The sequence below is a fragment of the Photobacterium aquae genome, from assembly GCF_001029445.1.
Classification (GTDB): Bacteria; Pseudomonadota; Gammaproteobacteria; order Enterobacterales; family Vibrionaceae; genus Photobacterium; species Photobacterium aquae.
Genome location: NZ_LDOT01000004.1, coordinates 1 through 57,671 on the forward strand (window position 1 = coordinate 1; position 57,671 = coordinate 57,671).

Genomic DNA, 57,671 nt, shown 5'->3' on the forward strand with positions numbered 1-57,671 from the left:
TGCCGTATTCCGTGTCAGTGAGGCGGCATTATAGAGACTTCGCGCACACTGACAAGGCTTTTTTCCAAAAAAAATTCCGCCTGCTGGTTATTTCAGCTAATGTGAGGAAAACGGTTTCAAATTCAACATTAGAGCACCGTCACATTCACTTTCTGGCATTTCCAAGTCGATGAAAGTAATATCAATGTGACTCTGTTGTTAAAATGACCAGTAACGCCTTCTCTATCCTATGATGATGTAGTTGATTATGAAATTATCCAAACAAACCTTATTTCCGGTGCTAGTTATTGCCATTGTTGGAGGCATCATCTTTAGCTTCCTCCCTTTCTCATCTGGCATTGCTTTCGCACTCGGGGCATTTTGTACCGCTCTTATACTTCCTCTTATCCCTGGGCTCCCATTGGGTGATACTGACCAAGAAGAGTCAGGAAAAACAGCCAGCCGTACTTTGTACGTTGGCAACCTTCCTTACCGTGCTAATGAAAGCGAAGTCAAACAACTGTTTGCACAATATGGTGAGGTCTTTGCTGTTCGCTTGATGAAAGACAAGCGAACCGGCAAACGACGAGGGTTTGGTTTTGTTGTGATGAACAGCAATGATGCCGAAATGGCCATTGAGCAACTAAACAATAAAGAATACGGACAACGCACACTGAAAGTCCGTGAAGCCAACGAACCTAAGAGCGGCGACGAGGAAAATTCAGAGAACGGCTCTGTGTAAAACCCAACGTACGCAAACTCTGCTTCAGTGTTGCCGGTATGTCGGCAGCACTGAAATAAGCATGGTTATTTCCAGAACCGACATTTTCAGACGCCCCCAATAAGGTTCTCACTCTATTCGCAATGGCCTTACCCGAGTCAACAATCTGTACTGATTGTTCGAAAGCCTGCGTGATCTCTGTCTTGATTAAAGGGAAATGCGTACATCCCAATATTATCGTATCTACCCGTCCCTGCCATGGCTGCAAAATCCTACGTAGTTCATCCATATCAATAGGCTCTCTTCGCAACTTTTGCTCTGCCATTTCAACCAAGCGTGTCGAACCCAATCGAAGTACCTCACAGTCACTGGCGAAATCTGCAATCAAGGTATCCGTGTACTGGCGTCTAACCGTTGCTGGCGTGGCAAGTAGTCCCAGTACTTTCTGCTGACTTAGTTGCGCTGCGGGTTTTATCGCCGGTACGACGCCAACAACTGGAATAGCCAACACGGATCGTAGAGCCGGCAATACAACAGTACTGGCCGTATTGCAGGCAACCACTACCAAATCAGCTTGGTAACCCGCTACCAATTCCGACACGATATGAAGTGTCCGTTCAATCAGCTCAGACTCCGGCAATTCACCATAGGGAAATGCGGCATTGTCAAACGTATAAATATATTGAAGACCTGGCATTTGAGCGCGGATTTCCTGATATACCGACAATCCACCAACACCCGAATCAAAAATTACTACCCGTTTCACTGTTTGCCCATTCACTTATTCGAAGATGGCAAATCATACTGCGAAATGCCGCAATGGTAAAAACTTAGGCCAAATCCTTCTGTAGACGATAACGCTGGTAGTGAAAACGAGCCTGACGCTCGATTTCCCCCACAGCCAGAGACAACCGTTCTGAAAAACAAGGAGCTTCCACAACCAATGTATGAAACTCACCATCTTCTCCGCAAGGATCGACCTTAACAGGCAGATCCTCGATGAATGCCTCATCGTACCAACGACCACAATAGCGCCCATCCAGCTGGGACGTATCAATAGTGGTGATAAGAGTACGGATCCCAGAAGCGACAATCTCTTGAGCCAACGCTTTACTTGGTTCTCCCAATAGTGGGAACACGCACTGCCACCCTGCCGGCTCTATATAACTACGGCGGTAATCCGCAATACCATTACAGAACATATCGCCAAAAGCGACAGCATCGATTTCAAGACCACTTTGTTGCAAGCCCTCGACAATCAAAGTCTGATAGATCTCATTAGGAGGAAATACCTCAGGCAAGACTATTTCCACCAACGGCAACCCAGCAAATCTTGCCTGCTCTCGCACAACCTCAATAGGAGTACCTTGAAAAGGTACTTCATCTGCCACATAAGACGTGTACAGCCCGATAACCTCATATCGAGGGTTAGCCTGCAGTCGCATAAGGGTTAATGTTGAATCTTTACCAGAAGACCAACTCACAATCGTTTTAATTGGTGGCATCGCTTTCTCTCAAGCTACATTCAAAAAAGCCACCCTAGGGTGGCTTTAAAAATGTTCGTTAAAACTGATAAGTCACAGTAGCAAAATAGCTACGCCCCTGAACATTGTAAGAATCCCTGACTACATACTCTTCGTCAAAGACATTAGCCACACGGCCGCGAACAGTGAGGTTGTCCGTCCAGTAATAGCTTGCAGCCAGATCAAATAACGTATGAGCATCCAATACCTTGGTGTTCATCGCATCATCATAGCTCGTGCCTTTGTAAATCGCACTGGCATCAAACTGCCACTGATCCAGCAAATACATCATATTCCATTTCGCACTATGCTGAGAGCGACGAATCAACTGTTTTCCAGTCTTAAGATCTTTGGCATCTAAATAGTCGTAGCTCACGTCATGGTATACCGGCCCCGTATTGAAACTCGTAGTTAGCTCAACACCTTGCAGTCGTGCTTCCTCAACATTCATTGGCAACCAGTCGCTAGCCGGATCGCTACTATCGCTCGGAGCCCACGCAATCAGCTGGTCAATATCATTACGGAAGCCCGTCACTCGCCAATCAAGCCATGCATGTGTTCCCGACAAAGCCAGTTCATAGTTTGTGGATTCTTCAGGCTTCAAATTAGGATTGCCCGAACCCGGCCAGTAGAAATCATTGAAGGTTGGGGCCTTGAACCCCGTCCCCACACTGGCTGAAACCTGATAGTCCTCAAGAAACGTATACGCACCGGCAACTAACCAGGTCGTATTCGTGCCATAGCTATCGTTATCATCAGTCCGAACGCTACCTTCTAGCTGAGCATTACCTGCCCGGTAAATGGTATTGAGATAAGCCGCAGCATTATCACGCTGATCTTCCTCATAGACAGTTGTACTGTTAGAGACCGAGTCGCGATAGAACTCCAAACCCCCACCCAAACCAAACGCTGGGTTTACTTGGTAATGGTTCTGCCAGTTAGCCAAGAAACGTTCGGTCTTGATTTCACTGCCCGTCACCCCTTGGCTATTATTCTGGGCTTTGTCCTGATTGTGTGCCAGCGTCACTTCGCTGACGAAGTTATCTTTCGTATAACCGGCTTTTGCCGCAATATTGTAGAGGCTACTATCAGTATAAGCACCTACGGCACCATAACCGTCATCATAGTCGGCCTCGCCATCGTGGTAATACCCCTGCAAGCTCAATGTCCAATTGTCACCGACAGCGGTACCGACTTCAGCCACAACATTCCGGCTTTCAAAACCGTCATCATCTTGCTCAAATGGTGGTTTACGAGCAGAAAATCCATCAGCCTGCTCAGCCTTCACCGCTATTTTGCCCCAGCCTTTCTGGCCAAGCTGGCCTGCTGCCGATCCACCAAGCTGATAATAACCATCACTGCCAACACCCGCAGTGACTTGCGCAATACTCTCGCCCGGTTGGTAAGCCGTAATAATATTAAGGACGCCGCCCACTGCATCAGAACCATAAAGGGCAGCTCGTGAGCCACGAATAAACTCAATGCGTTCAATGCCGGTCAACGGTATTTGACTAAAATCAGCACTACCGAGAGTCGCACTGCCGATACGGACTCCATTAATCATCACAAGCAAATGCTTAGACGATGTACCCCGTACATACACCTCGGTGTTTTGGCCATAACCACCGGACACAATTTGGATCCCCGGCAAACGGCGCAACACCTCAGCCAGAGACTTGGCCTGAGTCGCATCGATCTCTTCTTTGGTGACAACAGAAACAGGCGCAATTACTTCTTTGATTGGCTGTTCAAAACGGTTGGCGGTTACCACCACAACCTCATCAGTCGAGGTTTCAGCGGCAACAACAAAAGACGGCAGGCACAAAGGTGCCAACGCCACTGCTAGAAGCGTTTTTTTCATTGTATGGATTACCTTAAGTCGCGTTGAAAACTGAGTAACGTATTACTCGGCACACTGGTCGGTCTTCGGACTTAAGAGCATGGTTGGACAACCACCTAGGCAACAACTTCCCACTTCGGCAAAAAGGCATTGCACCTTTCCATTGAAGCAGTGTTCGGAACTTACGTCCATGTGCTTTCGTTCTCTTTCACCGCTGCGCGTCAGTCACGGATTCTCACCGTGTTCCCTACCTAGAAACTAGGCTAACCAGCGCAAATGAATGCTAAATATCCTACTCGTTAATGTCTAGCTTGTTATTGGATTGGCTGCAAAATAGCGGAGCTTTCACGATTTTCTCTGGTACAGCACTGGACATCGGTCAACAATGCAATAAAATCTGCGCTCTTATTTTGAGCAGTTTTGAGGCATCAATATGGCAACCACCGCAATTAATCCAGCTGAGTACCAAGCACAGCTCGATGAAAAAGCAGCGCGTATTCAAAATATCTTTGCAGATTTTGAAACCCCTGAACTTGAGGTGTTCGCCTCTCCTGCCGAGCATTACCGCATGCGTGCAGAGTTTCGCATCTGGCACGAAGGCGACGACCTTTACTACATCATGTTCAACCAGGAAACCCGCGAAAAATACCGCGTCGATCAATTTCCTGCAGCCAGCCGCCTGATCAATGATCTGATGCCGCTGCTTGTCGATGCGCTTAAGCCGATCAAAGCACTGCGACACAAACTGTTTCAGGTTGATTTCCTGTCTACCCTAAGTGGCGAGATCCTTGTTTCCATGCTCTACCACCGCCAGCTTGACGAAGAGTGGGTTGCAGAAGCAAAAGCACTGAAACAACGCCTCAACGATGAAGGCTTCAAGCTGAATTTCATCGGCCGTGCCCGTAAGCAGAAAATTGTTCTGGACCAAGAATTCGTCATTGAAAAACTACAGGTCAATGATCGTACCCTAACCTATAAGCAGGTAGAGAACAGCTTTACCCAGCCAAATGGTGAAGTCGCACAGAAAATGCTGGAATGGGCCGTAGACTGCACCCAAGACAGCCAAGGTGATTTGCTGGAACTTTACTGTGGCAACGGCAATTTCTCACTGGCACTGGCCAAAAACTTCGAGCGCGTTCTGGCTACCGAGCTTGCCAAGCCGTCCGTTGACTCAGCCCAGTACAACATTGCGGTAAACAACATCGATAACGTCCAAATTATCCGTATGTCTGCCGAAGACTTCACCGATGCAATGGAAGGCCGCCGCGAGTTCCGCCGCCTCAAAGACCAAGGAGTCGATCTCCAGAGCTATAACTGCAATACGATCTTTGTTGATCCACCACGTTCAGGCATGGATGACGGTACTTGTCGTATGGTTCAGGGCTATGACCGGATCATGTATATTTCATGCAACCCTGAAACTCTGAAATCCAATTTGGATATTCTGAGCGAAACCCACCGCATTACCCGTTTTGCGCTATTTGATCAGTTCCCGTACACCCACCATATGGAAGCCGGTGTCCTGCTAGAACGCAAATAACAGCGAATAACAAAGAAAGCACATACAAAAAAGGCGCATCTCCGGCGCCTTTTTCCAATCGACATAACCAAAGTTATGCATTTGCCTCGCTGTCTGATTTCGGAGCCATAATACCCGTTTTGTGGGCAACCCAAAATAGCAGACCCAATGTGATCATCAGTGGCAAGAAGTTAGAACCCATGTCCGGCATTTGTGCACGCAAGAAGGCCGAATAACCAAATGCCCCCACCAAGAAGCAAGCAAATGCAATCGCCGGCGTACCTTCGGCCATAGGCTTACTCAAGTACTCCTGGTACAGACAATACACAGCCAGAGCGAAAGCAATCACCGGAAAAATTGAAAACGGTACGGCTCCCGAGGTGAGTACCGCCAATGTCGCGTTACCACACAAACCGGCCAGTAGCGACAACACCAATGTTTTGCGTTCAGCTTTGATTTGTTCCTTGTTCATATCCTTTCACCAACATCAAAAAGTTAGAGTTTCTGCCTGAGCTCTCGACGCTCACGCTCTTTACGATACCAATAGGCACCCTTTGCAATCATTCGCAATTGCATGATCAATCTTTCGGCATGCTCTCCACGAGCATGATTATCGAGATCCAACGCCTCGGCCCCTGAACTAAATACCAATGTCACCGACGCTTCTGCCTGAGTATAAGCCTCATCATGGGTAACACCCGTTTTGGCTACCAAGTATTCGGTCAGCTCCGCGACGAAATGCTGGATCTCCCGAGCGACTGCCGCACGGAAGGCTGGGGAGGTTCCCGAGCGCTCACGCAACAGTAGCCGGAATACGTTAGGGCTGCTCTCGATAAATTCCATGAAGGTCTCTACCGAGGTGCGGATGACACTGCCCTCTTTGGCAATACGCTGACGAGCTTGGCGCATCAATTGACGCAGGATCAAGCCTCCTTCGTCGACCATGGTCAAGCCCAGTTCATCCATATCCTTGAAGTGACGATAAAACGAGGTCGGCGCAATGCCTGCTTCTCGGGCCACTTCCCGCAAACTAAGGTTTGAAAAGCTGCGTTCAGCACTTAATTGGTTAAATGCAGCATCAATCAATGAGCGGCGAGTTTTTTCTTTCTGCTGAGCCCTAATACCCATGGATCTGTTGTTTCTCTTTAGTTTTGCCTAGCCTCAAGTGTGTAGCCACTATACGCGCTTTTTCACAGCCATCAAAACATACTAATTCCAGACCAATGCTTAATCAAAGTGGGAATAACCAGTTTTTCTACTGGCTCACACTCTCTATAGGAAACAGATCGGCAAAAACCCGAGCCCAAGTCCAAATTTTGGCTTTTCGTGCCAACCACAATGTGATCGCCTCCAATCTATCGACGCTCGTTGATTCTACCTGCTTTCAGATAAAGTTAAAATAAACAAACAACAATGTTGCAATAATGATAAGGATATGGCGTGACCAAAACAACAGCGATCCCCTCCATGCACTTTGACGCCATCGTAATAGGCAGCGGCCCTGGGGGCGAAGGTGCCGCAATGGGACTGGCAAAGGCCGGGCTCAACGTAGCGATTATCGAACGCGAAAGCAGTGTCGGGGGCGGATGCACCCACTGGGGGACCATTCCCTCAAAAGCCCTGCGCCATGCTGTCAGCCGGATCATCGAATACAATCAGAACCCGCTGTACTGCAAAAACAACACCACCTTACACAGCACCTTCAGCCAAATCCTCGGGCATGCCCAAGACGTTGTTAATAAGCAAACTCGGATGCGGCAAGGATTTTATGATCGCAACCAATGCACCCTTTTGTTCGGCGAAGCCAGCTTTACCGACAGCCATCGCATCGCGGTCAAAAAAACGGACGGAACCTTGGAGCATTACAGCGCCGACAAATTCGTCATTGCCACCGGATCGCGACCATATCGCCCCGATAGCGTCGACTTCACCCACCCACGAATCTACGACAGCGACTCTATCCTCCGGCTAAAACACGATCCCCGCCATATCATCATCTATGGCGCAGGGGTGATCGGCAGCGAGTACGCCTCGATATTCAAGGGGCTCGGGGTCAAAGTCGATCTCATCAACACACGGGATCGCTTACTTGAATTCCTCGATAATGAAATCTCAGACTCTCTCTCCTACCATTTCTGGAACAGCGGCGTCATGATCCGCAATGGGGAGACCTATGAGAAAATCGAAGGAACCGATGATGGGGTAATTCTGCACCTTTGCTCGGGCAAGAAGATGCGTGCCGATTGCTTGCTGTATGCCAATGGCCGCACCGGCAACACCGACCTCCTCCATCTGGACAACGTCGGCCTGACACCGGATTCGCGCGGCCAGTTGTCAGTGAACCAAAACTACCGCACGGACGTCGAGCATATCTATGCCGTCGGCGATGTCATCGGCTACCCCAGCCTCGCCAGCGCGGCCTACGACCAAGGCCGCTTTGTCGCTCAGGCCATTGCCTACGGTTCGGCCAAAGGGCAGTTGATCGACCATATCCCGACTGGCATCTATACCATCCCTGAGATCAGCTCGGTCGGCAAAACCGAACAAGAACTGACCCGGGATAAAATCCCCTATGAAATAGGCCGTTCTCAATTCAAACATTTAGCACGCGCCCAAATTGCTGGTACTGATGTCGGCAGCCTCAAAATTCTGTTCCATCGCGATACCAAGGAGATCCTCGGCATCCACTGCTTTGGTGAGCGGGCGGCAGAAATCATCCATATCGGGCAGGCTATCATGGAGCAAAAAGGGGAAGGAAACACGATCGACTACTTCGTCAATACCACATTCAACTACCCGACGATGGCAGAAGCCTTCAGGGTTGCCGCACTCAACGGCCTCAACCGTCTCTTCTAGCCATTCAAGCTGAAACCCATCAACACAAAAACGGAGCCTCTCGGCTCCGTTTCAACGTTAATTATCGACAATCATCAATCGATCATCCGGGGTCAAGATTGTTCCCCAAGGCAAGCTCTCATCACCCAACGTTATGAAATTGGGGTTTTCCAAGGTCTTTCGCTCGTTATAGGACAACGGCGTCAAATGGGTATTGAGGATTCGGCCGCCCGCCTCCTCAACAATGCACTGGGTTGCTGCCGTATCCCACTCCCCTGTCGGCCCAAGCCGGAGGTAGCAGTCCACCGCCCCTTCCGCAACCAGGCACGATTTAAGGGCCGCCGATCCCAAAGGCACCAAGTCGTAATTCAAGGCAGGATCAAGACGGCTGGTAATGGCCGATATATCCTGCCTGCGACTAATCGCCACGGCGATGCTCTGGGCTGGCAATTCATGCTTGTGGGTCGAAATCGAAACGCACTCACCTTCGGCCGTGACCTTCCATGCCCCCTGCCCACGATACGCGTAATAGGTCACGTCAGAGACCGGAGCGTAAACCACCCCCATGATCGGGCGGTGATTATCCACCAGCGCAATAATCGTTGCAAAATCGCCACTGCCAGCAATGAACTCCTGGGTACCGTCTAGGGGATCCACCAACCAATAACGCTGCCATTGCCCGCGTTCTGAAAGGGGAATATCCGCCGCCTCCTCAGACAAAACAGGGATATCCGGAGTCAGTGCCGACAGCCTTGCGACAACCAGATCATGTGCCGCCAAATCAGCACTGGTCACTGGTGTATTGTCGGTTTTCACATGTTTCTCGAACTGGCCACGCTGATAAATATCAACAATGATCTGGCCAGCCTCCCGAGCAATATCGATAACCTGGGGTAACAGATTTGACAAATCCATCATTATTCCTCGCTGTGCAACACCCGTAACGCCAAGAACAACGCCGTGATACTTCGCGCTTCGGCAAAATCCAAATGCGTCACCAGCTCCTCAGCCTGGCTCAATGGCCAGCGGACTATTTCCAAAGGCTCGGGCTCATCACCGGCCAGTGACTCCGGATACAGATCCCGGGCGAGAAACAACGTCATCTTGCTAGAAAAATACGACGGGGCCAAAACAACTTCTTTGAGGGGGCGTAGCTCACGAGCACCAAATCCGATCTCTTCTTTCAATTCGCGGTTAGCTGCCTCGCTAGCGCTTTCACCAGGATCAATCAACCCTTTTGGGAAACCAAGCTCATAGCGATCGGTGCCTGCGGCATACTCGCGAACCAAAAGCAAATCACCCTGTGCGGTGACAGGCACCACCAGCACCGCGTGACGGCCTGACGGTTTCATCCGCTCATAGGTACGTTCAACGCCATTGGAAAAACGCAGATCCAGCGATTCGATTTTGAATAACCGAGACTCGGCAACCACTTCGGCCGCCAGAATTTCTGGTTTGTGTTTGTCTGATGCCATGCCATATCCTGTCTGTATCCACTGGCTGCAACGGGCAGCCAGTGTCCTATTTAATGGCAATCAGGGCGGGAAATAAAGTACTTTATCGGCAAAACGTTAACCCGACTAAATCAGTCAGGTACAGTCCCTTAACTAAAGCCGGCCACTGCCTGCCACCTTGTACTGCCCCTTGGGATCGGGCCCGTTCACCCAACTAAAACTCTGGGTTACCCAGCCAAGCTGCTTACCAAGCTGGGGGGGGAAGTTGGCCTGGGGCTTAAACCACCCCTTGAAGGTATAACCCTTGTCCGGTGCCAGCGCGAGATCGAAATCGCTCGAAACATCATCCGAAGACTGGGTAACCTTGGCATTCAGCTTCCCATTCTCGCACCCCAATCCCGCAATCACCGGGCCCGGAGCCAAACCGCCCAGCGGAGAACTGATGTTTGCCCCGCTCCATACCAACGACCCGTCCAGTGACTCGCAGTACGGGGCCGCATAGCGGTAATCACGCAGGGTCAACTCCAAGTTACCGGCTAGTTTCACAGGGATCCCCGGCGGCGCGAACTTCATCGCTTCTTGCGCCGGAGCTGAAACCAGCAGATTTTGAGCAAACGGACCAGCGAAACCATAACCAACAACGCCTCGCCCGGTCATGCCCATGCTACTGCCCTGACCGAAACGAACATCCAGCGCAAGCTTGCCCGTGAACAAGCTCCCCAGCTTCACCTGCCATTGCAAGCGGCCGAAATTCTTACCCTGCCAAGTCAACTGACTGGCACTGCCACGCCATAGCGTGCCATCAACCCCGGTCACATCCAATCCACGGATATCCGGCACCTGCTGCCATGCCCAGCTCGCGGGCATATGTGCGGCAAGGCTGCCCAACAAGGCCACACCAAACGAGGTGCCGAGCAATACTTTATACTTCACTGTTACCCTCGTCCTAACTGCAAACGGTTAACCTCTACAACCCCGCTCTGATCGGTTTTCGACACATCCAGAAACTGAGCGTCAATACCATACTTGTCGCGCAAAAATGCCAACCAATTGACCAAGGTGTTAAACGATACCGGCTTGATCCACACTTGCACGGCTTCACTACGCGGCTGCATCCGGATCAGCTCAATCTTGAACTGACCGGTAGTCTCGTTGATAACCTGGTTGAGCCCCTTGTTGCTGACCGTACCGGATGCGCCGCTACTGCCGCGCAATGCCACAATTTCACTTGCCTTACTGCTCACCCAGCTTAACAACTGCCGCTCGGCATTCATCCGATTCTGCGCATTGCTCGCCGAGGTCGACAATGGCTGCCATACCCCCCAGTACAGCACCGCAATCAACAAAGCCGTACCGCCACCAAGTACAAGGCGCTGCTCGCGCGAGCTCAGCTTGAGCCACCATGACTTCATGATTTTCTCCTCAGGACTACCGCCCCTGTTACCGAACTGCCTTCCCGGCTCAACTGCCCCAGTTCAACCTTAAACTCTTTTTCAAGCAAGGCACTAAGCTGGTTGAAATGCTGGAAGTCACCGCCTATGGCCTGGAACCGCATCTCACCTCGATTCTCGTCATACTTCAGGTTCAGCACAGAAATCTGCGGCACCTTGCCTAGCGCAGGCTGGATCTGAGACAGCCAGGACAACAGATCTGCCTGCCCCTCGCCTGCCCCACCCAACCGCGAAGCCTCGCTGTTCATCTGTCGTTTGAGGTAGCTCTGGGACGGGATACGCTTAAACTGCGGCAAGACCTGACGGAAAATCCGCTCGCTTTCAGCCCGGTAAGCCTGCGCCTGCGCTTCCATCGAACTCACGGACATTGCATGCTCGCCAACCACCACAGCCAACAAAACCGAGGCAGCCACAGCCACCTTACGCCATGGCTTGAGGTACTTACGCCATGCCGGCTGGCGTTTGTAGCAGCCCGACAGCAAGTTAGCCTTGTGGCCCTCGACCCCCTGAGCGAGCAACTGCATGACCAACTCTGGACTTTCTGCCACCCAGCGGCCAGGCATACCTTCCGGAGCGGCGGTGTAACAATGCACCACCAGCTCACCCGACACGCCCTCTTCACGCTCTTTGTCGCTGTCTTCATCCTCGTCGGCATCAGCGTCATTGTCGATGGCAAGAGGCTGGGTCGATTGCAGCGCCTCAAGCCAAGCCGCCAGCCATTCCTGTTCGGCGGTGGTGCCCACCATCTCCGATTGGCGGATCAACCAGTGACCTTCCAATTCGGCGGCGCTCAGGCCATTATCAAAAAGCGGCAGGCATAGGCAATCTGGCACCAGTGCCTTGATCTCGATATTGGCATCGGCCAGCGCTTTCAGCCAGCCTGCAACCTTGTTGTGCTCAACCACTGCAACCTGCGCCGTATCCTGCCCCTTGCTGAGCAAATGGACATGGAGCATATCCACATCCTGGGCAAGTTCTTCTTCGAGCAAAAACGGCAGCACATTGGCTAACTGCCGACTGCTCCCGGCCGGTACAGCTACCTCTGCCAACAATACATCACACCCCGGTACCAGCGCGTAAACCGGACGGGTCATAGCGTAGTCGGCAATATCGGCCAACTGCGACAGATCCGGCAACTGCCCCGAGGCAATCACTTCATGCTGCTGTGGCGACCAGACAAGCCATTGCACCGGCGCATCGGCACGGCTACTCAGCCTTATCGTCAGAAATTCGCTCACTGATTCCTCCATAGCGGCGACGTACTACCGTCACCTTGTCTTTACTGTCACGCTTGAGCAGTGCCACCAACCTCATTCTGGCGCGATCCACCAAAATTTCGGTATCCAATTGAAAAAAGTTGCTGCTCACGTCCAGAAACGGCGTAACCGTTTTCTTGGTATCCGCATCCATCCCGGCCAACTGCGGCTCAGCAAGAAAATCATTCACACTATCCCAGCCATCATACGGCCGGTCGGCGATCAACTTCTGGGCGTCAGACAGCGACAGCGACGGCGAGAACAATGCCGCCAGCAAAGCAGCCTGCCGTTCACCGAGGGTATTGACGTTCACCTTCAGCTCCGCAACGGGAATGGCGCATACCAGCGGCAGAACCTTGTCATAAATCTGGGCCGATACACCGTTGACTGCACGCAGCTCGCTGACATCCGCCATCAAACCACGCGGCGGCAGGTATGGCGGACGAAACCCTTCGTAGGTACTGTCCCCCGCACCATAGGGCGCATGGACGGCTTCTGCGGGGTCGACGTATTCCCACACGGAGTCAGCCACCACTTCGGCCTCATAGCTTTCTATTCCCGCCTCTTCGACGAGTGCCTGCAGGGCCTTCACCAAATAGGGTTTCGCCCCGCTGTTTGTCAGCGGTGCCACCCCCGACAAGGCATTGAGGTTAAAACATGCCTGCCTATCGGTAATATCACCAATGGCCTCGCCGCCATCGAGCGGGTAGCGCTGCCCCTTGGTTGCCCAAGCCTGACTGAGGTTCACCGTATTGCTATCGGCGATACCCTGCTCGATGGCCACCTCGGCAAGCTCCTCCATGCCCTGCGCATACCAATACGCCTGCTGATAACGGATCTGGCTCTCGACCCGATAGAAATTAAAATGCAGCCGCTCGCTCATCTGCACCGCGATCATGGTCATCAGCGCCATCAGCAACAAGACGACAATCAGGGCAACCCCTTTCTGGGCTCTGTAAGTACTTATCTTCATCATTCCGAACTGCTCGCCTCAAGCGCTGACTCCGGCAGCAGGTAAACCCGCTCTATTTCGCCGAAATCCTTGAGCGTCAAACGGACGCTGACCCCTTCCGGCAAGGCGGCTTTCTTGTCCCAGCCTTCCTGCCACTTCTTGTTGCTGTACAGCCGAAACTCCAGTTTCTCAACGCCGCTGAGCACTGGACGCACCAAAGGCTCACTGCCAACCACGGTATCGGGGTAACGAAACCAGACTCGCTCCAGCGTATCGTCCACTACCCGGTAGCCGACTTTCAGTACTTCACCACGCGGAAACAACTGCTGGGGATTGTGCCACCCCGTACGGGTAAACATGATCCCCTCGCTGGAGGAATCAAGCAGGTACTCCCCAACCCGAAAAATCTCATCCTTGGCGGTCTCCCCCTGATCGCGCACTTTACGGGCAACCACCTGGCGGAAATCATTGTCCATCGTTACCAACGCACGTTGGATCTCCTGCAACCGCGCATTGTGCTCCCGCGATTGGGCATCGCTTCGCTGAACCCCGTTCAACACCTGATAGGCTGAGAGGCTCAGCATCGCGAACACCGATATAGCCACCAGCACTTCAAGCAAGGTAAAGCCGCGGGGACGGCGCATGGAATTAATTCTTAACATAGGTTCTCAAGGTCGCTGCGGAATGCTTTCGCGCCTCATCGGTATAGACTGTGATATCAAGCGCACGCAGGTAGCCATCAAGCGTCTTGCTGCTCTTTACCGCCCAGTACCACTCACGCCCGGCAAGCTCTGACTTACCCCGCTTGAGCGAACTGGGGATCTCGCCGCTCAAACGCAGCTTTGCCAACTCGTTGTCGGCCACCATTGCGGCAAAGGTCTTTTCCTCAAGGTAGCCGAGGGTATTAAGATGCTGGCTCACCGCCTTCATCACCCCCAGTGCCGCCGTGGCGAATATGGCCAATGCCACCAGGACTTCCAACAGGGTCATCCCCCGATCTTGCCCCCGATTGTGTTGTTTCACTGGCTCTCCCTCTCGCTGAGGCTCTCGATGGTCTCGCCCGGAGGCAGAAGGTGCAGCAGCCCGACCTCATCAGCCTGAACCCGCCAGTAGTGCTCCTCGCCATCAGCCTCGAAGGTGAGGGTGAACGGGGTAAACTCACCGCTGGCCATCACGAAAACCTGAGGCGGCTTGATTTTGTCTTTGTCAGTTTGTTCAGCAAACAGGTCTTCGTTGAACAGCGAGCCCGGCTTGAAAAGCCGGTCCTTGTCCTGCCACGAATAGCTCCCGATCTCGACGTCGAGGCGGATCCCCTCGTCCATCTTCACCTCGGTAAAGTAACGCGAGCCGCTCACCGGCTTCCATTCCTTACCTGTTAACTCAAGAAACTGATAACTGTTGGGTTCAACACGGATCCCGTAGTCATAGCCGTTGAGCAAGGCATCCTCGCCCAACAGCTGAATCAAATGATAAAAACGCGCTGCCTCGTCTTTCGCCTTGTCCTCCTTGCTCTCGGGCAAGGTCATCATTACCGCCACGGAACTGGTTGCCAACAGCACCAGTACCAGCATAATTTCGATAAGGGTAAACCCCGCAGCACGCTTCTTGCTCATAACCGGTTACTTGTAGTCCAACATGTTCCAGTTACCGATATCGGTATTGACGCCTTCGCCGCCTTCCTGACCGTCAGCACCCAGGCTGAATACGTCAACAGCACCGTTCTCGCCCGGCATCACGTACTGGTACTCATTGCCCCAAGGATCCTTTGGCAGACGCTTGATATAGCCACCGTCACGGTAGTTGCGCGGCTCCGGGCTAGACGACGGCTTGGTTACCAGCGCCTCCAATCCCTGATCGGTAGACGGGTAGACACTGTTGTCCAACTTGAACATATCCAGTGACTGCTCAAGGGCGCTGATATCCGTCACTACTTTCTGCTGGTCAGCCTTCTCTTTGTTGCCCAACAGGTTAGGGACAACCATACTGGCCAATACGCCAAGGATGACGATAACGACCATGACTTCCAACAAAGTAAAGCCGCGTTGTTTGCGTTGCATGAAAAAACCTCCAAAAGAATTACATACCGACCATATTGTTAAGTGCAATAATCGGCATAAGGGTAGCAATAACGATAAACATCACGATGCCAGCCATCGCGACAATAAGTAATGGTTCAAACACCCCCAGCGCCATATTCACCAAAGACTCGAAATCCCGGTCCTGGTTATCGGCGGCACGGGTTAGCATCTGCTCTAGCTCGCCACTGCGCTCGCCGCTGGCAATCATATGCAGCATCATCGGCGGGAACAGCTTGGTCTGCTCTAGCGACAGGCGAAGGCTTGAGCCCTCGCGCACTTTGTCGGACGCCTCGCGGATCTGCTTGTTGACCCAAGTGTTGGTCATCACGTCCGAGGCGACCTTCATCCCTTCGAGCAGCGGAATCGCGCTTGAGGTACAAATGGCCAAGGTCCGGGCAAAACGCGAGGTACTCAGCCCCCGTGCGACCTTGCCGATCACCGGCAAACTCAGCACCCAGCGATCCCAGCGCATCTGATTTTCAGGCTTGCGCAGGGCCGCTTTGAACAAGGTAAAAGCCCCCGCCAGCAGCAACACGGTCACGAGCCCCCAGTCCTGCACAAACCGGCTCGCCGCCAACAGTACCTCGGTGATCCCCGGCAGCTCCTGCCCCATTTGGACAAACTGGTCGACGATTTTAGGAACAACGGTAGCCAGCAAGAAAGCCACAACCGATACCGCGACCAAGGTCAGCATGGTCGGATAAATCATCGCCTGCTGCAGTTTACTGCGCATTTGCTGGCGGTTCTCGGTGTAATCGGCAAGACGGTTGAGCACTGTGTCCAAATGCCCCGACTTCTCACCTGCTGCCACCATCGCCCGAAACAGCTGATCAAAGATATGCGGGAACTCGGCCATCGAGTCAGACAGGGTATAGCCCTCGACAACCCGTGAGCGCACCGCCAGCAGCATGTTCTTCAGACGCGGCTTCTCGCTTTGCTCGGCAACCGCCTTGAGGCACTCCTCCAGCGGCATGGATGCCTGCACCAGCGTCGCCAGCTGACGGGTGATCAGCGACAGCTCATTGGTGCTGATACCCCGGCGTAGATGAAAACCGCCGCTGGCCTTTTTCTTTTCCCGTTCATGGCTCTGGGTCACCTCAAGCGGCACCAGCCCCTGCTCGCGCAGCTGCTGACGAACCTGACGGGCGGTATCACCCTCCAATACCCCTTTCTTCTGGCGCCCCTTGGCATCGAGCGCCTTGTATTCAAACGCAGCCATCGATTAGCCCTCCCTGGTCACCCGCATCACTTCCTCTAGCGTGGTGATACCGGCCTTTGCCTTGGCCAGGCCATCATCACGAATCCCCGGAGTATGTGCGCGGATTGACTTCTCGATCGCCATCTCGCCAGCCTCGGCATGGATCAGCTCCTGCACCTCGTTGTCGACCAGAAGCAGCTCGTGAATACCGGTACGTCCTCGGTAGCCCTTGCCATTACAGTGCTCACAACCGCTCGGATGGTAAAGGGTCAATGCCTCATCGGCTTCCAGACCAAACAGCTTCTTCTGCTCCCTGTCGGCCTCATAAGGCACCCGACATGCAGGGCAAAGGGTACGGACCAGACGCTGGGCCAGCACCCCAAGCAAAGACGAGGACACCAGGAACGGCTCAATCCCCATGTCACGCAGACGGGTGATCGCACCAACGGCGGTATTGGTGTGCAGGGTCGACATCACCATGTGACCGGTCAGCGAGGCCTGCACCGCGATCGAGGCCGTCTCGTGGTCTCGGATCTCACCGACCATCACCACATCCGGGTCCTGACGCAAAATCGCACGCAAGCCCCGGGCAAAGGTCATATCCACCTTAGGGTTAACCTGAGTCTGGCCGATGCCGTCGATATCAAATTCAATCGGGTCTTCAACGGTCAGGATATTGCGCTCCTTGCCGTTGAGCTCCTGCAACCCGGCATACAGGGTCGTCGACTTACCCGAACCAGTCGGGCCAGTCACCAAGATAATGCCGTGCGGACGTTCGATGATCTTGCGGAAGCTGGCATGGTTCTCAGCCGTCATCCCCAAGCTGTGCAAGTCAAGGCGGGTCGCATTCTTATCAAGCAAACGCAATACCACACGCTCGCCATGCGACGAAGGCATGGTCGACACACGCACGTCAACGGCGCGGCCGCCGATACGCAATGAGATACGGCCATCTTGCGGTACCCGCTTCTCGGCAATGTCCAAACGGGCCATTACCTTGATCCGCGACACCAACAGCGGCGCCAGCTTGCGGCTCGGTTTCAGGACTTCACGCAAAACGCCATCGACCCGGAAACGGATCGACAGCTCTTTCTCGAAGGTTTCGATATGGATGTCCGAGGCCGCCTCTTTGATCGCCTCGGCCAGCATGGCGTTAATCAGCTTGATGATCGGGGCGTCATCCTCGGACTCAAGCAAGTCCTCGGTCTCCGGCAGCTCCTCGGCCAGCGAGAAGAAATCATCGCTGTCCGATCCCAAGTCTTCCATCAGCTGACGCGCTTCCGACGAATCCCGCTGGTATGCTTCGGTCAACTTCAGCTCGAAAGCCTGGGCATCGAGTGCATGAGGGACAAAACTACGGCCAACAACCCGGCGGATCTCCGCCATCACCGCAGCCGACAGTGCGCCACCGTAATACAAGGTGATCCCCTGCTCGCCCGCCTCCAGCACCACCTTGTGGCGCCGGGCAAACGAGAAAGGCAGTCGCGCCAGCGGCTGCCACTGCGCAGGCTGAATGGCTTCATCCATCACTGTGCTTCCTCCAACTGGGCAACAAAGGCGCGGACCTCAGCAGGTAGGGAAATATCTTCGCCGTACTTCGGCAGCACCGGCACCTTGGTATTCGGCATCAAGCGAAGCCCCTGATCGGCCTTGTAAAGCTGCTCAGCACGGATGTAGTTGTACTTGCGCTGGGTAATACCGTCAGCCGTCACCCCGTCGCGAATAATCGTCGGCTTGATGAACACCATCAGGTTGGTCTTACCCTTGGTGGTATTGGTCGACTTGAACAAGTGGCCCAGCACCGGAATATCACCCAACAATGGGATTTTCTGCTCACTCTCGTTGGTCTGATCCTGAATCAGGCCACCAAGCGCAATCATCTGCCCATCCTGAACCAGTACCGACGTCGTCAACTGACGCTTGGAGAAACGCACATCGACAGCGCCGTTTGCCCCCAGCACGTTGGAGACTTCCTGCTCGATCTTGAGCTGGACCGAGTCACCTTCGTTGATCTGCGGGGTCACGTTTAGCTTGATACCCACTTCCTTACGCTCAACCGTCTGGAACGGGTTGTCATTGTTCGAGCTCGACGTCGAACCGGTCACTACCGGTACTTCCTCACCCACAATGAACGAGGCTTCGCCGTTGTCCATCACGGTGATGCTTGGCGATGACAGGATGTTCGAGTTACGGTCTGAGGCCACGGCATTAACCAGCATGGTCCAGTCACCCATCACGATACCCAGCGCGGCGCCATTCACCCCGCCCAGCACTTTGGCCAGCGTGCCGAAATCACCGTCTTCTGTAATTGTCCGCACCTGCTCAATACCGTTGGCGTCGATATAGGTCTCGCTGCGGGTTGTCTCCTTGGCCTCTTCCAGACCAACGGCATATTGTGAAATAGGCACACCGGAGTTACCGAACTGCACCACGCCGCCATCGAGCGTGCCCCACTGGACACCGAAGTTCACGCCGTCACCTTCCGACAACTCGACAATCATCGCTTCGATCAGTACCTGAGCGCGGCGAATATCAAGCTGGGCAATAATGTTCTCTAGCGCACGCATAATATCCGGCGGCGCCGTCAGGATCAGGGCGTTGGTATCGGTATGGGCAGAAATCATCACTTCTGAGTTGCTGCCGGCTGTCGTCTTAGCGTTGCCTTTTTTCTCGGCCTGCAGGTTGTCAGAGACCCCTTTTAGGACATCGACCATTTCCTCGGCATTGGCGTACTTCAGGTAAACAACACGGTTGTTGCCCGATGAGGCCATTTCCTTGTCCAACTGATGGATCAAACGCTTGAGGCGGTTTCTCACCTGCGGATCACCAGAAAGCAAGACCGAGTTGGTGCGGTCGTCAGCCACCAGCTTTGGCTGGAGGAACTGCGGCGTCGACTTGGCATCGGCGGTCTTGTTGAGAGCATCGACAATCCGCACCATCTCGGCCGCAGAGGCATTGCGCAGCTCGACCACGTCAATTTCCTTGTCACCGGCACGGTCGACGCGCTCGATAATTTCGGCAAGGCGGTTCACCGTCGCCGCCCGGCCAGTAATCATAATGATGTTGGCAGGATCGTAATGGACCACGTTACCCGCACCGGCATTGTCATTCAGCTGGCGCAGCAGCGGGGACAGTTCCCGCACCGATACGTTACGAACCGCAATCACACGGGTGACAACTTCATCGCCCTTGACGTTGTTGTCATCACCCACCACAGGGATGGCGGAAATCTTGGCATCTTTGTCACGAACGACCTTGAGTACCCCGTTGTCCATCTCAACCACGGCAAAGCCATAGACTTCAAGCACATTGAGGAAGAACTGGTAGTACTGCTCATCATTGAGCAAATCGTAACTGCGAACATTGACCTGACCGCGAACGGCCGGATCGACAATGATCGTCTTTTGCAGGTTGCGACCTACAATGTTGATGAATTCCTGTATGTCAGTGCCTTTGAAACTGGCACTGAACTCGCTCGCCCATGCCGAGCCACACAGCAAGCTACCAGCTAACAACAGGGCACGCTTACCCATCCATTTTTTCACAAAAAAACTCCTGCGCTATCGCATGTTCGCCTGAGCAGCTACTGCAGCTCAATGTAGATATCGTGAAGCTGACCTTCACGCTCGACGGTCAATGTAAAATCTGCGGCTCCAGCCAACTCAGTCCACAGTTTTGCCATCACTGTGGCATCGGTTAGATCATGGCCATTGAGGCTGACCGCCAAGTCGTTAGACTTCAAGCCCACCGCATCAAAAAGGGCGCGTTCCTTGCCCGGGTTAACTCGATAACCCACCAACTCACCATCCCGCTTGACCTGAGACAAACGGATATAGCTAAATAGACTCTGAGGCTTATCCAGGATCTCCTGCTTGATCCTCCCCAGCTCCGAACCGGTATTCACCTTCGCAGCCGGTTTGGCCTGTTGGGCCGGCACAGCAGCCTGCTGCCGCTGGCTAAAATCCACCCCGTCAAGCATCAGGGTTTCATCACGGCCCCCGTTGCGGATAATCACTCGGTCGGCAAACACCGCCTGCAGTGTCGCGCGGGTACCATCAATGGCCTCGTTGAGACCGTAGGTATTTTGCTTACCGCGGTGGGTGATTACCGCCAAAGCCAGTTGCGGGTTGTTGCTCGCCACCACCCCAGCCAACGTCAGGTTAAGGCGCGTTTTCGGCGCATCCTGCTTAACCGGCTGTTTAGGTTGCACAACTGGTACATTAGGTTGATAGCGACCAAATAAGTTCATCGCCAAAACATTAGCGATTCCATTATTTTGGGGATTGCTCGCAACAATAGAGACAGGTGATGGCTGCCAGCGTGGCGGTTGACCCGCCGGTGTCACAAAAGACCACACCAAACGGCCCAAAATCCAGGCCAACATCACGACCAGTATCCAGGTGAGCCCTCGGGTAAGAAATGAAATGGAAAACCACTGTTTCGATTGCAGCGTCCCCAACCAATTTGCTGTTACCATGAAAAATCCATCATCCTGCGGAGTGAACCAGCCTGATTGCCAGACAAAGAACGAAAAGAATAACGCGAGTCAAGTTAATCAGCACCGGAAAATTACCTAAATATTACATATTGCCAAAAGAGATCACGGAAAAATTATAACAACTATCAGTAAGCTAAGTTATTTGACTAAATAATTCCCACTTTCGTGTTGAAATCCTGCCCTGCTATCTCCATTTTATATCACTTAGCGATTGCTGACGCCGTGTTAGCAATATGGTAATTTTAGCCCCCTTTGGGGTAAGGAGCAGAAAAGTGGGCAAAGCAGCCTCAAATTCTGACAATACACAAGTCCGTCTAGACAAATGGCTGTGGGCAGCACGCTTTTACAAAACCCGCTCCATCGCCCGCAATATGGTGGATGGCGGCAAGGTGCAATACAACGGCCAACGCTCCAAACCCAGCAAAATTGTCGAAGTCGGTGCCGAGCTCCGAGTCCGTCAGGGCAATGAAGAAAAAACCATTGTCATCGAACAGATTTCCGGAACGCGCCGAGGTGCGCCAGAGGCTCAAACCCTGTACCGGGAAACCGCTGAGAGCATTGCCAAGCGCGAGCAACACGCACAGATGCGCAAGCTCAATGCGTTTGACAGTCCGAGCCCGGATAAACGTCCCGACAAAAAACAACGACGCGATATAATTAAATTTAAAAGCAATAGCAATGAATAGTCAGGATCAGCCCGGACATGCTGTTGTAACCACAGGGCTGACCCGCACAACATAGTGCAACAACCTTCTGCTGGAGAATACAAACTAATGGCAAAAGACAGTCTATACCGTTACATCTTCGACGGTGTATCCGTACGTGGCGAGCTGGTTCAGCTGGGCGACACTTACCAGCAAATTATTTCCAGCAAAGAATACCCAGCACCAGTCCAAACCCTGCTGGGCGAACTGCTGGTCGCAACCAGCCTGCTAACAGCCACCCTCAAATTCGAAGGTTCTATCACTGTCCAGCTTCAAGGCGATGGTCCTGTCAAGCTGGCGGTTATCAACGGTGACCACGATCAGAAACTACGCGGCGTAGCTCGCTGGGAAGGCGATGTTCCTGCAACCACCAATATCAAAGAGTTGTTGGGCAACGGCCACATGGTGATCACCATCACCCCAACCAAAGGCGAGCGCTACCAAGGCGTTGTTGGCCTGGAAGGCGAGAGCCTGGCAACCTGCCTAGAAGGCTACTTCGCAAACTCCGAGCAACTGAAAACCCGCATCTGGCTTCGCACTGGCGAATTCGAGGGTGCCGCCAAAGCAGCCGGTATGCTGCTACAGATCATGCCTGATGGCCAAGGTGAAGAAGGCGACTTCGAACACCTTGAGCAGCTAACAGAAACGGTCAAAAACGACGAGCTATTCAGCCTGGAAGCCGAAGACGTACTATACCGCCTGTACCATCAGGAAACAGTGAAACTGTTCGACCCACAAGAAGTTGTCTTCCAGTGTGGTTGTTCGCGTGAACGCAGTGCTTCTGCCATCGCCTCGATCGAACGTACCGAAATCGAGCACATCCTGGCCGAAGAAGGCAAAATTTCGCTTCACTGCGACTACTGTGGTAGCAGCTATGATTTTGACAGCGTTGACGTTGCCGCCCTGTTCGAGAATGCGACCAACGACAACAGCAACCAGATCCATTAATTATTCTTTATAATTAAGACTGAAAAAAAATTACAAAAGCCGGTTTTACACCGGCTTTTTTTTCCCTTCAAGCACACCCTTCCCCCGCACCCTATCGCATAAAATGTAAACAAATAACGTGCTAACTGCTGCTTTTTTCAAAATAAATATTAATTCTTAGAACTGGCGCAAACGATTCACAAGAAGGTAAAATTACAACCAACAATAAAGTTACGACTTTTACTTAAACCTAACTTTTAAATGGTTATTTTTTGATAAACCTCCCTGATTTACCCCTTGCGGGTTGCTAGCATGGTCAACAGTTAAACAACATCTTACCCAAGGAGCACCTATGACAGTTATGAACGTCGACAAAAAGGTTGCAAAAAATATGGATCTATCAAAATACGGTATCAGTAATGTTACGGAAGTAATTCGTAACCCTAGTTACGAAATGTTGTTCGAAGAAGAAACCAAGCCAGGCCTTGAAGGTTACGAAAAAGGCATTGTTACAGAACTTGGCGCGGTTTCCGTTGATACCGGTATTTTCACCGGCCGCTCGCCGAAAGATAAATTCATCGTCATGGATGACACCACAAAAGACACCATGTGGTGGGCTAGCCAAGGCCAAAACGACAATAAGAGCATTGACCAAGCAACTTGGAACGATCTGAAAGCACTCGTTACCCAGCAGCTATCTAACAAGCGCCTGTTTGTCGTCGACGGCTACTGCGGCGCCAACCCTGATACTCGCCTATGCATCCGCGTGATCACGGAAGTTGCATGGCAGGCACACTTCGTCAAAAACATGTTCATCCGCCCAACCGAAGAAGAGCTGGAAACATTCGAGCCTGATTTCGTGGTGATGAACGGCGCCAAGTGCACCAACGACAAATGGCAAGAGCACAAGATGAACTCGGAGAACTTCACCGTGTTCAACCTAACCGAGAAGATGCAATTGATCGGCGGTACTTGGTACGGCGGCGAAATGAAGAAGGGTATGTTCGCAATGATGAACTACTTCCTTCCTCTACAGGGCATCGCGTCCATGCACTGTTCTGCCAACATGGGCAAGGAAGGCGACGTTGCGGTATTCTTCGGCCTATCCGGCACCGGTAAGACTACCCTGTCTACCGATCCTAAGCGTGCCCTAATCGGTGATGACGAACACGGCTGGGATGACAACGGCGTATTCAACTTCGAAGGCGGCTGCTACGCGAAAACCATCAAGCTGTCCAAAGAAGCCGAGCCTGACATCTACAACGCTATCCGCCGTGACGCCCTGCTAGAAAACGTCACCGTACGCAGCGATGGTTCAATCGACTTCGATGATGGCTCGAAGACCGAAAACACCCGTGTTTCTTACCCTATCTACCACATCGAGAACATCGTCAAGCCGGTGTCAAAGGGTGGCCATGCCAACAAGGTTATCTTCCTGTCTGCCGATGCCTTCGGGGTTCTTCCTCCGGTATCCAAGCTGACTCCAGAGCAAACCAAGTACCACTTCCTGTCAGGCTTCACTGCCAAGCTGGCTGGTACTGAGCGTGGCATCACCGAACCAACCCCAACGTTCTCGGCATGTTTCGGCAATGCGTTCCTAACTCTGCACCCAACCAAGTATGCAGAAGTGCTGGTCAAGCGCATGGAAGCAGTAGGCGCTGAAGCGTATCTGGTCAACACAGGCTGGAACGGCTCAGGCAAGCGTATCTCCATTCAGGATACCCGCGGTATTATCGATGCGATCCTAGACGGCTCTATCGAGAAGGCTGACACCAAACATATTCCAATTTTCAACTTGGAAGTCCCTACATCGCTACCAGGCGTTGACCCAGAGATCCTGGACCCACGTGACACCTACACCGATCCGCTCCAGTGGGAAAGCAAGGCCAAAGATCTGGCAGAACGCTTCGTCAAGAACTTCGACAAGTACACCGATACCGACGAAGGTGCATCACTGGTTGCCGCAGGCCCACAGCTAGACTAAGCCTGCGCCGATTAAAAGAGAACCATAACCTACGCCCCTCCTGATGAGGGGCGTTTTTTATCGCCTTTCCAGCTTGCACCCTGTGGCCTTTTGCGTACTAATAATACCCATATGGATAATTAAAAAAGGGACTCCCCATGCGGCTATTCGGCAAGCTCCTTGCTACCGTTGTCATTTTATTGCTACTGGCAGCCACCCTTGTAATCACCCTGCTCCATACCCAATGGGCAGCCCCAATGCTGGCTCATCTATCCCGCCCATTCACCGACAACCACTGGCAGGCTGTACACGTTAACTACCAGCTCAGCGATCCTTGGCATGTCGAGCTTATTGCGCCCAGCCTCACCGACAACCAAGGCTGCCAAGTTGCCCATGCCGACGTGTTGTCCCTATGGTTCAACCCCCTTGCCAGCCTCCACCAAAAACAATGGGCTTTCGACTCCCTGCTACTTGATAACCCCCAGCTCAATCCACGCTGCCAAATCGACCAAACCGGCCCAACACCGCCCATCGTCAGCGCGCGGCTTGCCATCCGCAATGGCCAATGGCATTCGGACGACCTCACTGTCGCCAATGCCGAGCTGGAGCTCGACAACTGGCAGTGGCAACCTAATATACCTCTCTGGCAGATGTTCTCTGGCCGATTCCGCCTTGCCGCCAGCGAGCTGCTCTGGCAACGGCAAGTGTTTCGCAATTTCCTGCTCGACGGCAATCTCACCTCTCCTGACCACTGGCAGATCAACGGCGGGTCTCTCCAGTGGCAACACGCCGACATCAGCGGCAAAGTAGCAAGGCAAGCTGATCTCGTCACAATCGAGGAGCTCGTCGTCAGCGGCCTCCAGCTACAATCCCGTTCCGATATCGACCCCCTCAGCCAGCAACTGGAACAGTACAGTGCCGATGGCCTCGAGACGACCATCAACCGGCTCGATATCCTCGACAGCAGCCTTGAGCTGGACAACATCACCATCAACCATGCGAACCTCTCAGTCACAGGCTGGCAATGGCCACGACCGCTGTTCGAGCAGCCTCTGGCAACCCTGTCGTTCGGGGCCGAGAGTGGCCAGTGGCAGCAACTGCCCTTTACCGCTCCCCTTGCCAAACTCCGCTTCTCACCGGGGCAAATCTCCCTCGAAGCCGGATCGCTGTCACTGCTAGACGGCTTCGTCCGGGCCAACGGGACAGCCACTCCCGATAGCCTGATCATCGACCAGCTCTCGGCCAACGGCCTGCGTGCCTTCCTGCCAGCCGGCTGGCAAAACACCCTGCAAACCGCCATCGCCCCCCTCAAGGAGGTGCGCGTCGCCGAACTGGACATCGGCCACTGGGAACTCACGGCTGCAGACGACACCTCACCATGGCAGGTCAAGGGGCTCAACGCCAACGGCCACGATCTTCAGCTCATCCGAGGCCACCGCCCATGGCTATGGCAGGGCTCACTCACCCTGAGTACCGGATTCGCTGTATTCAACCAGATCTCACTCAACGAGCCCTATCTGGAAATGCAAAGCCACAACGGGAAATGGCAGCTGACCCAGGCAATAATGCCGTTCGAAAAGGGGCTGCTAGAAGGGAAAGGGGAAATCGACCTCAGCAGGGAGGCACGCCCGTGGCAGGTCGAGCTTGAGGGAGACAGCCTTCCTACCGCCATCTTGCCTCAATGGTTCGCCCTTCCCTTCCCGATGGAAGGGGAGGTCGATATGACGGCCAATGCCTCGGGGCTTGGACTGGACTACACTACGCTCTCCCACAGCATGGGCGGAAGCGTCAACGCCAGTTTCCGCAATATGAAACTGACCCAGACAGCCCAGCAGCTATGGCAACATTTCGCAAAGAAACAGGCAGAGGCAACACCGGTGGACAGCCAACCCGCCGAGCACCCAGCGGTGGCCCCAGCCACCCTATCGCCACTGCACATCAGCAGCAAGCGGGGGCAGTTGGTTTTACACCCCTGGCAACTTGAGGCAGGGCCTCTCAAGGCAATTGCAGATGGGAAATGGGATATGGCCACTCCGGCCGCCCAACACATCGAGCTTAATGCTACCTTTGACTGCCAACAGCTGAGCCGCCGCTGGCAAGCTGCTCAGGATACGGTGGCGCTGTCATCCTGCCGAGGGAACAGCATATAGGTACCGGTAAAGACAGCGGCAACCTCATCGCCGCTATAGACCTGAACGGTGACCACTACCCGCCCCTTGCGCTGTTTGGCCAGGCGGTTGACATCGCCCAGTAGACCTTCAACGGTCACCTCGGCTCGTGGCCGCTCGGTGACGGGGTGCTTGTAGCGGATTTGGCTATCTGCCAGCACGATCTCAGCCTTGAGCTTGCGTTCTTTGAGCAGCATCCAGACAAACCCCCAACCGGCAAGTGTTGCCATGGTGAAGATACTGCCGGCGAACATGCTCTCACTCGGATTGAGGTTGGCGTTGATCAGCGCACTCACCTCGAAGCGATAGCCCGTATATTGGCTGATCTTCACCCCCATCCGGTCGCTGATCGGGATTTGCGACTGCCAAAGTGCCTGCAACTCCTGGCACCATTCCGGATGGCGCACCACGTCATTGAGTGGGGCAAGGTGCTTGAGCATCTGCTGATGGCGAACCGGCCCGCTTTCCTCGCTCAGCTCCCCCTGACTGGCAAAGCCATTGCGCAGGTAAAATGGGATCGCGTCCTCGCGGGCATTGCACACCAACCGCTTGGCCCCTTCCTGACGAGCCAGCGCCTCCAGCGCCATTAAGACAATAGCTCCCATACCTTGATGCCGCCGAGCAGGATGCACCGCCATATAGCGGATCTGGCCATCATTATCGGGCGTCATATAAAGCCGCCCGATAGCGATGGTTTCATCGCGGTCATCCATGATCATCCGATGGCAGCTAAGATCATCGTAGGCGTCACGCTCCGATCCCACCGGCATATGCCAAGGCTCACGCAGCATCCGCCAGCGAAAATCATAGTAGCGGGACAACTCTTCGTCCGTTTTCGGGGTGATCAGTCGAAACATGAAATCCTTCTCCGTCTTGCTCCATTGCGTATCGGGGTCTATACCATTATACCTGTAACCAGAAGGTCACGGGGCCGTCATTCAGCAGCGCCACTTTCATGTCGGCCGCAAAAATGCCTGTCTCGGTCTTGATATCCTTGTCGCGGCAACAACCGACAAAATAGTCATACAGGCGCTCTGCGTCGGCTGGATGGGCCCCTGCCGAGAAGCTCGGGCGCATACCGCTCTTGGTATCGGCCGCAAGGGTGAACTGCGACACCACCAGCACGCTGCCCCCAGCCTGTTGAACATTGAGGTTCATCTTACCCGCATCATCCTCGAACACCCGGTAACCCAGTACCTTATCGCGCAGACGCTGAGCCTTGGCCTCATCATCGCCTTTTTCGACCCCAAGCAGCACCAGCAGGCCCTTACCAATCGCCCCGGTCACCTGCCCGTCGACAGTCACACTGGCTTCACTTACTCGCTGAATTAGCGCAATCATTAACTACTCTTACCTTCATCTTGTTGTTGGTCATGGCCGGGGTTCGCCTCGCCGAGGCGCGGCACATCGGCCAGCACCTTAGGATGCCAGTGCCGGAACTCGCCAAGACTGGCGGTAATTTCTGCCCCGAACAAGACAATGCACCAGCACAGGTAAACCCAGACAAATAAAATCGGTACGACAGCCAACGCCCCGTAGATCACCTGGTAGGAAGGGAAGTTGGCGATATACAGGGCAAAGCCCTTTTTGCTTAGCTCGAACAGGATACTCGCCGTCACGGCGCCGAGCATGGCATGGTTGAACCGCACTTTGGTATTGGGTACCAACAGGTACAACCCAAGGAAGGCACTGCTCGACATAATTACCGGCAAGTAGCGCAGGGTTCGCTGGAACAAACCGTTGACGGCCTCGCTGTCGAGCAAATTGAGCGATCCCAAATAGGAGCTCACCGCAATACTCGAGCCCACCAGTACCGGGCCCAGTGTCAGCACCATCCAATATATGGAAAAGGAAATGATCGGCCGGCGCTTCTCGCTGACCCGCCAAATATAATTGAGCGATTTATCGATCGAGGAAATCAGCATCAGGGCCACCACAAACAACGCCCCGATCCCCACCGCCGTCATCTTGCCGGCATTGGCCACAAACTCATTGAGATAAGTTTCGACCACCTCACCGGCCGCCGGGACAAAGTTTTCGATCACGAACTTCTGCAGCAACTCGCCAAGCCCGGCAAACACCGGAAACGTCGACAGCGCCGACAGAACGACGGTGATCAGCGGAACGAGCGACAGCAGGGTAACATAGGCCATCGACCCAGCGGTGACCGTCAGCCGGTCATGGCCGATCCGCTGCTGGAGGTAACGGGCGTACGCCCATACGGTTTCTGCTTTTTGGCGCCAAGTTGGCTTGCCTGTTATTGGATTGTCAGCCATAGTCATGTCATTATTTGCTTGTTTTGACATTAGTTTGTTCTTGAAATGAGTGTATACCAACGACGGGAGTTATCTATGCCCTACCTTCTCGCTCTGCTATTGAGCATCACAACCCTGACCGGTTGCCAAAGTGCCTACTATTCGGCAATGGAACAAGTCGGGATCCACAAACGCGATATCATGGTTGACCGGGTAGAGGAGGCCAACGAAGCCCAGCAAGATGCCCAGACCCAGTTCACCAGCGCGCTCGATGCCCTAAAAGCCCTCAACCATTTCGATGGCGGCGAGCTAGAAGCAGTCTACAACAATATCAACGATCAGTACGAAGCCAGCAGCGAAGCTGCCGAAAAAGTCAGCAGCCGCATTGCCGCCATTGAAGATGTTGCCAACGCTCTGTTCGACGAATGGCAGGACGAGCTCTCGCTCTACAGCAGTGCCTCATTGCGCCGCGACAGCGAACGCAAACTCAAGAGCACCGAGGCTTCCTACAAGCGGATGCTAGCTGCCATGCACCGTGCCGAACAAAAAATGACGCCAGTACTGAATACCCTACGGGACAATACCCTGTATCTCAAGCACAACCTCAATGCGGCAGCCATCGGCTCGCTCCAGGGTGATTTCAACAGCCTGCAGCGCGATATCCAGCGCGCCATCACCGATATGGAAGCGGCCATCGCCGAGTCAGAGCGCTTTATCAGCCACCTAAAACGCGGCTAGCACTTCCCAGCCAAGCGAGCCAGCACCCAGCGGGCTCGCTCTTCTACCGCCCCCCAAGGGACTTCCACCACCGAATAGCCCAACGCCTGATACGTGCTAACCAGCTGCCGGTGGATCGCCTGTGCCTCCTCGAAGCTGTGCGGCCGCTCGTCGTCCTGCACGTAAATATCGATATGCGGCGCACAACAGTACACCTCCGGATAGTACCCCTTCGCGGCATTCTGGTACTCCTCGCTGACCGGCACGCCGCCAATCACCAGGTAGGCACAGATATCACCGATCGCCCGGTCGACAAATGCCGGTACCGTGCCGCGCACCGCCTCGGCACGCTGCTCCCCCATCAGCTCCAGACACAACGCCGCAAAGCGCGGCAGATCCGTCCAAGGCAGAATGCCGTCAGGCCGTTGCGCCTGTTCGCGGATCAGGGTTCGCGACGCCTCGGGAAACGTCCGGTAGCCCCGTTCGGCCAGTGCCGCCAGCAAGGTGGTCTTCCCCGCCCCCGGCCCGCCAGTAATAATCATAGGTTGCATCATCCCTTCCCCCATCTTTCATGTTATGCCAGCACACTTTTCCCAACGCCAGATACAACAATCCCCCCATGGTCAGACCGATGGGGGGATTGAATTAACGGCAATCAGTCAGCAATTACTTTGCTGTACGGCTTGCACGCTTACGATCGTTCTCAGTAAGAAGCTTCTTACGGATACGGATGCTTTCTGGTGTTACTTCTACTAGCTCGTCGTCATCGATGAACTCAAGTGCTTGCTCTAGCGTGTACTTGATTGCTGGAGAAAGAACCTGTGCTTCGTCAGTACCAGATGCACGAACGTTAGTCAGCTGCTTGCCTTTCAGACAGTTAACAGTCAGGTCGTTAGAACGGTTGTGAATACCGATGATCTGACCTTCGTAAACTTCGTCTGCGTGCTCGGTGAACAGACGGCCACGCTCCTGCAGGTTGAACAGAGCGTAAGTCAGAGCTTTACCCGTTGCGTTAGAGATCAACACACCGTTGTTACGCTGACCGATGTTACCGCCCTTGTGAGGACCGTAGTGGTCAAACGTATGGTACAGAAGGCCAGAACCTGAAGTCAGGGTCATGAACTCAGTCTGGAAGCCAATCAGGCCACGAGAAGGCATCATGAAGTCCATGCGAACACGGCCCTTGCCATCTGGTGCCATGTCAGTCATCTCACCCTTACGCAGGCCGATGTTTTCCATGATACCGCCCTGATGCTCTTCCATCACGTCGATAGTTACCGTTTCAAACGGTTCCATCAGATCGCCATTCTCATCACGCTTGATGATAACTTCTGGACGAGATACCGCTAGCTCGAAGCCTTCACGACGCATGTTTTCGATCAGGATAGACAGGTGAAGCTCACCACGGCCTGATACGCGGAATTTGTCTGGGTCTTCAGTTTCTTCAACGCGCAGTGCAACGTTGTGTACCAGTTCTTTCTGCAGACGCTCAAGGATGTTACGAGAAGTAACGAACTTACCTTCTTTACCCGCGAACGGAGAAGTGTTCACCTGGAATGTCATGGTTACTGTTGGTTCGTCAACAGTCAGTGCAGGCAGGGCTTCTGGAGTGTTAACGTCACAGATAGTGTCAGAGATCTTAAGCTCGCCAAGACCAGTGATCGCGATGATGTCACCCGCAGTTGCTTTCTCAACGTCGTGACGCTCAAGGCCTAGGTAGCCAAGAACAGTACCTACTTTGCCGTTACGCTTCTTGCCGTCAGCACCAACAACACAAACCTGCTGGTTAGGAACAACAGAACCACGAGTTACACGGCCAACACCGATAACGCCTACGTATGAGCTGTAGTCTAGCTGAGAGATCTGCATCTGCAGGGCACCGTCAACGTCAACGTCTGGTGCAGCTACGTTGTCAACGATAGCCTGGAACAATGGTTCCATGTTCTCGCCAGTTTCGCCTTCTTCCAGAGTTGCCCAGCCGTTTAGTGCTGATGCGTAAACCACTTGGAAGTCTAGCTGTTCGTCAGTTGCACCTAGGTTGTCGAATAGGTCGAATACCTGATCCATTACCCACTCAGGGCGTGCACCTGGACGGTCGATCTTGTTGATTACTACGATTGGCTTCAGGCCGTGTGCGAACGCTTTCTGTGTTACGAAACGCGTCTGAGGCATCGGGCCGTCAACGGCGTCAACGATCAGAAGAACAGAGTCAACCATTGACATGATACGTTCAACTTCGCCACCGAAGTCGGCGTGTCCTGGGGTGTCAACGATGTTGATGCGGTAATCATTCCAGTTAATTGCTGTGTTCTTAGCAAGAATGGTAATACCACGCTCTTTTTCGATATCGTTGGAATCCATTACGCGTTCTTCAACTTCACCGCGAGACTCTAACGTGCCAGACTGCTGAAGCAGCTTGTCAACCAGGGTGGTCTTACCGTGGTCAACGTGCGCAATAATTGCGATATTTCTTAGTTTATCGATCTGTGGATTTGACATGGATTCACATTCACTCAGAACATGCAGCGACCGGATGACGCTACGTGGTTAAAAAAACGGCTCATAATCTAACAGATTTTACGCCAAAACCCACCTATTATGTGATTTATATCACCGCATTTTTATCTATACCCGAGAATACAAGCCCTAAGCTGAGACCCAAACGGCCATATTGGCGCGCTCAGGGCCGCCCTGCGACCGGTTATCCATTGACAATATGCCACTCTGGGCTATGTTAGATACGCACACAAAACATGTGAAAACCCCATCAACGCACCATATTGGTGCAACACCTCACCAAGTTAGTGCACAAAAATGGAGTTTTAGTGCCTCTTTGCAGCAAGAATGCGCTGTTTTGGGGCTTTAAAAAGTTGGCACACTTCTCGCAAAGACCATTAGCAATACGAGCGACAGCAGCTCGACACCTAATTTGCGGCCAGTTGCCCAATTAACACCGGAGGTTACTCAAGATGTCAGTAGAAAACGTACTTGCGCTGATTCAGGAAAACGAAGTTAAGTTTGTCGACCTACGCTTTACCGATACCAAAGGTAAAGAGCAGCACATTTCTATCCCTTCCCACCAGATCGATGCTGATTTCTTCGAAGAGGGCAAGATGTTTGACGGCTCTTCTGTTGCTGGCTGGAAGGGCATCAACGAATCAGACATGGTGATGATGCCTGATGCGGCAAGCGCGGTGCTAGACCCATTCACCGAAGATGCCACGCTCAATATCCGCTGTGACATCCTTGAACCAGCCACTATGCAAGGCTACGACCGCGATCCTCGCTCTATCGCCAAGCGTGCCGAAGATTTCATGCGTGCGACCGGCATTGCCGATACCGTGCTGGTAGGCCCAGAGCCAGAGTTCTTCCTATTCGACGACGTGAAGTTCGCAACAGACATGTCAGGCTCTTTCTTCAAAATCGACGACGTAGAAGCAGCCTGGAATACCGGTTCTGACTTCGAAGGCGGCAACAAGGGCCACCGCCCGGGCGTGAAAGGCGGTTACTTCCCTGTCGCGCCAGTTGATTCCTCACAAGACATCCGCTCTGCGATGTGTCTGATTATGGAAGAGATGGGCCTTGTGGTCGAAGCCCACCACCACGAAGTGGCAACCGCGGGCCAGAACGAGATCGCAACGCGCTTCAACACCCTGACCAGCAAAGCCGACGAAATCCAAATCTACAAATACGTGGTGCACAACGTGGCACACGCCTTCGGCAAAACGGCAACCTTCATGCCAAAACCACTGGTTGGTGACAACGGCTCAGGCATGCACGTCCACCAGTCTCTGGCAAAAGACGGCGTAAACCTGTTTGCAGGCGACAAGTACGGCGGCCTGTCAGAAATGGCACTGTACTACATCGGCGGTATCATCAAGCACGCACGTGCCATCAACGCCTTTGCCAACCCGTCAACCAACTCGTACAAGCGTCTGGTACCGGGCTTTGAAGCACCGGTTATGCTGGCCTACTCAGCCCGCAACCGCTCTGCCTCTATCCGTATCCCGGTAGTACCAAGCCCGAAAGCACGCCGTATCGAAGTGCGCTTCCCGGATCCTGCTGCCAACCCTTACTTGGCATTTGCAGCCATGCTGATGGCGGGCCTTGACGGCATCCAGAACAAGATCCACCCGGGCGAGGCGATGGATAAAGATCTGTACGACCTACCGGCAGAAGAAGCGGCAGAAATTCCAAAAGTGGCAGAGTCACTGCAAGGCGCCCTACAGGCTCTGGACGATGACCGTGAATTCCTGACCACGGGCGGCGTTTTCTCTGACGATTTCATCGATTCTTATATCGCCCTGAAATCTCAGGATGTTGAGCGAATCAACATGACTACGCACCCATTGGAGTTCGAGCTGTACTACTCAGTGTAAGTAACTGCAAAAGCGTTCTCACCGAACTTCTAGGCCGGCCTCACATGCCGGCCTTCTTTTTATTGCGGCCGCTAGCCATCGTGACAACAATAAAACCATGGCACATTACTTACCCAACGATTATGAAACGACCCGTCACATCCTTGGCCCTCGTCACCCTCTTCGGCTCACTATCCGCACCAGTTTTGGCTGAATCGACCCTCTATTCGTGGGAAGACGAAAACGGCGTCGTCCACTTCACAGACCAACCACAACCCGATGCCCAACCCCTGATCATCAAGGCGCCCAAGATCCAAACACCGCCGCCGACCACGCAGCCGGCCGCTCAGGGAGACCAACCCATTGCCACGCAGCAGCCCACCGCAACCAGCGATGAGCAAGAGGCCGTCAAGCCAGAAGTCACCCTTGTTAGCCCCAGCCACGAGGCGACCCTGCGCGACAACAGCGGCAATATTACCGTGGTAGCCAGCAGCCCCCTCAAGCTCAATAAGGGTCACTCAGTCCAACTACGCATCGATGACCAGATCTTCGGCCGGCCCCAAACCCAGTTACGCTGGCAACTCACCAATATCGACCGAGGCAGCCACACCCTTCAGGTCGATTTGCTCAAGTACGGCAAGGTTATTGCATCATCAGAGAAAATCACTGTTTACCTGCACCGTGCCCGCGTCAACCAACACGTACGACCCGCACCGAGCCCGAAATAGCAAAGCGCGGCACTTTTTCGTTCACGATACCAGGCAGACAGGCTACACTTGATTGCACCAAGTTGGTGCACTTCCAGTTCACTGCACCATGATGAACTGCCAAGACAAGGATGGTAATTGTGACCGATGCATTCTCACCGCTGATTTTGGACAATCTGGTTACGGCCGTGGTCTTGCTCGACGAAGGGTTGGCGATCCGCTACGTTAACCCGGCAGCGGAGCAACTGCTCTCATTTAGCAAGCGTCGGCTCAACGATACCCACTTTCCCGACCTTCTCCAGCACAGCTCGATAGACCTCGGGCTGATCCAGCAAACACTGCAAAGCGGACAGGGGTTGGCCGACAGCGACGTCACACTGGTGATCGACGGCCGCCACCATATTCTGGAACTCAGTGCCAGTCCCCTGTCATACCAGCGCGAATTGCTGATCCTGCTCGAGCTCAAGCCCATCGACCAGCAACGCCGGATCAGTCAGGAATTGAGCCAACATGCCCAACAGCAAGCTGCCAAGGAACTGGTTCGCGGCCTTGCCCACGAGATAAAAAACCCGCTTGGCGGACTGCGCGGAGCAGCCCAATTGCTGGAAAAAACCCTGCCCGACCCGAGCTACCACGAATATACCCAGATGATCATCGAACAAGCCGATCGGCTGCGTAATCTGGTCGATCGCCTACTTGGCCCGCAGCGCCCCGGCAGCCGCTGCGAAAGCAATATTCACCTGGTGATGGAAAAGGTCCGCCAGCTAGTCAATCTCGATAGCGGCCCGCACATCAAGCTCCACCGCGACTATGATCCCAGCCTGCCTGACTTCACGATGGATCCGGACCAGCTCGAACAGGCCATCCTCAATATCGTCAGCAACGCGGCACAGGCCCTTGAAGCACACGGCGGCGGCAACATCACCCTCAAGACCCGTACAGCACACCAGACCATGATCCACGGTCGGCGCTTCAGGGTGGCGGCGAAAATTGACATTATCGACGATGGCCCCGGGATCCCGAGTGATATCCAAGACACCCTGTTCTACCCCATGGTGACAGGGCGCGAGGGCGGGACCGGACTCGGGTTGTCTATCGCCCAGAACCTGATCGATCAACACCAAGGCAAAATCGAAGTGATCAGCTGGCCGGGACACACCCAATTCACCTTGTATCTACCGATAAAATAACAATACGTTCAGTGCCGCTGCCAAGCGGCCAGCTAGCAAGAGGATTCCCTATGAGCAAAGGACTTATCTGGGTTGTTGATGATGACAGCTCTATCCGCTGGGTACTGGAAAAAACCCTGACCGCAGCCGGTTTGAAATGCGATACCTTTGCCAACGCCGACAGCGTACTGGAGGCGCTGGAACGTAGCGTGCCCGACGTCTTGGTCTCAGATATCCGGATGCCGGGCACCGATGGCCTGGCTCTGCTGCGCAACCTCCAGACCGGCTATCCAACTCTGCCCGTCATCATCATGACCGCCCATTCCGATCTCGATGCCGCCGTCAACGCCTATCAGGAAGGTGCTTTCGAGTACCTGCCAAAGCCATTCGATATCGACGAGGCCGTCAGTCTGGTCGAGCGTGCTGTGACCCACAGCCAAGAGCAGAAGAGGCAGCAACAGCCTGAAGAGCTGGCCCCCAATGCGCCGGAAATCATCGGTGAGGCCCCGGCCATGCAAGAGGTCTTCCGCGCCATCGGTCGGCTGTCGCGATCATCGATTTCGGTCCTGATCAACGGCGAGTCGGGGACAGGCAAGGAGCTGGTCGCCCACGCCCTCCACCGCCACAGCCCACGCAGCCACAAGGAATTTATCGCCCTCAACATGGCCGCCATCCCCAAGGATCTGATCGAATCCGAGCTGTTCGGCCATGAAAAGGGCGCGTTCACGGGGGCCAACAATGTTCGTCAAGGGCGCTTCGAGCAAGCCAACGGCGGGACCCTGTTCCTCGACGAGATCGGCGATATGCCGCTCGATATCCAAACCCGCTTGCTCCGAGTGTTGGCCGACGGCCAGTTTTACCGGGTTGGCGGCCACGCCCCGGTTCAAGTCGATGTGCGGATCATCGCCGCCACCCACCAGAACCTCGAACGGCTTGTGGCAAACGGGGACTTCCGCGAAGATCTGTTCCACCGCCTCAATGTCATCCGGGTCCACCTACCGGCCCTCAAAGACCGCCGGCAGGACATCCCCCAGCTCACCCGCCACTTCCTTCAACGGGCAGCTGACGAACTAGGGGTTGAGATGAAAAGCCTCCACCCAGACAGCGAAGAAGTCCTAAGCCAACTCGACTGGCCGGGCAATGTCCGCCAGCTGGAAAACACCTGCCGCTGGCTGACGGTGATGGCCAGCGGCAAGGAAATCCTACCCGCCGACCTGCCAGCAGAATTGCTGTCCCCGTCGGATACCGACAGAAACGAGCAGGGCGAGGGCCACTGGCACGACGCACTCGAGAAATGGGCTCGTGACAACCTCAAGCAGGGAAACCAAAACCTGCTCAGCGAAGCCCTGCCCGAGTTCGAGAAAGTGCTTCTCGAGGCGGCCCTCGATTTCACCCACGGCCATAAGCAAGAAGCCGCCCGCCTACTCGGCTGGGGCCGCAATACCCTGACCCGCAAGCTAAAAGAGCTCAATATCAGCGCCAACTGACTTTCCCCGCCCCTTGCCCTGCAAGGGGCGGCCCCAAGGATCAACAGAATTGGTAAGCATCAACAGAGTTTCTTTCCGCATCGACAATAAGCCCGCTTATCTATAATGATTGTCACACATGACTTGCGTATACTGATGCACCAGTTTTACATGGGATACCGATAATTATGATTACCAAGCAGCTTCCTTTAACTGATCTCCACCGTCACCTTGATGGCAACATCCGCATCCAGACCATCCTTGAACTTGGCCAGCAATTCGGCATGGCACTACCAGGCCATGATCTGGAGTCGCTCCGTCCTCATGTCCAAATCGTAGAAGCAGAGCCTAGCTTGGTAGCCTTCCTCTCCAAGCTGGACTGGGGCGTCGCGGTCCTTGGTGATCTGGAAGCCTGCCGACGCGTCGCCTACGAAAACGTCGAAGATGCCCTCAATGCCCAAATCGACTATGCCGAGCTCCGTTTCTCACCCTACTACATGGCGATGAAACACAACCTGCCTGTGGCCGGCGTAGTGGAAGCAGTTGTCGATGGTGTTCGGGCTGGTTGCCGTGATTTCGGTATCCAAGCCAACCTGATCGGGATCATGAGCCGCACCTTCGGCACCAGCGCATGCCAGCAAGAGCTTGATGCCCTGATGAGCCAAAAAGACCATCTGGTTGCCATCGACCTCGCCGGCGACGAGCTGGGACAGCCGGGCGATCAGTTCGTCTCCCACTTCAAACAGGTACGCGATGCGGGCCTGAGAGTCACCGTCCATGCCGGTGAGGCGGCGGGCCCAGAGAGCATGTGGCAGGCCATCCGCGATCTGGGTGCCGTGCGTATCGGCCACGGCGTCAAAGCCATTCACGATCCGAAACTGATGGACTACCTGGCCGAGCACAAAATCGGCATCGAGTCATGCTTGACCTCGAATATCCAGACCAGCACCGTAGAATCTTTCGCGGCCCACCCGATCAAGCAATTCCTCGACCACGGTATCCTCGCCTGCCTCAACACCGATGACCCAGCGGTAGAAGGCATCGAGCTACCACACGAATACAATGTCGCCGCACCGCAAGTCGGCCTGTCCCAGGCGCAAATCCGCCAGGCACAGATCAACGGCCTTGAGCTCGCCTTCCTGTCCGATGCGGACAAGCTGGCATTGAAAGAAAAAGCAGCCAAGCGCTAATCGTCAAACAGGCTCCATCACGGAGCCTGTTTTCTTTTTCTCGTTGTCTCATTATTAATAATTCCACACAAAATGCTCACTTTTTGAGCTGACCCCATTCCCTCATCGGGACTTTTGCGTAAAATACCCCCCGGTTCTCAGGCTTGCCTGCAGATCACGCGGAATTGCCACCGGCAACCCGCCCGAACACCAACCAAACACAACTGTGGGTACCCCACCATGCTGGAAAGTCTATTTTCTTTCAGCGTGGCAATGCCTGCTGTCAGCGAGCTCGCCGCCAACGGCCCGGGCCATTTCGCTGCCGGCATCCTGGCGCTGATTGCCGCGGTGAATATGTTCAACGGCTAAGCCGAAAAACAAAAAGCCCCGTACCTTGCGATACGGGGCTTTTGTCTATCTCGCCGAGACAGAGCGCTTAGATCACGCGCGAGAACTGCTGCTGGCGTGCTCGATCGCGCAGGTACTTGTCGAAGCACATGCAAATATTGCGGATCAGCAAACGTCCCTTGAGCTCAACCTCAATGTGGGTGTCGCCAACAGTCACTAACTGATCATCAATAAAGGTCTTGAGCAACGTCAGGTCTTCGGCAAAATAGGCATCGAAGTCGACCCCGAAGCGCTGCTCTATCTCGCCTTTGTCGAGACGGAAATTACAGATTAGCTCTTTGATCACCTCACGGCGCAGCATGTCATCGTCATCAAGGCCAACCCCTTTCCACAACGCATGCTGGTCTGCTTCCACCGCAGCATAATATTTCTTCAGCTCTTTCTGGTTCTGGGCATAGCAGTTGCCGATCATTGAAATGGCCGATACGCCAAAGCCCAGCAGGTCACAATCACCCTGAGTGGTGTAGCCCTGGAAGTTGCGGTGCAATATGCCATTGCGCTGGGCCACGGCCAATTCGTCATCAGGCAGGGCGAAGTGATCCATCCCGATAAACTGGTAACCCGCGCCAGTCAGAGTCGCGATGGTGTCTTGCAAAATAGCCAGCTTCTCCTTGGCCTGAGGCAAGTCTTCGTCTTTCAGCTTGCGCTGGGCGGCAAACAACGTTGGCATGTGGGCATAGTTGAACACCGATAGCCGGCCCGGGCGCATAGTCAGCACCTCAGCCAGAGTCTCGGCAAAACCAGCCTGAGTCTGCTTTGGCAGGCCATAGATCAAATCAAGGTTGGTCGAGCGGAAGCCGAGCTCGCGCGCGCGCTCCACCATCGCAAAGATAAACGCCTCATCCTGCTCGCGGTTAACCAGACGCTGGACTTCCTTGTTGAAGTCCTGAACCCCGATACTCAGGCGGTTGAAACCCTCGCTGCGCAGGTGATCCAACATATCCAGTTCAATTTCTCGCGGGTCGACTTCGATGCTGATCTCGGCATCGGCGGTAAACGCAAAATGGCTGCGCAACACATCCATCAGGCGGCTGACCTGCGGCTTGGTCAGAAACGTCGGCGTACCGCCGCCCCAGTGCAGCTGACTCACCTCGCGGCCACCCAGCTTCTCGGCTCGCTGGCGGATTTCCTGCTCCAGCACATCAAGGTACTGATCAGCCTTGTGCTGATGGCGGGTGATGATTTTATTGCAACCGCAGTAATAGCAAAGCTTGTGGCAGAACGGGATGTGGACATACAGCGACAGTTTGCGATCCGGATACTGCGCACAAGCCATATCAAATTCGGCAGGCGTGAAAGCCTCATGAAATTCAAGGGCGGTAGGGTATGAAGTATAACGCGGGCCAGAATAATTATATTTTTCGATGATGGCCTGATCCCAAATTATCTGCTCATTTGACATGACTTACTTCCACTTGACAGGGGGAATTGTGATCCACCAAGTGTGCCATAACTTGGTAAAGATGTAGATAAGAGAAACAAAAGAAAGCCCCCTTGCCAGGCTTACCTGACAAGAGGGCTTCTAATAGTAGGCAACTTAATTCAAGCTACCTGAGGCTTGGTTTCCAGGATACGCGCCAGATCGGCCTTAATTGTCTCGTTGAGACGGGCTTCGGCCTTCATCCTGATCAGATCCAATTTCATCCGCTCCTGCTTGGCCAGCGTTGAGCGGGCTTCGCCTCGGGGCATGTCTTGCACCACCAGGTACAATTCATGCAGAGCCGGATAACAGCTCGCAGCATCTATCTGGCTCTCACCCTGCAGCACCTCCATCAGTTTGCACAGGCGAATGGCCGCCTCGGACAAATCGCATTGTCCTTGCAAAGCCGCCTCTGCGATGGTGTATACGCTTTCCATAATATTGGCATTTCGCTGGCGGATCCCCTCAGCCTGGCGCTGCTGGGCCTGCGCCATAAAAGCGACATGGCGTCGGTGCTGTTGGTATAACTTAACCAGCAAATACACGGCATAGGCAGCCAATGGCACCACTATCAAGGCGGCCAGTCCTAGCCATAGCGTCATATCCTGCAAGGCTTACTCCTTGTCGAAATCGTCAAAAGCCATGTTTTCGAACTGATCAAGCAAGTCTTCATCGCTGCGCGGGGCTGTCGATTTAGGCTCGGCAACAGCTGGCGCCTCATCAAGCAAGCCAAGCTGCTTCATCAGCTGCTCGATACGGTCAAGCTTCTGGTCAACCTGCTTCTGCAGACCGGCACCCAGCTTCTCACCCGCATCGATACGGTCCAGCAGCACCATCAACTGCGCGTCATTTTCCAGCATCGCCAGTTCCTGCTCGGCGTTGAGGCGGCGCTCCTGCTTGGTCAGCGGCTTCTTAGGCTCGACGATTAGCGGGATTGGCTTCTTGCTGCCAATGCGCGGGTCTTTCTTCTGACCACCTGAACGTACCTGCTCAATTTCGCTTGCCGAATGGCGGCTGCCCGACTTCAGTCCTTTGCGCTTGCGGTCTTTCTTGCGCTGCAAGCCATCGCGGTCAATCTGGTTACGGGTCTTGTCTGTGTAAACCGCTGGACCTTCTGATCCCGGCTTACGGCTTCTTTTCTTACGTGTCATTACTGGGTTTTCCTCAGCAAAATTACATCATTACCCACAAACTCAACCTCCAAACCATCTCGCTCGGCTAGAAACTTGAATGTGTCGCGGCTAAAAAAGCTCACGTGGGTCGGGTCATTCTTATAATGCCATCGCGAGAAGGCATCGGCATCAGTTGCCAGCTTGGTCATCAATCCCAGCCAACCGCCGGGTTTCACCATACCAAGCAGCAGCCCCCATTCCTTGGCTGGCGTGTAAAAGTGCTCAATGGCCTCGGTGCAGGTCACGAAGTCGTACTGCGTTGCCAGCACGGCAGGCTCCGGGGCAAAATACGGGTCGTAAATTGCCATGTCGTGGCCTTGCTCGAAAAACATCAGCGACAGGGTCGGGCCGGGCCCGCTGCCAAAATCTAGGCCATTTAGCTTGCTCCTTCCCAGCCGCTCCTGCAGCGGGTCGGCCAACCGGCTCAGAAAACGCCGGTATCCGGCATCTTCCGGGTTGTTCTCATGCAAATCATAGTGCGCTTTTTCGTCTTCTGGCGACAGCCTGGCTGCCGGATCGGCAAAAACCAAGGCACAGTGGCCACAGCGAAAATACTGGCGACGCTTGTCTTGATGAAATAGGCCAGCCCCCTGGCTATGGCAAAGCGGGCAAGTTTGCATTTCGGCTCCAATTCTATTGCAGACCGGGTGACGGCAGCACCGTGGAATATGATCAAGCCGGGTATCATAGCAGATTTGCTGGAGAAGTGTGCACTACATCTCTAGGGCTGCCCCAGCGAGATACGAAGAAGAGAAAAAGAAAAAAGCGACAGGCACAGCCTGTCGCTTGATGGTTCGCCATCATCGGCGTTATCCGGATTTGGTCGGTCCTTAACCAGCTATAACATCCCGGTCAGACAAATCCTGTCATTGTTATCGCCTTCCGTGCCAACTCGTTGTTCTTCATCATCCTGATGAATTTTGGTAATCCCTGTTTCCTGTCTGTCAGGCGGTCCTGCCCCGCCTGTATGCCCGATCCCTCAGAGCCTCCTGGCAATCCTGAGCATCGTGCTCGCTTACGGCCAGCCTGGCCGAACATCCTGTGCTCCTTTGGGCTGCCTGCCCTGCCGTCACTGGCGCAATCCTGTCCCTGCCGCCCCTTCCTTCGGCGACATCGACTACTTTACCGGATCGCCCTGACGAAACAATGCATCGCAAACCACCAACTTTCGGTAAGTTTATTTCAAACACCATAAGCCACTGTTGGATAAGGGAACTATCAGCCATCCCCCCCGCAACAATATCAACAATGCCCCTCTATATATAGCCAATCTCTTACAACCCAGTCAGCTATCGAGGATGACACCAAAGCAAGATGTTGCCGACTTTCAAAACACTATCCCTGAAAAACAAAAAGGCAGCCAATGGCCGCCTCTTTTAACTCTCATGACGCAGTAGCACTGCCTTATTAGTGCAAGCCGCCGACGTACTGGGACAGGGCTGTGATCTCATCATCACTGAGTTTGGTAGCCACCGCACGCATCATTGCGTTCATGTCGTTGCCGCGATCGCTGCTGCGGAACTTCTCTAACTGGAGTTTGACGTACTCGGCATTCTGGCCCGATATCTTGGGGAAGCCTGACAGGCTGGTTCCATTACCACGAGGACCATGACAGGCCGTACACGCGGTTATCCCACGCTCTGCATCGCCGAACCGGTACAACGCCAGCGCAACATCGACCGAAGACTCAGGGGTTGTGTTATCGGAGATCGGCAATGAGGCATAGTAAGCGGCCAAATCAGCCATATCCTGCTCGGTCAATGGCATAACCATGCCACCCATCACGGGATCATTACGGCCCTGCTTGCCACCTGTGGTCATAGCAAGTTTAAAGTCCTTAAGCTGCTTCTCCAGATAACCTGCGTGCTGACCCGCTATTTTCGGGTATTGCGCCATAATTCCGTTACCATCTGCCCCGTGACAGGCGGCACAAGTCGCGGCTTTCACTTTACCGGCTTCGGCGTCTCCCTGGGCCCAGGCTGAGCAACTGGCCAGCAGAGTCAATATGAGTGCTAATTTCTTCATGACATTCCGTTTATAATTATAGAGCTTCCAGTACCACAAGTAATGCTCGGCAACATGGTATACAATCGCCCACTTGCCCAGCACGCTGTTTGTTTATTTTACACAATTTCACAAAAAAGTAATCAGTCTACTACATCAAGACTTGACGGAGTTAACAGTGAATCAACCTCTCAACTATAGAAACACCAAATTCATCACAAGTGCACCTTCGATCCGACAGCTACCGACGGATGCAGGCGTTGAGATTGCATTTGCTGGTCGCTCCAATGCAGGTAAGTCAAGTGCACTGAACCGCATCACCGACCAGAAAAGCCTAGCTCGTACCTCTAAAACGCCTGGCCGAACACAATTGATCAACATGTTTGAAGTTGTTCCGGGTTGTAACCTGATCGATCTACCGGGTTACGGCTACGCTCAGGTTCCGCTGGAAATGAAATTGAAATGGCAGGCGGCTCTTGGTGAGTACCTGCAAAAACGCGAATGCTTGCAAGGCCTTGTGGTACTGATGGATATCCGCCACCCACTTAAAGATCTCGACCAGCAGATGATTATGTGGGCCATTGAAAGCCGCCTTCCGGTACTGGTTTTGCTAACCAAAGCCGACAAACTTAAGAGCGGAGCCCGCAAGCAGCAGCTATTGAAAGTCCGCGAAAGTGTGAAAGCCTTCGGGGGCGATATTCAGGTTGAGGCGTTCTCTTCACTCAAGGGCATCGGCGTCGACCAAGTTCGCCGCAAGCTTGATAGCTGGTTTGCCCCGGAGCTTGAGCGCCAGATGGCATTGCTCGCCGAGGACGAAGATGAGATGGGTGACGAAGAATAATCCACTCCACTCTTTCTAGATAAAAAAAGCTCCCTCTGGGAGCTTTTTTTATCTTCGCCTGCGCGAGATTACCCCACCAGTACGGCGGCATAAAAATACCCCGCCATCCAGGCGGGGTAATGGGAGAGAAATAGGAGTTTTTTTTATTTTTGTCCGGCAAGCATCAAGTATTTCTCGGGGCAACGCAAGTTTTTTATCCAGTTTTTGTGCTTTTTTGCAGCAGCTTGGATGCTTAGCACACCTACATTTCAATGCGATAACATCTACTTTTAGACACTTCACCACAAAAATGCCACCAAGTTGTTTTATAAAGAAAAATAACATCTCTAAATTTAGAGATGTTGTTGTCATATCTGGAATAAAATTACATTTTGCTGAATAGCGAGATAAAAAAAAGCCACCCAAAATAAGTGGGTGGCTATTTCATGGATTTGTTGGCCGGCGACGCAAAGTCCCCACCCAAAAACAAATATGAACAAGAAGCAGCATTATTATACCTGCCCCCCTATTTAAATTAAAGTAAATACTCTAATTTCAAGCCGTCATTATCAGCAGCTAAAAATCGTTTGTTTTTTCGACAAAAAACCATGGAAATGGTGTCATTATCGACCCAATACAAACAAAATGAGGCAATGGAGGGGAAAAAAGATCACTAACAGGGGAAGGGATATATCAGGGGGGAACGTTTGCAGGGCCCAAATAAAAAACGCCCTGACCAAATGGTCAGGGCGGCTGAATCAGCCAAATCCAATAACGTGAAACAAAAGGTCTGAAAGATAGAACATCTTACCTCTGTACCCTACGCAGATAACTGTATATCAATTGCTCAGTGTTGAAAAGTACTTTTCGTAGTTTTTTTTCATTAAGTCGTAACTTATTTCTAAGTTCCGTAACTTATTGATGCTTTATTTTTCATAAAAAAATAGCCAGCTTTCGCTGGCCATTTTACTTACCTGTAACTTAATGCATTGATTTATCAGTGTGCCTGATCCCAGTTATCACCAATACCAGCATCAGCAATCAACGGAACGGCTAATTCGGCAGCCGCTTCCATCAGGCGTCTGATCTCGGCAGATACGTTGTCTACATCCGCTTCCTGTACTTCAAATACAAGTTCATCGTGTACCTGCATTAACAAACGCACGCGGCCTTCCGGCTGCTGGCCAATCCACTGGTCAACAAGCAGCATCGCTTTCTTGATAATGTCCGCAGCCGTCCCTTGCATCGGGGCATTGATCGCAGCACGTTCGGCGGCTTTGCGACGCATACCATTACGCGATTGGATTTCAGGCAAGTGCAGGCGACGACCGAAGATAGTCTCGACGAACCCCTGCTCTGACGCTGCAGTACGAGTGTCCTCCATATACTGCATCACACCCGGGTAGCGTTCAAAGTAGACATTCATGTAGTCCTGCGCCTCACCGCGCGGGATACCAAGCTGCTTCGCCAAGCCAAATGCACTCATACCGTAAATCAGGCCGAAGTTCACCGCCTTCGCACGGCGGCGCTGCTCACTTGATACCTGATCAATCGCAATACCCATGATTTCCGCAGCCGTTGCCGCGTGGATGTCTTTACCTTCTCGGAACGCATCAAGCAGCGCCTGGTCACCAGATAGGTGGGCCATAATACGCAGTTCAATCTGCGAGTAGTCGACAGCCAGGATCTTGTAGCCGTCCGGCGCGACAAATGCCTGACGGATACGGCGGCCTTCTTCGTTGCGCACCGGAATATTCTGCAAGTTAGGATCCGTTGACGACAAACGGCCAGTCGCTGTCACCGCTTGGTGGTAAGACGTATGCACGCGGCCCGTAGCTGGGTTGATCATCTTCGGTAGCTTATCGGTGTACGTCGATTTCAACTTCGCCAAGCCGCGGTATTCCAAAATCAGCTTGGGTAGCGGGTAATCCAGCGCCAACTCTTGCAGCACCTCTTCGTTGGTCGAAGGTGTACCCGACGGCGTCTTCTTGATAACAGGCAGCCCCATTTTCTCAAACAAAATCGCCTGCAGCTGCTTGGGTGAGTTCATGTTGAACTCTTGCTCCGCAATCTCGTACGCTTTCTTCTCCAACTCTTCAAGGCGGGCAGCAATTTCTACCGACTGTGCGCTCAGCTTCATTTCATCAATCAGCACACCAGTACGCTCAATGCGAGACAGTACAGGCACCAACGGCATCTCGATCTCTTCGTATACCGCCTTGAGCTTTTCGTCATGCTCGATGTTGGCAAACAGGCGGTTGTGCAGGCGCAGCGTCACATCTGCATCTTCCGCGGCGTAAGGCGAGGCTTGCTCGAGATCGATCTGGTTGAATGTCAGCTGGTTCTTGCCTTTGCCGGCGATCTGCTCGAACGAGATACAGCTATGCTGAAGGAAACGCAGTGCCAAGCTGTCCATGTCATGCTTGCCGCCTACGCTGTTGTAGACATAGGACGCCAACATGGTGTCATGCTTGATCCCCTTCATTTCAATCCCATAACGCGCAAGAACCGATGCATCGTACTTGAGGTTCTGGCCAACTTTCGCCTGAGCCTCATCTTCAAGGATCGGTTTGAGCTGCTCGAGAACCCAGCTGCGGTCCAGCTGCTGCGGGGCATCCAGATAATCGTGGGCAACCGGCACATAGGCAGCAACGCCTTCCTCGGTCGCGAACGACAGGCCGACTAAATTCGCCACCATGTAGTCCAGGCTGTCGGTCTCGGTATCAAACGCAAACAGATCGGCGGCCTTGAGCTTATCCAACCAAGTATTGAAAGAGGCTTCATCAAGAATGGTCTCATACTGGCTGCGGTCGATGTTGACAGCCGATGTGTCCATGTTCGATTGCACCGCCGATGTGGCGCGCGCTGCACCGGCTGATTCATCAGCCTCCACGACACCAGTACCGCCATCAAGCAGCTCGTTCAACCAAGCCTTGAACGTCAGCTGGCCATATAGCTTGATCAGCTCGTCTTTGCTTGGCTCTGCTTTCAGCAGAGATTCCGGCGTCTCTTCCAGCTCAACATCCAGCTTGATGGTCGCGAGTTCGTAAGACAGCATGGCATTATCTTTGTTGTCGACAAGCTTCTTCGCCATGGTTTTCGAACCACGGAAGCCAAGCGCGGCAATGTCATCAAGGTTTTCGTACAGCTTGGTTAGGCCACCAATACCTTGTAGCAGCGCCGTGGCCGTTTTGTCACCCACACCCGGTACGCCCGGGATGTTATCGACCTTATCGCCCATCAACGCCAGGTAGTCGATAATCAGCTCAGGTGGGATACCAAATTTCTCAATGACCCCTTCGCGCCCCATCACCACATTGGTCATGGTGTTGATCAGCGTAATGTTGTCATCCACCAGCTGCGCCATATCTTTATCACCCGTACTGATCAATACAGGCATACCCTTTTGCGACGCCTGATAAGCCAGCGTACCGATAACGTCATCCGCCTCTACACCCGGTACGCAAATAAGCGGTAGGCCCATCGCCCGGATCACGTTATGCAATGGCTCTATTTGGCAACGGAGATCGTCCGGCATTGGCGGGCGATTCGCTTTGTATTCCGGGTACATATCGTCACGGAAGGTTTTACCCTTAGCATCGAAAACCACAGCAATACGATCAGAAGCAAACTGGCGCATCATACTGCGCAACATGTTCACAACCCCATAAACTGCGTTGGTCGGGATTTCACCGTTACTCATCGTACCTGGGTAAGCATGAAAAGCGCGATATAGATAAGAAGAGCCATCGATCAGGATCAACGGATTTTCAGGAATACTTGCCATAATAATAATCTTATTCAGGGAGGTAAGAGTCAGAGCCTTAGAATGCCATGACTCCCAGCAACTGTTAACCGCTGTTTTCCAAGACATCGCCCCACCCTGTGGATAAGTTTGTTAGTATTTGAAATGTTTTCTTTGATCAAAATCTTGATAACTTTTTGATTTTAAAAATAAACACACTCAAATCAACAACTTAAGCAAAGCCAGATCGATGGATCTTTGATCCTAAAATGATCATTAATTGTGGAAAACGTTAACAGAATTCTCTTTACTGGCAAAAAATCGGTGTAAGATTAGCCAAACCTGACCATAAAGGAAGCCATTATGAAGAAAATTGCGGTCATTTTGAGCGGGGCTGGTGTATTTGACGGTGCCGAGATCCACGAAGCCGTGCTCAGCTTGTACGCTATCGAGCGACACGGGGCGAGCTGGCACTGTTTTGCTCCAAACATGGATCAACACCATGTGATCAACCATATTACGGGCGAGGAAATGCCGGAAACGCGCAATGTCCTGATCGAGGCAGCGCGGATCGCCCGCGGCAATATCCAAGACATCTGCGATCTCAATCCTCTCGATTTCGATGCCCTGCTGCTGCCGGGGGGATTCGGCGTCGCCAAAAACCTGTCGGACTTTGCCTTTGCGGCAGCTGACTGCACCATTCACCCGGAAGTAAAGCGGGTGTGCCAGCAATTTGCCGAAGCCGAAAAACCAGCCGCCTACCTGTGCATAGCCCCCGCCCTGATCCCGAAGATCTACGGTCCCGGTGCCCAGGGTACGATCGGCACGGATCCTGAGACCGCACATGCATTCAACCAGATGGGCGGAGAACATATCGAGTGCCCGGTCCACGATTTCGTGCTGGATCAAAAACGCCGGATCCTCACCACCCCGGCCTACATGCTGGCAGGCAGCCTCAGCGAAGCCGCAACCGGCATTGACAAACTGGTTGCCGAACTGGTGAAAATTGCCTGAGCCATGACTATGGCCCAAAAAAGAAAAAGCGGCGCTACTTTCGGCATCAAGCCGGATGTAGCTGCCGCTCAGCAGAATTGGTTGTTATTTTTAGCCCTACACCAAAAACAAACCCTAGCTGAAGTACACTGGAAGCAATGTGAGCAATGTCGTGCCTTCAAACGAAGCGAGCCTTTGGCTGTCTCGCCTCGCTGAGTGCAAGTTAATAATAACCATTCTCATTTGAGATGCAAGCATTTTATTGAGAATTCTTCTCAGTTAATAATTTCACCACTCACTAGCTGCTTGGCAAAATGCAGGCGGTAGTCCAACATCCCTTCTTTTTTGTCCATATCTTCAATCAGATAACCATTCCTTAGCAGCAACCTCAGCATTGCAGGGAAGCGGTTTCTCGACTTGACCCGAATGGCACTATAACCCTGTTCTCTTGCCCACTCCTCCTGGGCCTCCAGCAAGGCCTGTGCAACCCCCCGGCCACGACCTCTTGGCGCGACCCCACCGAGCCAGCTGTAGAAAACCTGTTCCGACAGGGCATAGCCAATCTTGACCCCGACAAGTTCGCCTTCCTGCTCGGCCACCAGCACCAGAGCCCTGCGACCATCCAGCCGCAGGGCCACTGCCGCATGGTCTGCCGGTTTGGCAAACTCGCTGATCTTGGCCAGCACGGCCACCGCCTCGTCTATCGTCGCTTCGCGGATCATCATTGTGCGTTCCTCCTGATATTCGCCATCCCCGAATAAGCAAAAGGCCAGCAACTGCTGGCCCCTCGGTCCGGATTGATTCCCCATTATCGGGCCAAATGCCCCGCCGTCAAAGCGATAGACGCTATACCTCGGCTGTACTGCCAGCTATCGCCCCTTCTTTCGGCGCGAGTGTTGTCAACCGCTTGATCAGGTAGTTGAGCAGCACACCGTACATCGGTACAAACAAACCCAGGCTGATCAGAAGTTTGAATCCATAATCCACGAAGGCAATTTCCACCCAGTTGGCCGCCATGAACGGATCCGGGCTGTTGTAGAACGCGATCGAGAAAAATGCCAACGTATCGAGCGCATTACCAAACAGCGTCGAGCAAGTCGGAGCCACCCACCACTGCTTAGTCTGACGCAGGCGGTTGAACACCGACACATCCATAATCTGGCCCAACAAATAAGCCATGAAGCTGGCAATCGAGATCCGCGCAACAAACAGGTTGAAGTCACCCAGATGCGACAAGCCCTGGTATTCTCCCTGATAGAAAAGGACTGACAAGGCGTAAGAAATCGCCAGTGCCGGTACCATGACCCGCAGGATGATCCGCCGCGCCATAGACGCTCCGAAAATCCGCACAGTCAGATCCGTAGCAAGGAAAATAAACGGGAAAGTGAAGGCACCCCAGGTCGTATGGAAGCCAAAGACCGTGAAGGGCAGTTGCACCAGGTAGTTACTGGAAGCGATGATCAATAGGTGGAAGGCCACCAGAAATGAAAGGGCTTTGCGCTGCTGCGCAGATGAAAAATGAGTCGTCATGTAGAGACCTTTTTGTCATTGGGGGAGAGGGAACCCAAAACACCACCAAGCCTCATCGGCATCAGCGGCAACCGAAGGCGGCGATTATACAGCAACCCAAGGCATTGACCAGAGGAGAACGCAAAGTAACCGATTACACGATTATCGGCAGTTGCTGGGCCAAAAAAGCCATTACCGGCGTCGACTCCGCATCGAGCCCTTCCAGCCAGATCTGGCCGCTGTAATGCTCCGCCTTGAGCAGCATCTTGCAGCCCTCGAAGTCTACCAGCCATACATGCAGATCGGCATTGGCCTCTTGCTCGAGCACCTTCAGCTCCCAGCGCTCCAACAGCGGGGCGACTACAGCAGCGAAGGTGTCAAAGTCCCAGCCGTGCACGTCCAGCTCCAGCACAGGGACAGCCAAATCCAAGCGACGGCACTCAAACCGTATCCTGTCTTTGCCTTCCATGTCCTTTGCGAATAGCTTTTCCATCAACTTTCCTGTAACCAATTGTTTCTATGCGTATCAAGCAATAACAATGGGCTAGCCAAAACGAGTCACCCATGATTTTATAGAGTGGCTGTACTGCAAACCGATCTGGTGAGTATTACAGCCGGTGAATTTAACATTCTCACCAAATACGCAAGCTGTTTTGTAGCGGATAAACCCATGCCGGCCATTTGGCCCGCCGGGGCAACGCATTTGTGCCGGGCGCGGATTGCCCGGTATTTTTTTATCAGAACCGCGCTAGTAACCGACCGCTTCGCCCATCGTCAGGTGCTCCTCGATCAGCACCATGAAGGCCGCCCCGTACTTTTCCAATTTCCGCTGACCAACCCCGTTGACAGCCAGCATCTCGCCCGCAGACGTCGGCAGCCGCTCAGCCATCTCCATCAAACTGACATCGTTGAAGACCACATACGGCGGCAGGTTTTCCTCATCGGCAATCGCCTTGCGCAACTTGCGCAGCTTGGCAAACAGCTTCTTGTCGTACTGGCGGCTGGCAAACTTGTCGCTCTTGCTGCTTCTGGCTGCCGTGTCCAAGCGCGGCACGGCCAATTCCAGCCCGATCTCGCCGCGCAGCACCGCCCGTGCCTTTTCGGTCAACTGGAGCGTCGAACTGCGCAACATATTCTGGACCAAAAAACCACGGTGGATAAGCTGACGCAAAATGCTGACCCAGAACTCATGGCTGTGCTCACGACCGATCCCATAGGTCGAGAGCTGGTCATGGCCATATTCGCGGATCCGCTGGTTCTGCATCCCGCGCAGCACTTCAACCACATGGTTGATACCGAAGCCCTGATTAACACGGTAGACACATGACAATGCCTTCTGCGCCACTTCGAGCGCATCAAAACGCTTGGGCGGGTCAAGGCAGATATCACAGTTGCCGCAGGGGGTCTCGCGTGCCTCGCCAAAGTAGTTGAGCAAGACTTGGCGGCGGCAGGTCTGGGCTTCCGCAAATGCCCCCATCGCATTGAGCTTGTGGCTCTCTACTCGTTTCTGCTCCCCCTCCTCCTTCTCGTCGAGACAGCGGCGCAACCAGGCCAGATCCGACGGGTCGTAGAACATAACCGCCTCGGCAGGCAGGCCGTCACGCCCGGCTCGCCCGGTTTCCTGATAGTAGGATTCGATATTACGAGGGATATCATAATGAACCACAAACCGTACATTGGGTTTGTTGATGCCCATCCCGAACGCGACCGTGGCCACCACAATCTGGACATCATCACGCTGGAACGCCTCCTGCACCCACGCCCGCTCGTCACTCGCCATCCCGGCATGGTAAGCCGCCACCCGGGTTCCGCCGGAGGCCAGCTTCTCGGCCACCTGCTCGACCCGCTTGCGGCTGTTGCAGTAGATAATGCCGCACTGGCCGCGCATATCCGCCACACAACGAGCCAGCTGCGCCATCGGCTTGTACTTTTCCTGCAGGGTATAACGGATATTCGGGCGATCGAAACTGCCGAGATAGACATGGGGCTCGGACAGGGCAAGGCGGGTTAGGATATCTTGGCGAGTAGTGTCGTCGGCGGTCGCCGTCAGCGCCATCACCGGCACCCCGGACAACTGCTGGCGCACCGATCCTAAGGCCGCATACTCAGGACGGAAGTCATGCCCCCATTGCGAAATACAGTGGGCCTCATCGACGGCGAGCAGGCTGATCGGCAATGCCGCGACCCGGTCGATGAAATCGCGGCTCATCATCCGCTCCGGCGACACGTAGACCAGCTTCAATCGCCCCTCGGCCATCGCCAGGAAGGTTTCTTCCTGCTCCTCCCGGGGCATCGTCGAATTGAGGCAGGCCGCCGCGACCCCGTTGGCCTCGAGCTGGTCAACCTGATCCTTCATCAGGGAGATCAGAGGCGAGACCACCAACGCCGTGCCCTCGCGGAGCAGCGCCGGGATCTGGTAGCACAACGACTTGCCGCCGCCCGTCGGCATGATCACCAAGCAGTCCCCGCCAGCCACGGCTGTTTCAATCACCGCCTGCTGGCCGATACGGAACGCCTCGTAGCCGAAAACGTCTTCAAGGATGGTCTGGCTGGTCGCCTGGGGGACAGGTTGGCAGGCAAGGCTGGCTGACATATCTCGCGGTTCCTGTGTCGCATCCCCGCCGAACGCAGAGACTGTTAAAGGCTGGCTATTCTATACCAATGTCCAAGCCGTTGGGAATGCCGCCCGCTCCCCCCTCGGGGACGGCCACCTCCCTGCACCGCCGAGCAAAAGTCCATAGTATTGGTTTTGTATGCGATTTATACTGGCCCTGCATAGGCGACGCATAATTATCTGTCGCAAACCTTTACCTCGGAATGATCAGGCACTCATGGACGAACAAAACCAAGAAACCCAGCGCGGCGTGATCCTCGCCCTCGCCGCCTATACCATGTGGGGCATCGCCCCGATCTACTTCAAGGCTCTGCAACATGTCAGCGCCCCCGAAATTCTCAGCCACCGGGTGATCTGGTCGGTACTCTTCCTCGCCATCCTGCTGCAAGCCAGCCGGGGCTGGGGCAAAGTCCGCCACGTCCTCTCGCGGCCACGCACCCTGCTGCTCCTAGCGGCCACAGCCACCCTCATCGGCGGCAACTGGTTGATCTTCATCTGGGCCGTCAATAACAACTTCATGCTCAATGCCAGCCTCGGCTATTACATCAACCCACTGCTCAACGTCCTGCTCGGGATGCTTTTCCTCGGCGAGCGGCTACGCCCGCTCCAGTGGGTGGCAGTGATGCTGGCCGTGGCAGGCGTCGCCGTCCAGCTGATCCAATTCGGCTCGCTGCCGTGGATCGCCCTCGCACTGGCCAGCAGCTTCGGTTTCTACGGCCTGCTGCGCAAGAAAATCAACCTCGACGCCCAGACCGGCCTGTTCATGGAAACCTGCCTCCTGTTGCCGATAGCGACCATCTACGTCCTGTGGATAGCCGACAGCCCGACCGCAGACTGGGGCCACAACCCGCTATCGACCAACCTGCTGCTGGTCGCCGCCGGTATCGTGACCACCCTGCCGCTCCTGTGCTTCACCGGGGCGGCCACCAAGCTCAAACTCTCGACCCTGGGGTTCTTCCAGTACATCGGGCCGAGCCTGATGTTCATACTGGCTATTGCCCTCTACGGCGAAAGCCTCACCGCTGATAAGGTATATACCTTCGGCTTCATCTGGGCCGCACTGGTACTGTTCAGCATCGATGGCCTCAGGAGCCGCCGTACCAAGATCACCCACTCGACCTGACACAGACACCGCCGCCGGCCATAACGCCGGCAGCACCCAACCCTCCCACTGGAACAAAAGAGAACATGAACGACATCGCTCCCCTTATCACCCTGCTGGCCGTCCACATTGTGGCCCTGATGAGCCCCGGACCCGACTTTGCCCTCGTGGTCCAAAATGCGGGACGCTACGGCCGCCAGACGGGTATTGCCATTGCCTTCGGCCTATCGCTGGGGATCCTGATCCATTCCATTCTCAGCCTGACCGGGGCCAGCTTGCTTATCCAGCAACATCCCGCCCTGTTCACCCTGCTTCAAGTGGCTGGCGGCAGCTACCTGCTGTGGCTGGGTACCGGTGCCCTCAAGAGCGTCTTCGCCCTACTGACCAAGCCCCGGGATCTGGCGCAGGTCAATCCGATGCCGGCACGGCTGATTGCCAACCGTCGCCAAGCGATGCTCAAAGGCTTCACCACCAACATCCTCAACCCCAAAGCGCTGGTGTTCTTCCTCAGCCTGCTCTCCACCCTCGTACCGGCAGGTATGCCGCTTAGCGGCAAGATCGTCGCCATCGCCCTACTCTGGCTCACCGCCTTCCTATGGTTCGCCCTGCTGGCATGGCTGCTGACCGGCCAGCGCATGCAACAGCGCCTGCTACGCTGGTCACCGGCCATAGACGGCCTGTGCGGGCTGCTGTTCGTGACCATCGGCGGGACCATCCTCTATCAGGCCGTCATCCGCTGAGCTTGACCGGCAGCACAAAATCCAACCGTCGATTAGACAGAGGCGTGATCCACCCATAGGCTTGCTGCAGCCCACCAAGGAAGGAGCCCACCATGCCAAGGAACATTCCCCGCAAGCCGCTGTTACTCGCGGCTTGCCTTGCCGTCTTTCCGGCCGCGGCCGCACAACAGGCGGCCGACCAAAATGCCCCCGAGGCAGCTACCGGCCGCTCCGCCCAACATCTCGCCCAGGGTAAAGAGTGGATGGTCGCCACCGCCAACCCCCATGCCAGCGAGGCAGGGGCCGCCATGCTCCGCCAGGGCGGCAACGCCATCGATGCCATGGTCGCCATCCAACTGGTCTTGGGGCTGACCGAACCCCAGTCGTCTGGCCTCGGCGGCGGCGCCTTCCTCGTCTACTGGGACAACGACCAACAGGCACTGAGAACCTTCGACGGGCGGGAAAGCGCCCCGCTCGCCGTCACCCCGGTCCTGTTTCAGGACAGCAAAGGCCAGCCGCTGCAATTTTTCGACGCCGTGGTCGGCGGCCGCTCTGTCGGTACCCCGGGAACGATCAAGCTGCTGTGGCATACCCACCAGCGGCTCGGCAAACTACCGTGGCGCGAGCTGTTCAAGCCTGCTCAAGCACTGGCCAGCAATGGTTTTACCGTCAGCCCCCGGCTCGCCGCTCTTATTGCCAAGGATCAAGAACACCTGCGACGTTTCGAAGCCACCCGAAACTATTTCTTTAACCGCGATGGCCAGCCGCTGCAAGCCGGGGACACCCTGAAGAACCCCGCCTATGCCGCAACGCTCAAGCTCCTGGCCGAAGACGGGCCGCGCCCTTTCTACAGCGGCGAGATAGCCCGTGACATCGTCAATACCGTGCGCAATGCCCTCGGTAATCCTGGGGTTCTCAGCTTGATGGATCTCGCCACCTACCAAATCAAAGAGCGCCCGCCCGTCTGCGCTCCTTACCGCCAGTACCAAATCTGCGGGATGGGCCCGCCCAGCTCCGGGGCCCTGACCCTCGGCCAGATCCTCGGCACCCTCAGCCACTACCCGCTGGGCCAGCTCGGCCCCGACAATCCCGAAAGCTGGCGCCTGATCAGCGATGCCTCTCGGCTTGCCTTTGCCGATCGCGGCCGCTACATCGCTGACAGCGATTACGTCCCGGTACCCACAACCGGACTGCTCGACGAGGATTACCTGCGCCAACGTGCTGCACTGCTCGACAGGGATACCGCGCTACCCGAGGCACTGCCGGGCAACCCACCTTGGCAGCATGCCCTGCACTATGGGGCTGACCAGTCCCTGGAGCTCCCCTCCACCAGCCACTTCTCGATTGTCGATGCCAATCGCAACGTGGTCTCAATGACCACCACCATCGAGAACGGCTTCGGCTCCCGGCTCATGGTGCGCGGCTTCCTGCTCAACAACGAGCTCACCGACTTCTCGTTCCGCAGCCATAATAACGGCCACCCCATCGCCAACCGGGTCGAGCCGGGCAAGCGCCCCCGCTCCTCGATGGCCCCGACCATCGTGATGGCAAACGGGAGCCCCTATCTGGCCATCGGCTCCCCCGGCGGAAGCCAGATCATCGGCTACGTTGCCAAGACCCTGATCGGCCACCTCGACTGGGGACTGGATCTGCAACAGGCCATCGACCTGCCCAACATGAACAACCGCTTCGGCCCAATAGAAATCGAGGCCGACACCGATGCCGACCACTGGAAGCCCAAGCTCGAGAAGCTCGGATTCAAAGTCCAGCTCAAGCCGCTCAATTCAGGCGTGCAGGCCATTGCCATTGATGGCAAACAACTCTCCGGAGCGGCGGATCCGCGCCGTGAAGGCACCGTGATCGGCCACTAACCTCAACCGATGGGCAAAAAAAGGCCCGCCGGTCGAACTGACCGGCGGGCATCGTCTCTTTTGCAATAGGGTGCTCAGCGCGCAGCGCTTACATCGGCTGCAACTTGGCGTATTGGGTCACCAGCCATTTGATCCCCTCGCCGTTGAAGGCAACCTGGACCCGACTCTGGGCACCGCTGCCCTCAAAGTTGATAATCGTACCTTCGCCAAATTTAGGGTGCATCACGCGCTGGCCGAGGGTGTAGCCGGTCTGGTTGAAGTTCTCGCTGACCACCGACTGACTGAAGCGCCCGCTGCTAGCAGGTCGCGACACCTTGGCTTTCATCCGGACCTCCTCGATATGCTCCTGCGGGATCTCGCGGATAAACCGTGACGGCTTGTGGAAGT

General features: G+C 54.2%; 56 protein-coding genes and 1 riboswitch (1 of these 57 running past the window's edge). Of the genes, 19 read left to right on the forward strand and 37 right to left on the reverse strand.

What is annotated here, in order from left to right:
- Positions 1-247 precede the first annotated feature (247 nt).
- Positions 248-721 carry an RNA recognition motif domain-containing protein gene (locus ABT56_RS04015; RefSeq protein WP_047877585.1) on the forward strand — a complete coding sequence of 158 codons (474 nt, stop codon included), beginning with the start codon at positions 248-250 and terminating at the stop codon, positions 719-721.
- Here the strand turns inward: ABT56_RS04015 and murI are convergent.
- From murI to ABT56_RS04030, 3 genes are read right to left on the reverse strand one after another with little or no spacing between them, the layout of a single operon-like run.
- Positions 678-1,481 carry a glutamate racemase gene (gene murI / locus ABT56_RS04020; protein WP_047877586.1) on the reverse strand — a complete coding sequence of 268 codons (804 nt, stop codon included), beginning with the start codon at positions 1,479-1,481 and terminating at the stop codon, positions 678-680. The two genes, ABT56_RS04015 and murI, sit on opposite strands and share 44 nt — an antisense overlap.
- A gap of 49 nt (positions 1,482-1,530) precedes the next feature.
- Positions 1,531-2,205, reverse strand: coding sequence for a Dph6-related ATP pyrophosphatase (locus ABT56_RS04025; protein ID WP_047877587.1), 675 nt, complete (start codon positions 2,203-2,205; stop codon positions 1,531-1,533).
- 58 nt (positions 2,206-2,263) lie between these two features.
- Positions 2,264-4,084: a TonB-dependent receptor domain-containing protein gene (locus ABT56_RS04030; RefSeq protein WP_047877588.1), complete on the reverse strand. Its 1,821-nt coding sequence runs from the start codon at positions 4,082-4,084 to the stop codon at positions 2,264-2,266.
- Positions 4,085-4,123: 39 nt separating this feature from the next.
- A riboswitch (cobalamin riboswitch) is annotated at positions 4,124-4,350 on the reverse strand.
- 146 nt (positions 4,351-4,496) lie between these two features.
- Here ABT56_RS04030 and trmA point away from each other — a divergent pair.
- Positions 4,497-5,603 (forward strand): tRNA (uridine(54)-C5)-methyltransferase TrmA, encoded by a 1,107-nt coding sequence (gene trmA / locus ABT56_RS04035; protein WP_047877589.1) that lies wholly within the window; start codon positions 4,497-4,499, stop codon positions 5,601-5,603.
- A gap of 73 nt (positions 5,604-5,676) precedes the next feature.
- Here trmA and ABT56_RS04040 read toward each other — a convergent pair whose 3' ends face one another.
- Positions 5,677-6,054 (reverse strand): YijD family membrane protein, encoded by a 378-nt coding sequence (locus ABT56_RS04040; RefSeq protein ID WP_047877590.1) that lies wholly within the window; start codon positions 6,052-6,054, stop codon positions 5,677-5,679.
- 23 nt (positions 6,055-6,077) lie between these two features.
- Positions 6,078-6,710, reverse strand: coding sequence for an HTH-type transcriptional repressor FabR (gene fabR / locus ABT56_RS04045; RefSeq protein ID WP_047877591.1), 633 nt, complete (start codon positions 6,708-6,710; stop codon positions 6,078-6,080).
- A gap of 339 nt (positions 6,711-7,049) precedes the next feature.
- Between fabR and sthA the strand changes: the two genes are divergently transcribed.
- A complete protein-coding gene (gene sthA / locus ABT56_RS04050) occupies positions 7,050-8,438 on the forward strand; it encodes a Si-specific NAD(P)(+) transhydrogenase (RefSeq protein WP_047877592.1) in 1,389 nt (462 codons plus the stop codon).
- Between the two features lie 57 nt (positions 8,439-8,495).
- Here sthA and cysQ read toward each other — a convergent pair whose 3' ends face one another.
- From cysQ to gspC, 14 genes are all read right to left on the reverse strand, one after another.
- Positions 8,496-9,332 (reverse strand): 3'(2'),5'-bisphosphate nucleotidase CysQ, encoded by an 837-nt coding sequence (cysQ, locus tag ABT56_RS04055; protein WP_047877593.1) that lies wholly within the window; start codon positions 9,330-9,332, stop codon positions 8,496-8,498.
- A 2-nt stretch (positions 9,333-9,334) separates the two neighbouring features.
- Positions 9,335-9,892, reverse strand: a complete 558-nt coding sequence (nudE, locus tag ABT56_RS04060; RefSeq protein ID WP_047877594.1) for an ADP compounds hydrolase NudE — start codon at positions 9,890-9,892, stop codon at positions 9,335-9,337.
- Positions 9,893-10,024: 132 nt separating this feature from the next.
- Positions 10,025-10,804, reverse strand: coding sequence for a type II secretion system protein N (locus ABT56_RS04065; protein ID WP_047877595.1), 780 nt, complete (start codon positions 10,802-10,804; stop codon positions 10,025-10,027).
- Positions 10,805-10,806: 2 nt separating this feature from the next.
- Positions 10,807-11,283: a type II secretion system protein M gene (locus ABT56_RS04070; protein ID WP_047877596.1), complete on the reverse strand. Its 477-nt coding sequence runs from the start codon at positions 11,281-11,283 to the stop codon at positions 10,807-10,809.
- Complete coding sequence (gspL, locus tag ABT56_RS04075; RefSeq protein ID WP_240478246.1) at positions 11,280-12,560, reverse strand: type II secretion system protein GspL; 1,281 nt, start codon at positions 12,558-12,560, stop codon at positions 11,280-11,282. Before gspL ends, ABT56_RS04070 begins: the two co-directional genes overlap by 4 nt.
- Positions 12,529-13,554, reverse strand: a complete 1,026-nt coding sequence (gene gspK / locus ABT56_RS04080; protein ID WP_084722151.1) for a type II secretion system minor pseudopilin GspK — start codon at positions 13,552-13,554, stop codon at positions 12,529-12,531. Before gspK ends, gspL begins: the two co-directional genes overlap by 32 nt.
- Positions 13,551-14,174, reverse strand: coding sequence for a type II secretion system minor pseudopilin GspJ (gene gspJ, locus ABT56_RS04085; RefSeq protein WP_240478247.1), 624 nt, complete (start codon positions 14,172-14,174; stop codon positions 13,551-13,553). The genes gspK and gspJ overlap by 4 nt, the downstream gene beginning before the upstream one ends.
- A 4-nt stretch (positions 14,175-14,178) precedes the next feature.
- Positions 14,179-14,520, reverse strand: coding sequence for a type II secretion system minor pseudopilin GspI (gspI, locus tag ABT56_RS04090; RefSeq protein ID WP_047877599.1), 342 nt, complete (start codon positions 14,518-14,520; stop codon positions 14,179-14,181).
- Positions 14,521-14,549: 29 nt separating this feature from the next.
- Entirely contained in the window at positions 14,550-15,143 is a 594-nt protein-coding gene (gene gspH / locus ABT56_RS04095) for a type II secretion system minor pseudopilin GspH (RefSeq protein ID WP_047877600.1), read from the reverse strand.
- A 6-nt stretch (positions 15,144-15,149) separates the two neighbouring features.
- A complete protein-coding gene (gene gspG / locus ABT56_RS04100; protein WP_047877601.1) occupies positions 15,150-15,587 on the reverse strand; it encodes a type II secretion system major pseudopilin GspG in 438 nt (145 codons plus the stop codon).
- 19 nt (positions 15,588-15,606) lie between these two features.
- Positions 15,607-16,827, reverse strand: a complete 1,221-nt coding sequence (gspF, locus tag ABT56_RS04105; RefSeq protein ID WP_047877602.1) for a type II secretion system inner membrane protein GspF — start codon at positions 16,825-16,827, stop codon at positions 15,607-15,609.
- A 3-nt stretch (positions 16,828-16,830) separates the two neighbouring features.
- A complete protein-coding gene (gene gspE, locus ABT56_RS04110; RefSeq protein ID WP_047877603.1) occupies positions 16,831-18,333 on the reverse strand; it encodes a type II secretion system ATPase GspE in 1,503 nt (500 codons plus the stop codon).
- Complete coding sequence (gene gspD, locus ABT56_RS04115) at positions 18,333-20,351, reverse strand: type II secretion system secretin GspD (protein WP_047877604.1); 2,019 nt, start codon at positions 20,349-20,351, stop codon at positions 18,333-18,335. Before gspD ends, gspE begins: the two co-directional genes overlap by 1 nt.
- Before the next feature lie 38 nt (positions 20,352-20,389).
- Positions 20,390-21,283 (reverse strand): type II secretion system protein GspC, encoded by an 894-nt coding sequence (gspC, locus tag ABT56_RS04120; protein WP_047877605.1) that lies wholly within the window; start codon positions 21,281-21,283, stop codon positions 20,390-20,392.
- Positions 21,284-21,576: 293 nt separating this feature from the next.
- On the opposite strand from gspC, the gene hslR reads away from it, so the two are divergent.
- The 4 genes from hslR (at position 21,577) to ABT56_RS04140 (ending at position 27,048) form a co-directional block, all read left to right on the forward strand.
- On the forward strand, positions 21,577-21,990 hold the full coding sequence (gene hslR / locus ABT56_RS04125; RefSeq protein WP_240478248.1) for a ribosome-associated heat shock protein Hsp15: 414 nt from the start codon (positions 21,577-21,579) through the stop codon (positions 21,988-21,990).
- 87 nt (positions 21,991-22,077) lie between these two features.
- Positions 22,078-22,956 (forward strand): Hsp33 family molecular chaperone HslO, encoded by an 879-nt coding sequence (hslO, locus tag ABT56_RS04130; RefSeq protein ID WP_047877607.1) that lies wholly within the window; start codon positions 22,078-22,080, stop codon positions 22,954-22,956.
- Between the two features lie 331 nt (positions 22,957-23,287).
- Positions 23,288-24,919, forward strand: a complete 1,632-nt coding sequence (pckA, locus tag ABT56_RS04135) for a phosphoenolpyruvate carboxykinase (ATP) (protein ID WP_047877608.1) — start codon at positions 23,288-23,290, stop codon at positions 24,917-24,919.
- 137 nt (positions 24,920-25,056) lie between these two features.
- Positions 25,057-27,048 carry an AsmA family protein gene (locus tag ABT56_RS04140; protein ID WP_047877609.1) on the forward strand — a complete coding sequence of 664 codons (1,992 nt, stop codon included), beginning with the start codon at positions 25,057-25,059 and terminating at the stop codon, positions 27,046-27,048.
- Here ABT56_RS04140 and ABT56_RS04145 read toward each other — a convergent pair.
- The 3 genes from ABT56_RS04145 to ABT56_RS04155 are packed head-to-tail and all read right to left on the reverse strand — an operon-like array spanning position 27,003 to position 29,342.
- Positions 27,003-27,923 carry a bifunctional GNAT family N-acetyltransferase/hotdog fold thioesterase gene (locus ABT56_RS04145; protein WP_047877610.1) on the reverse strand — a complete coding sequence of 307 codons (921 nt, stop codon included), beginning with the start codon at positions 27,921-27,923 and terminating at the stop codon, positions 27,003-27,005. The two genes, ABT56_RS04140 and ABT56_RS04145, sit on opposite strands and share 46 nt — an antisense overlap.
- A gap of 46 nt (positions 27,924-27,969) precedes the next feature.
- Positions 27,970-28,407, reverse strand: a complete 438-nt coding sequence (gene dtd, locus ABT56_RS04150) for a D-aminoacyl-tRNA deacylase (RefSeq protein WP_047877611.1) — start codon at positions 28,405-28,407, stop codon at positions 27,970-27,972.
- Complete coding sequence (locus ABT56_RS04155; RefSeq protein WP_047877668.1) at positions 28,407-29,342, reverse strand: virulence factor BrkB family protein; 936 nt, start codon at positions 29,340-29,342, stop codon at positions 28,407-28,409. The genes dtd and ABT56_RS04155 overlap by 1 nt, the downstream gene beginning before the upstream one ends.
- A gap of 75 nt (positions 29,343-29,417) precedes the next feature.
- Between ABT56_RS04155 and ABT56_RS04160 the strand changes: the two genes are divergently transcribed.
- A complete protein-coding gene (locus ABT56_RS04160) occupies positions 29,418-30,059 on the forward strand; it encodes a DUF2959 domain-containing protein (protein WP_047877612.1) in 642 nt (213 codons plus the stop codon).
- On the opposite strand, the gene ABT56_RS04165 is transcribed toward ABT56_RS04160, so the two are convergent.
- Positions 30,056-30,589 carry an AAA family ATPase gene (locus ABT56_RS04165; protein WP_047877669.1) on the reverse strand — a complete coding sequence of 178 codons (534 nt, stop codon included), beginning with the start codon at positions 30,587-30,589 and terminating at the stop codon, positions 30,056-30,058. The genes ABT56_RS04160 and ABT56_RS04165 overlap by 4 nt on opposite strands.
- Positions 30,590-30,704: 115 nt before the next feature.
- On the reverse strand, positions 30,705-32,537 hold the full coding sequence (typA, locus tag ABT56_RS04170) for a translational GTPase TypA (RefSeq protein WP_047877613.1): 1,833 nt from the start codon (positions 32,535-32,537) through the stop codon (positions 30,705-30,707).
- A gap of 470 nt (positions 32,538-33,007) precedes the next feature.
- Between typA and glnA the strand changes: the two genes are divergently transcribed.
- The 6 genes from glnA to ABT56_RS24570 all read left to right on the forward strand — a co-directional run bounded on the left by glnA (position 33,008) and on the right by ABT56_RS24570 (position 39,276).
- A complete protein-coding gene (gene glnA, locus ABT56_RS04175) occupies positions 33,008-34,417 on the forward strand; it encodes a glutamate--ammonia ligase (RefSeq protein WP_047877614.1) in 1,410 nt (469 codons plus the stop codon).
- Between the two features lie 122 nt (positions 34,418-34,539).
- Positions 34,540-35,124: a DUF4124 domain-containing protein gene (locus tag ABT56_RS04180; protein WP_047877615.1), complete on the forward strand. Its 585-nt coding sequence runs from the start codon at positions 34,540-34,542 to the stop codon at positions 35,122-35,124.
- Between the two features lie 119 nt (positions 35,125-35,243).
- Complete coding sequence (gene glnL / locus ABT56_RS04185) at positions 35,244-36,293, forward strand: nitrogen regulation protein NR(II) (protein WP_420835117.1); 1,050 nt, start codon at positions 35,244-35,246, stop codon at positions 36,291-36,293.
- Positions 36,294-36,343: 50 nt separating this feature from the next.
- Positions 36,344-37,759, forward strand: a complete 1,416-nt coding sequence (gene glnG / locus ABT56_RS04190; RefSeq protein WP_047877617.1) for a nitrogen regulation protein NR(I) — start codon at positions 36,344-36,346, stop codon at positions 37,757-37,759.
- Between the two features lie 167 nt (positions 37,760-37,926).
- Positions 37,927-38,928, forward strand: a complete 1,002-nt coding sequence (gene add / locus ABT56_RS04195; protein WP_047877618.1) for an adenosine deaminase — start codon at positions 37,927-37,929, stop codon at positions 38,926-38,928.
- A 219-nt stretch (positions 38,929-39,147) separates the two neighbouring features.
- The gene (locus ABT56_RS24570) at positions 39,148-39,276 is read left to right on the forward strand and encodes a hypothetical protein (protein ID WP_276203177.1); all 129 of its coding nucleotides are present in this window, start codon (positions 39,148-39,150) and stop codon (positions 39,274-39,276) included.
- A gap of 67 nt (positions 39,277-39,343) precedes the next feature.
- On the opposite strand, the gene hemN is transcribed toward ABT56_RS24570, so the two are convergent.
- From hemN to ABT56_RS04225, 5 genes are all read right to left on the reverse strand, one after another.
- Positions 39,344-40,717 carry an oxygen-independent coproporphyrinogen III oxidase gene (gene hemN, locus ABT56_RS04200; RefSeq protein ID WP_047877619.1) on the reverse strand — a complete coding sequence of 458 codons (1,374 nt, stop codon included), beginning with the start codon at positions 40,715-40,717 and terminating at the stop codon, positions 39,344-39,346.
- Positions 40,718-40,857: 140 nt separating this feature from the next.
- Positions 40,858-41,337, reverse strand: coding sequence for a DUF2489 domain-containing protein (locus tag ABT56_RS04205; protein ID WP_047877620.1), 480 nt, complete (start codon positions 41,335-41,337; stop codon positions 40,858-40,860).
- Positions 41,338-41,349: 12 nt separating this feature from the next.
- The gene (yihI, locus tag ABT56_RS04210; RefSeq protein ID WP_047877621.1) at positions 41,350-41,886 is read right to left on the reverse strand and encodes a Der GTPase-activating protein YihI; all 537 of its coding nucleotides are present in this window, start codon (positions 41,884-41,886) and stop codon (positions 41,350-41,352) included.
- Positions 41,886-42,527, reverse strand: coding sequence for a class I SAM-dependent methyltransferase (locus tag ABT56_RS04215; RefSeq protein ID WP_047877622.1), 642 nt, complete (start codon positions 42,525-42,527; stop codon positions 41,886-41,888). Before ABT56_RS04215 ends, yihI begins: the two co-directional genes overlap by 1 nt.
- Positions 42,528-43,314: 787 nt before the next feature.
- Positions 43,315-43,932 carry a c-type cytochrome gene (locus tag ABT56_RS04225; protein ID WP_047877670.1) on the reverse strand — a complete coding sequence of 206 codons (618 nt, stop codon included), beginning with the start codon at positions 43,930-43,932 and terminating at the stop codon, positions 43,315-43,317.
- 157 nt (positions 43,933-44,089) lie between these two features.
- On the opposite strand from ABT56_RS04225, the gene yihA reads away from it, so the two are divergent.
- Positions 44,090-44,752, forward strand: a complete 663-nt coding sequence (gene yihA / locus ABT56_RS04230; RefSeq protein WP_047877624.1) for a ribosome biogenesis GTP-binding protein YihA/YsxC — start codon at positions 44,090-44,092, stop codon at positions 44,750-44,752.
- A 48-nt stretch (positions 44,753-44,800) separates the two neighbouring features.
- On the opposite strand, the gene ABT56_RS23840 is transcribed toward yihA, so the two are convergent.
- The 3 genes from ABT56_RS23840 to polA all read right to left on the reverse strand — a co-directional run bounded on the left by ABT56_RS23840 (position 44,801) and on the right by polA (position 48,518).
- Complete coding sequence (locus tag ABT56_RS23840; protein ID WP_157037775.1) at positions 44,801-45,103, reverse strand: hypothetical protein; 303 nt, start codon at positions 45,101-45,103, stop codon at positions 44,801-44,803.
- A 386-nt stretch (positions 45,104-45,489) separates the two neighbouring features.
- Positions 45,490-45,537, reverse strand: coding sequence for a small protein SpfP (gene spfP, locus ABT56_RS24695; protein WP_438616993.1), 48 nt, complete (start codon positions 45,535-45,537; stop codon positions 45,490-45,492).
- A gap of 191 nt (positions 45,538-45,728) precedes the next feature.
- Positions 45,729-48,518: a DNA polymerase I gene (gene polA, locus ABT56_RS04235; protein WP_047877625.1), complete on the reverse strand. Its 2,790-nt coding sequence runs from the start codon at positions 48,516-48,518 to the stop codon at positions 45,729-45,731.
- A 321-nt stretch (positions 48,519-48,839) separates the two neighbouring features.
- On the opposite strand from polA, the gene elbB reads away from it, so the two are divergent.
- Positions 48,840-49,490 (forward strand): isoprenoid biosynthesis glyoxalase ElbB, encoded by a 651-nt coding sequence (gene elbB / locus ABT56_RS04240; RefSeq protein ID WP_047877626.1) that lies wholly within the window; start codon positions 48,840-48,842, stop codon positions 49,488-49,490.
- A 254-nt stretch (positions 49,491-49,744) separates the two neighbouring features.
- Here elbB and ABT56_RS04250 read toward each other — a convergent pair whose 3' ends face one another.
- The 4 genes from ABT56_RS04250 to recQ all read right to left on the reverse strand — a co-directional run bounded on the left by ABT56_RS04250 (position 49,745) and on the right by recQ (position 53,571).
- The gene (locus tag ABT56_RS04250; protein ID WP_047877628.1) at positions 49,745-50,194 is read right to left on the reverse strand and encodes a GNAT family N-acetyltransferase; all 450 of its coding nucleotides are present in this window, start codon (positions 50,192-50,194) and stop codon (positions 49,745-49,747) included.
- Positions 50,195-50,315: 121 nt separating this feature from the next.
- Complete coding sequence (locus tag ABT56_RS04255; protein ID WP_047877629.1) at positions 50,316-50,999, reverse strand: 7-cyano-7-deazaguanine/7-aminomethyl-7-deazaguanine transporter; 684 nt, start codon at positions 50,997-50,999, stop codon at positions 50,316-50,318.
- Between the two features lie 133 nt (positions 51,000-51,132).
- On the reverse strand, positions 51,133-51,489 hold the full coding sequence (locus ABT56_RS04260; protein ID WP_240478249.1) for a DUF3630 family protein: 357 nt from the start codon (positions 51,487-51,489) through the stop codon (positions 51,133-51,135).
- A gap of 237 nt (positions 51,490-51,726) precedes the next feature.
- Entirely contained in the window at positions 51,727-53,571 is a 1,845-nt protein-coding gene (recQ, locus tag ABT56_RS04265) for an ATP-dependent DNA helicase RecQ (RefSeq protein WP_047877630.1), read from the reverse strand.
- A 238-nt stretch (positions 53,572-53,809) separates the two neighbouring features.
- Between recQ and rarD the strand changes: the two genes are divergently transcribed.
- The 3 genes from rarD to ggt all read left to right on the forward strand — a co-directional run bounded on the left by rarD (position 53,810) and on the right by ggt (position 57,284).
- Positions 53,810-54,715, forward strand: a complete 906-nt coding sequence (gene rarD, locus ABT56_RS04270) for an EamA family transporter RarD (RefSeq protein ID WP_047877631.1) — start codon at positions 53,810-53,812, stop codon at positions 54,713-54,715.
- Positions 54,716-54,780: 65 nt separating this feature from the next.
- Positions 54,781-55,434: a LysE family translocator gene (locus ABT56_RS04275; RefSeq protein ID WP_047877632.1), complete on the forward strand. Its 654-nt coding sequence runs from the start codon at positions 54,781-54,783 to the stop codon at positions 55,432-55,434.
- 92 nt (positions 55,435-55,526) lie between these two features.
- A complete protein-coding gene (gene ggt, locus ABT56_RS04280; protein ID WP_047877633.1) occupies positions 55,527-57,284 on the forward strand; it encodes a gamma-glutamyltransferase in 1,758 nt (585 codons plus the stop codon).
- An 88-nt stretch (positions 57,285-57,372) separates the two neighbouring features.
- Here ggt and uvrD read toward each other — a convergent pair whose 3' ends face one another.
- Positions 57,373-57,671, reverse strand: the 3' end of a protein-coding gene (gene uvrD / locus ABT56_RS04285) for a DNA helicase II (RefSeq protein ID WP_047877634.1). 1,873 nt of this gene lie beyond the right edge of the window; the window shows 299 of its 2,172 coding nt (coding positions 1,874-2,172); its start codon lies beyond the right edge, outside the window — the gene reads right to left on this strand; its stop codon occupies positions 57,373-57,375.

What these genes read in the sequence shown, in the direction of transcription:
- ABT56_RS04015 (WP_047877585.1), top strand. Translation starts at nt 248, where the DNA reads ATGAAATTATCCAAACAAACCTTATTTCCGGTGCTAGTTATTGCCATT.
- ABT56_RS04025 (WP_047877587.1), bottom strand. Translation starts at nt 2,205, where the DNA reads ATGCCACCAATTAAAACGATTGTGAGTTGGTCTTCTGGTAAAGATTCA.
- ABT56_RS04030 (WP_047877588.1), bottom strand. Translation starts at nt 4,084, where the DNA reads ATGAAAAAAACGCTTCTAGCAGTGGCGTTGGCACCTTTGTGCCTGCCG.
- trmA (WP_047877589.1), top strand. Translation starts at nt 4,497, where the DNA reads ATGGCAACCACCGCAATTAATCCAGCTGAGTACCAAGCACAGCTCGAT.
- ABT56_RS04040 (WP_047877590.1), bottom strand. Translation starts at nt 6,054, where the DNA reads ATGAACAAGGAACAAATCAAAGCTGAACGCAAAACATTGGTGTTGTCG.
- fabR (WP_047877591.1), bottom strand. Translation starts at nt 6,710, where the DNA reads ATGGGTATTAGGGCTCAGCAGAAAGAAAAAACTCGCCGCTCATTGATT.
- sthA (WP_047877592.1), top strand. Translation starts at nt 7,050, where the DNA reads ATGCACTTTGACGCCATCGTAATAGGCAGCGGCCCTGGGGGCGAAGGT.
- cysQ (WP_047877593.1), bottom strand. Translation starts at nt 9,332, where the DNA reads ATGGATTTGTCAAATCTGTTACCCCAGGTTATCGATATTGCTCGGGAG.
- nudE (WP_047877594.1), bottom strand. Translation starts at nt 9,892, where the DNA reads ATGGCATCAGACAAACACAAACCAGAAATTCTGGCGGCCGAAGTGGTT.
- ABT56_RS04070 (WP_047877596.1), bottom strand. Translation starts at nt 11,283, where the DNA reads ATGAAGTCATGGTGGCTCAAGCTGAGCTCGCGCGAGCAGCGCCTTGTA.
- gspK (WP_084722151.1), bottom strand. Translation starts at nt 13,554, where the DNA reads ATGATGAAGATAAGTACTTACAGAGCCCAGAAAGGGGTTGCCCTGATT.
- gspJ (WP_240478247.1), bottom strand. Translation starts at nt 14,174, where the DNA reads ATGCGCCGTCCCCGCGGCTTTACCTTGCTTGAAGTGCTGGTGGCTATA.
- gspI (WP_047877599.1), bottom strand. Translation starts at nt 14,520, where the DNA reads ATGACCCTGTTGGAAGTCCTGGTGGCATTGGCCATATTCGCCACGGCG.
- gspH (WP_047877600.1), bottom strand. Translation starts at nt 15,143, where the DNA reads ATGAGCAAGAAGCGTGCTGCGGGGTTTACCCTTATCGAAATTATGCTG.
- gspG (WP_047877601.1), bottom strand. Translation starts at nt 15,587, where the DNA reads ATGCAACGCAAACAACGCGGCTTTACTTTGTTGGAAGTCATGGTCGTT.
- gspF (WP_047877602.1), bottom strand. Translation starts at nt 16,827, where the DNA reads ATGGCTGCGTTTGAATACAAGGCGCTCGATGCCAAGGGGCGCCAGAAG.
- gspE (WP_047877603.1), bottom strand. Translation starts at nt 18,333, where the DNA reads ATGGATGAAGCCATTCAGCCTGCGCAGTGGCAGCCGCTGGCGCGACTG.
- gspC (WP_047877605.1), bottom strand. Translation starts at nt 21,283, where the DNA reads ATGGTAACAGCAAATTGGTTGGGGACGCTGCAATCGAAACAGTGGTTT.
- hslO (WP_047877607.1), top strand. Translation starts at nt 22,078, where the DNA reads ATGGCAAAAGACAGTCTATACCGTTACATCTTCGACGGTGTATCCGTA.
- pckA (WP_047877608.1), top strand. Translation starts at nt 23,288, where the DNA reads ATGACAGTTATGAACGTCGACAAAAAGGTTGCAAAAAATATGGATCTA.
- ABT56_RS04140 (WP_047877609.1), top strand. Translation starts at nt 25,057, where the DNA reads ATGCGGCTATTCGGCAAGCTCCTTGCTACCGTTGTCATTTTATTGCTA.
- ABT56_RS04145 (WP_047877610.1), bottom strand. Translation starts at nt 27,923, where the DNA reads ATGTTTCGACTGATCACCCCGAAAACGGACGAAGAGTTGTCCCGCTAC.
- dtd (WP_047877611.1), bottom strand. Translation starts at nt 28,407, where the DNA reads ATGATTGCGCTAATTCAGCGAGTAAGTGAAGCCAGTGTGACTGTCGAC.
- ABT56_RS04155 (WP_047877668.1), bottom strand. Translation starts at nt 29,342, where the DNA reads ATGGCTGACAATCCAATAACAGGCAAGCCAACTTGGCGCCAAAAAGCA.
- ABT56_RS04160 (WP_047877612.1), top strand. Translation starts at nt 29,418, where the DNA reads ATGCCCTACCTTCTCGCTCTGCTATTGAGCATCACAACCCTGACCGGT.
- ABT56_RS04165 (WP_047877669.1), bottom strand. Translation starts at nt 30,589, where the DNA reads ATGCAACCTATGATTATTACTGGCGGGCCGGGGGCGGGGAAGACCACC.
- typA (WP_047877613.1), bottom strand. Translation starts at nt 32,537, where the DNA reads ATGTCAAATCCACAGATCGATAAACTAAGAAATATCGCAATTATTGCG.
- glnA (WP_047877614.1), top strand. Translation starts at nt 33,008, where the DNA reads ATGTCAGTAGAAAACGTACTTGCGCTGATTCAGGAAAACGAAGTTAAG.
- ABT56_RS04180 (WP_047877615.1), top strand. Translation starts at nt 34,540, where the DNA reads ATGAAACGACCCGTCACATCCTTGGCCCTCGTCACCCTCTTCGGCTCA.
- glnG (WP_047877617.1), top strand. Translation starts at nt 36,344, where the DNA reads ATGAGCAAAGGACTTATCTGGGTTGTTGATGATGACAGCTCTATCCGC.
- add (WP_047877618.1), top strand. Translation starts at nt 37,927, where the DNA reads ATGATTACCAAGCAGCTTCCTTTAACTGATCTCCACCGTCACCTTGAT.
- ABT56_RS24570 (WP_276203177.1), top strand. Translation starts at nt 39,148, where the DNA reads ATGCTGGAAAGTCTATTTTCTTTCAGCGTGGCAATGCCTGCTGTCAGC.
- hemN (WP_047877619.1), bottom strand. Translation starts at nt 40,717, where the DNA reads ATGTCAAATGAGCAGATAATTTGGGATCAGGCCATCATCGAAAAATAT.
- ABT56_RS04205 (WP_047877620.1), bottom strand. Translation starts at nt 41,337, where the DNA reads ATGACGCTATGGCTAGGACTGGCCGCCTTGATAGTGGTGCCATTGGCT.
- yihI (WP_047877621.1), bottom strand. Translation starts at nt 41,886, where the DNA reads ATGACACGTAAGAAAAGAAGCCGTAAGCCGGGATCAGAAGGTCCAGCG.
- ABT56_RS04215 (WP_047877622.1), bottom strand. Translation starts at nt 42,527, where the DNA reads ATGCAAACTTGCCCGCTTTGCCATAGCCAGGGGGCTGGCCTATTTCAT.
- ABT56_RS04225 (WP_047877670.1), bottom strand. Translation starts at nt 43,932, where the DNA reads ATGAAGAAATTAGCACTCATATTGACTCTGCTGGCCAGTTGCTCAGCC.
- ABT56_RS23840 (WP_157037775.1), bottom strand. Translation starts at nt 45,103, where the DNA reads ATGACAACAACATCTCTAAATTTAGAGATGTTATTTTTCTTTATAAAA.
- polA (WP_047877625.1), bottom strand. Translation starts at nt 48,518, where the DNA reads ATGGCAAGTATTCCTGAAAATCCGTTGATCCTGATCGATGGCTCTTCT.
- elbB (WP_047877626.1), top strand. Translation starts at nt 48,840, where the DNA reads ATGAAGAAAATTGCGGTCATTTTGAGCGGGGCTGGTGTATTTGACGGT.
- ABT56_RS04250 (WP_047877628.1), bottom strand. Translation starts at nt 50,194, where the DNA reads ATGATGATCCGCGAAGCGACGATAGACGAGGCGGTGGCCGTGCTGGCC.
- ABT56_RS04255 (WP_047877629.1), bottom strand. Translation starts at nt 50,999, where the DNA reads ATGACGACTCATTTTTCATCTGCGCAGCAGCGCAAAGCCCTTTCATTT.
- recQ (WP_047877630.1), bottom strand. Translation starts at nt 53,571, where the DNA reads ATGTCAGCCAGCCTTGCCTGCCAACCTGTCCCCCAGGCGACCAGCCAG.
- rarD (WP_047877631.1), top strand. Translation starts at nt 53,810, where the DNA reads ATGGACGAACAAAACCAAGAAACCCAGCGCGGCGTGATCCTCGCCCTC.
- ABT56_RS04275 (WP_047877632.1), top strand. Translation starts at nt 54,781, where the DNA reads ATGAACGACATCGCTCCCCTTATCACCCTGCTGGCCGTCCACATTGTG.
- ggt (WP_047877633.1), top strand. Translation starts at nt 55,527, where the DNA reads ATGCCAAGGAACATTCCCCGCAAGCCGCTGTTACTCGCGGCTTGCCTT.